At 72.1% G+C, this 55344-nt stretch carries 55 protein-coding genes (1 of these 55 only partly in view); 33 read left to right on the top strand and 22 right to left on the bottom strand.

Translation table 11 applies throughout. From position 1 onward, the window contains the following. On the bottom strand, window positions 1-32 hold the start of the coding sequence (locus ACWDN5_RS20995; protein WP_449677468.1) for a DUF1707 SHOCT-like domain-containing protein. 394 nt of this gene lie to the left of the window's left edge; 32 of the gene's 426 nt are visible here — the first part of the coding sequence; its start codon is at window positions 30-32; the stop codon falls past the left edge of the window. Window positions 33-181: 149 nt separating this feature from the next. Here ACWDN5_RS20995 and pcrA point away from each other — a divergent pair, with 149 nt between their 5' ends. Then, the gene (pcrA, locus tag ACWDN5_RS20990; protein ID WP_449677467.1) at window positions 182-2596 is read left to right on the top strand and encodes a DNA helicase PcrA; all 2415 of its coding nucleotides are present in this window, start codon (window positions 182-184) and stop codon (window positions 2594-2596) included. 1017 nt (window positions 2597-3613) lie between these two features. Here the strand turns inward: pcrA and ACWDN5_RS20985 are convergent. Continuing rightward, window positions 3614-4294 (bottom strand): M23 family metallopeptidase, encoded by a 681-nt coding sequence (locus ACWDN5_RS20985; RefSeq protein ID WP_310967538.1) that lies wholly within the window; start codon window positions 4292-4294, stop codon window positions 3614-3616. A 912-nt stretch (window positions 4295-5206) separates the two neighbouring features. On the opposite strand from ACWDN5_RS20985, the gene ACWDN5_RS20980 reads away from it, so the two are divergent. The 8 genes from ACWDN5_RS20980 (at window position 5207) to ACWDN5_RS20945 (ending at window position 15761) form a co-directional block, all read left to right on the top strand. Further along, window positions 5207-7462, top strand: coding sequence for a hypothetical protein (locus tag ACWDN5_RS20980; protein WP_449677466.1), 2256 nt, complete (start codon window positions 5207-5209; stop codon window positions 7460-7462). Between the two features lie 601 nt (window positions 7463-8063). Next, complete coding sequence (gene sucC, locus ACWDN5_RS20975; protein WP_310967535.1) at window positions 8064-9233, top strand: ADP-forming succinate--CoA ligase subunit beta; 1170 nt, start codon at window positions 8064-8066, stop codon at window positions 9231-9233. Between the two features lies 1 nt (window position 9234). Continuing rightward, window positions 9235-10125 (top strand): succinate--CoA ligase subunit alpha, encoded by an 891-nt coding sequence (sucD, locus tag ACWDN5_RS20970; RefSeq protein ID WP_310967533.1) that lies wholly within the window; start codon window positions 9235-9237, stop codon window positions 10123-10125. A gap of 209 nt (window positions 10126-10334) precedes the next feature. Continuing rightward, on the top strand, window positions 10335-11114 hold the full coding sequence (locus ACWDN5_RS20965; RefSeq protein WP_310967532.1) for a DUF5336 domain-containing protein: 780 nt from the start codon (window positions 10335-10337) through the stop codon (window positions 11112-11114). A 135-nt stretch (window positions 11115-11249) separates the two neighbouring features. Next, the gene (locus tag ACWDN5_RS20960) at window positions 11250-12704 is read left to right on the top strand and encodes a cell division protein PerM (protein ID WP_449677465.1); all 1455 of its coding nucleotides are present in this window, start codon (window positions 11250-11252) and stop codon (window positions 12702-12704) included. A gap of 77 nt (window positions 12705-12781) precedes the next feature. Next, a complete protein-coding gene (gene purN, locus ACWDN5_RS20955; protein WP_310967530.1) occupies window positions 12782-13399 on the top strand; it encodes a phosphoribosylglycinamide formyltransferase in 618 nt (205 codons plus the stop codon). After that, on the top strand, window positions 13389-14948 hold the full coding sequence (purH, locus tag ACWDN5_RS20950; protein ID WP_310967529.1) for a bifunctional phosphoribosylaminoimidazolecarboxamide formyltransferase/IMP cyclohydrolase: 1560 nt from the start codon (window positions 13389-13391) through the stop codon (window positions 14946-14948). The genes purN and purH overlap by 11 nt, the downstream gene beginning before the upstream one ends. Before the next feature lie 27 nt (window positions 14949-14975). Continuing rightward, window positions 14976-15761 carry a hypothetical protein gene (locus ACWDN5_RS20945; RefSeq protein WP_449677464.1) on the top strand — a complete coding sequence of 262 codons (786 nt, stop codon included), beginning with the start codon at window positions 14976-14978 and terminating at the stop codon, window positions 15759-15761. Here the strand turns inward: ACWDN5_RS20945 and ACWDN5_RS20940 are convergent. Continuing rightward, the gene (locus ACWDN5_RS20940; RefSeq protein ID WP_449677463.1) at window positions 15758-16477 is read right to left on the bottom strand and encodes a hypothetical protein; all 720 of its coding nucleotides are present in this window, start codon (window positions 16475-16477) and stop codon (window positions 15758-15760) included. The two genes, ACWDN5_RS20945 and ACWDN5_RS20940, sit on opposite strands and share 4 nt — an antisense overlap. 46 nt (window positions 16478-16523) lie before the next feature. Beyond that, window positions 16524-17012, bottom strand: coding sequence for a GNAT family N-acetyltransferase (locus ACWDN5_RS20935; protein WP_449677462.1), 489 nt, complete (start codon window positions 17010-17012; stop codon window positions 16524-16526). A 218-nt stretch (window positions 17013-17230) separates the two neighbouring features. Here ACWDN5_RS20935 and ACWDN5_RS20930 point away from each other — a divergent pair, with 218 nt between their 5' ends. From ACWDN5_RS20930 to ACWDN5_RS20915, 4 genes are all read left to right on the top strand, one after another. Beyond that, window positions 17231-17923: a hypothetical protein gene (locus ACWDN5_RS20930; RefSeq protein ID WP_449677461.1), complete on the top strand. Its 693-nt coding sequence runs from the start codon at window positions 17231-17233 to the stop codon at window positions 17921-17923. Window positions 17924-18317: 394 nt separating this feature from the next. Further along, window positions 18318-19925, top strand: coding sequence for a DNA polymerase Y family protein (locus tag ACWDN5_RS20925; protein ID WP_449677460.1), 1608 nt, complete (start codon window positions 18318-18320; stop codon window positions 19923-19925). A gap of 2 nt (window positions 19926-19927) precedes the next feature. Then, complete coding sequence (locus tag ACWDN5_RS20920; RefSeq protein ID WP_449677459.1) at window positions 19928-20566, top strand: hypothetical protein; 639 nt, start codon at window positions 19928-19930, stop codon at window positions 20564-20566. Beyond that, window positions 20567-23872, top strand: a complete 3306-nt coding sequence (locus ACWDN5_RS20915; protein ID WP_449677458.1) for an error-prone DNA polymerase — start codon at window positions 20567-20569, stop codon at window positions 23870-23872. On the opposite strand, the gene ACWDN5_RS20910 is transcribed toward ACWDN5_RS20915, so the two are convergent. Genes ACWDN5_RS20910 through ACWDN5_RS20900 form a run of 3 tightly spaced genes read right to left on the bottom strand, consistent with a single transcriptional unit; the run spans window position 23855 to window position 25846 of the window. Beyond that, window positions 23855-24592: a class I SAM-dependent methyltransferase gene (locus ACWDN5_RS20910; protein WP_449677457.1), complete on the bottom strand. Its 738-nt coding sequence runs from the start codon at window positions 24590-24592 to the stop codon at window positions 23855-23857. The genes ACWDN5_RS20915 and ACWDN5_RS20910 overlap by 18 nt on opposite strands. A 32-nt stretch (window positions 24593-24624) precedes the next feature. Further along, on the bottom strand, window positions 24625-25056 hold the full coding sequence (locus tag ACWDN5_RS20905; protein WP_449677455.1) for an acyl-CoA thioesterase: 432 nt from the start codon (window positions 25054-25056) through the stop codon (window positions 24625-24627). Continuing rightward, a complete protein-coding gene (locus ACWDN5_RS20900; protein WP_449677454.1) occupies window positions 25022-25846 on the bottom strand; it encodes a helix-turn-helix domain-containing protein in 825 nt (274 codons plus the stop codon). The genes ACWDN5_RS20905 and ACWDN5_RS20900 overlap by 35 nt, the downstream gene beginning before the upstream one ends. Before the next feature lie 75 nt (window positions 25847-25921). On the opposite strand from ACWDN5_RS20900, the gene ACWDN5_RS20895 reads away from it, so the two are divergent. After that, window positions 25922-26389 (top strand): VOC family protein, encoded by a 468-nt coding sequence (locus ACWDN5_RS20895; RefSeq protein ID WP_310967513.1) that lies wholly within the window; start codon window positions 25922-25924, stop codon window positions 26387-26389. Window positions 26390-26413: 24 nt separating this feature from the next. Then, window positions 26414-27001 carry a pentapeptide repeat-containing protein gene (locus ACWDN5_RS20890; RefSeq protein WP_310967512.1) on the top strand — a complete coding sequence of 196 codons (588 nt, stop codon included), beginning with the start codon at window positions 26414-26416 and terminating at the stop codon, window positions 26999-27001. 41 nt (window positions 27002-27042) lie between these two features. Here the strand turns inward: ACWDN5_RS20890 and ACWDN5_RS20885 are convergent, their stop codons facing one another. Further along, window positions 27043-29928, bottom strand: coding sequence for a glycohydrolase toxin TNT-related protein (locus ACWDN5_RS20885; RefSeq protein WP_449677453.1), 2886 nt, complete (start codon window positions 29926-29928; stop codon window positions 27043-27045). Window positions 29929-30151: 223 nt separating this feature from the next. Here ACWDN5_RS20885 and ACWDN5_RS20880 point away from each other — a divergent pair, with 223 nt between their 5' ends. Next, entirely contained in the window at window positions 30152-31009 is an 858-nt protein-coding gene (locus ACWDN5_RS20880; protein WP_449677452.1) for a bifunctional methylenetetrahydrofolate dehydrogenase/methenyltetrahydrofolate cyclohydrolase, read from the top strand. Next, window positions 31006-31323: a DUF3017 domain-containing protein gene (locus ACWDN5_RS20875; protein WP_310967508.1), complete on the top strand. Its 318-nt coding sequence runs from the start codon at window positions 31006-31008 to the stop codon at window positions 31321-31323. Before ACWDN5_RS20880 ends, ACWDN5_RS20875 begins: the two co-directional genes overlap by 4 nt. On the opposite strand, the gene ACWDN5_RS20870 is transcribed toward ACWDN5_RS20875, so the two are convergent. Together ACWDN5_RS20870 and ACWDN5_RS20865 are read right to left on the bottom strand one after the other, a co-directional pair. Beyond that, window positions 31320-32504 (bottom strand): MFS transporter, encoded by a 1185-nt coding sequence (locus ACWDN5_RS20870; protein ID WP_310967506.1) that lies wholly within the window; start codon window positions 32502-32504, stop codon window positions 31320-31322. The genes ACWDN5_RS20875 and ACWDN5_RS20870 overlap by 4 nt on opposite strands. A gap of 182 nt (window positions 32505-32686) precedes the next feature. Continuing rightward, window positions 32687-33010: an ArsR/SmtB family transcription factor gene (locus tag ACWDN5_RS20865; protein WP_310967505.1), complete on the bottom strand. Its 324-nt coding sequence runs from the start codon at window positions 33008-33010 to the stop codon at window positions 32687-32689. 109 nt (window positions 33011-33119) lie between these two features. Here ACWDN5_RS20865 and ACWDN5_RS20860 point away from each other — a divergent pair, with 109 nt between their 5' ends. Continuing rightward, window positions 33120-34295, top strand: a complete 1176-nt coding sequence (locus tag ACWDN5_RS20860) for an MFS transporter (protein ID WP_310967503.1) — start codon at window positions 33120-33122, stop codon at window positions 34293-34295. Here the strand turns inward: ACWDN5_RS20860 and ACWDN5_RS20855 are convergent. Continuing rightward, complete coding sequence (locus ACWDN5_RS20855) at window positions 34292-34480, bottom strand: DUF1918 domain-containing protein (protein WP_191312265.1); 189 nt, start codon at window positions 34478-34480, stop codon at window positions 34292-34294. The genes ACWDN5_RS20860 and ACWDN5_RS20855 overlap by 4 nt on opposite strands. Window positions 34481-34677: 197 nt before the next feature. On the opposite strand from ACWDN5_RS20855, the gene ACWDN5_RS20850 reads away from it, so the two are divergent. Next, window positions 34678-35172, top strand: a complete 495-nt coding sequence (locus ACWDN5_RS20850) for a TrmH family RNA methyltransferase (protein ID WP_449677451.1) — start codon at window positions 34678-34680, stop codon at window positions 35170-35172. Continuing rightward, window positions 35169-35729 (top strand): hypothetical protein, encoded by a 561-nt coding sequence (locus ACWDN5_RS20845; protein WP_449677450.1) that lies wholly within the window; start codon window positions 35169-35171, stop codon window positions 35727-35729. The genes ACWDN5_RS20850 and ACWDN5_RS20845 overlap by 4 nt, the downstream gene beginning before the upstream one ends. On the opposite strand, the gene ACWDN5_RS20840 is transcribed toward ACWDN5_RS20845, so the two are convergent. From ACWDN5_RS20840 to ACWDN5_RS20830, 3 genes are read right to left on the bottom strand one after another with little or no spacing between them, the layout of a single operon-like run. Beyond that, on the bottom strand, window positions 35726-36307 hold the full coding sequence (locus ACWDN5_RS20840) for an HhH-GPD-type base excision DNA repair protein (protein WP_449677449.1): 582 nt from the start codon (window positions 36305-36307) through the stop codon (window positions 35726-35728). The genes ACWDN5_RS20845 and ACWDN5_RS20840 overlap by 4 nt on opposite strands. 30 nt (window positions 36308-36337) lie before the next feature. Next, complete coding sequence (locus tag ACWDN5_RS20835; RefSeq protein ID WP_449677448.1) at window positions 36338-36832, bottom strand: DUF2165 domain-containing protein; 495 nt, start codon at window positions 36830-36832, stop codon at window positions 36338-36340. A gap of 21 nt (window positions 36833-36853) precedes the next feature. Next, on the bottom strand, window positions 36854-37630 hold the full coding sequence (locus tag ACWDN5_RS20830) for an AraC family transcriptional regulator (RefSeq protein WP_449677447.1): 777 nt from the start codon (window positions 37628-37630) through the stop codon (window positions 36854-36856). A gap of 50 nt (window positions 37631-37680) precedes the next feature. Here ACWDN5_RS20830 and ACWDN5_RS20825 point away from each other — a divergent pair, with 50 nt between their 5' ends. Both ACWDN5_RS20825 and ACWDN5_RS20820 read left to right on the top strand, forming a co-directional pair. Continuing rightward, window positions 37681-38094, top strand: coding sequence for a DUF2000 domain-containing protein (locus tag ACWDN5_RS20825; RefSeq protein WP_310967492.1), 414 nt, complete (start codon window positions 37681-37683; stop codon window positions 38092-38094). A gap of 25 nt (window positions 38095-38119) precedes the next feature. After that, on the top strand, window positions 38120-38599 hold the full coding sequence (locus ACWDN5_RS20820; protein ID WP_449677446.1) for a hypothetical protein: 480 nt from the start codon (window positions 38120-38122) through the stop codon (window positions 38597-38599). A 1-nt stretch (window position 38600) separates the two neighbouring features. Here the strand turns inward: ACWDN5_RS20820 and ACWDN5_RS20815 are convergent, their stop codons facing one another. The 3 genes from ACWDN5_RS20815 to ACWDN5_RS20805 are packed head-to-tail and all read right to left on the bottom strand — an operon-like array spanning window position 38601 to window position 40149. After that, window positions 38601-39212, bottom strand: coding sequence for a class I SAM-dependent methyltransferase (locus ACWDN5_RS20815; RefSeq protein WP_449677444.1), 612 nt, complete (start codon window positions 39210-39212; stop codon window positions 38601-38603). A 9-nt stretch (window positions 39213-39221) separates the two neighbouring features. Continuing rightward, window positions 39222-39602 (bottom strand): DUF2203 domain-containing protein, encoded by a 381-nt coding sequence (locus tag ACWDN5_RS20810; RefSeq protein ID WP_449677443.1) that lies wholly within the window; start codon window positions 39600-39602, stop codon window positions 39222-39224. 25 nt (window positions 39603-39627) lie between these two features. Further along, window positions 39628-40149: a hypothetical protein gene (locus tag ACWDN5_RS20805; protein ID WP_310967487.1), complete on the bottom strand. Its 522-nt coding sequence runs from the start codon at window positions 40147-40149 to the stop codon at window positions 39628-39630. A gap of 246 nt (window positions 40150-40395) precedes the next feature. Between ACWDN5_RS20805 and ACWDN5_RS20800 the strand changes: the two genes are divergently transcribed. Together ACWDN5_RS20800 and ACWDN5_RS20795 are read left to right on the top strand one after the other, a co-directional pair. Continuing rightward, window positions 40396-41619, top strand: a complete 1224-nt coding sequence (locus ACWDN5_RS20800) for an NADP-dependent isocitrate dehydrogenase (protein ID WP_310967486.1) — start codon at window positions 40396-40398, stop codon at window positions 41617-41619. Between the two features lie 169 nt (window positions 41620-41788). Then, complete coding sequence (locus ACWDN5_RS20795) at window positions 41789-42085, top strand: SH3 domain-containing protein (protein WP_310967484.1); 297 nt, start codon at window positions 41789-41791, stop codon at window positions 42083-42085. Window positions 42086-42089: 4 nt separating this feature from the next. On the opposite strand, the gene ACWDN5_RS20790 is transcribed toward ACWDN5_RS20795, so the two are convergent. From ACWDN5_RS20790 to ACWDN5_RS20780, 3 genes are all read right to left on the bottom strand, one after another. Beyond that, window positions 42090-42638, bottom strand: coding sequence for a permease (locus ACWDN5_RS20790; protein ID WP_449677442.1), 549 nt, complete (start codon window positions 42636-42638; stop codon window positions 42090-42092). A 79-nt stretch (window positions 42639-42717) separates the two neighbouring features. Continuing rightward, window positions 42718-43272: a WHG domain-containing protein gene (locus ACWDN5_RS20785; protein ID WP_449677441.1), complete on the bottom strand. Its 555-nt coding sequence runs from the start codon at window positions 43270-43272 to the stop codon at window positions 42718-42720. A gap of 914 nt (window positions 43273-44186) precedes the next feature. Beyond that, on the bottom strand, window positions 44187-44933 hold the full coding sequence (locus ACWDN5_RS20780; RefSeq protein WP_449677440.1) for an MBL fold metallo-hydrolase: 747 nt from the start codon (window positions 44931-44933) through the stop codon (window positions 44187-44189). An 83-nt stretch (window positions 44934-45016) separates the two neighbouring features. On the opposite strand from ACWDN5_RS20780, the gene ACWDN5_RS20775 reads away from it, so the two are divergent. After that, on the top strand, window positions 45017-45835 hold the full coding sequence (locus ACWDN5_RS20775; RefSeq protein WP_449677439.1) for an exodeoxyribonuclease III: 819 nt from the start codon (window positions 45017-45019) through the stop codon (window positions 45833-45835). Between the two features lie 5 nt (window positions 45836-45840). Here the strand turns inward: ACWDN5_RS20775 and ACWDN5_RS20770 are convergent, their stop codons facing one another. Beyond that, a complete protein-coding gene (locus tag ACWDN5_RS20770) occupies window positions 45841-46509 on the bottom strand; it encodes a chitinase (protein ID WP_396136871.1) in 669 nt (222 codons plus the stop codon). A 471-nt stretch (window positions 46510-46980) separates the two neighbouring features. On the opposite strand from ACWDN5_RS20770, the gene ACWDN5_RS20765 reads away from it, so the two are divergent. The 6 genes from ACWDN5_RS20765 (at window position 46981) to ACWDN5_RS20740 (ending at window position 51976) form a co-directional block, all read left to right on the top strand. After that, the gene (locus ACWDN5_RS20765; RefSeq protein ID WP_449677438.1) at window positions 46981-47331 is read left to right on the top strand and encodes a hypothetical protein; all 351 of its coding nucleotides are present in this window, start codon (window positions 46981-46983) and stop codon (window positions 47329-47331) included. A 46-nt stretch (window positions 47332-47377) separates the two neighbouring features. Next, window positions 47378-48409, top strand: coding sequence for a tryptophan--tRNA ligase (trpS, locus tag ACWDN5_RS20760; protein ID WP_449677437.1), 1032 nt, complete (start codon window positions 47378-47380; stop codon window positions 48407-48409). Further along, window positions 48406-48906, top strand: coding sequence for an AAA family ATPase (locus ACWDN5_RS20755; protein WP_449677436.1), 501 nt, complete (start codon window positions 48406-48408; stop codon window positions 48904-48906). The genes trpS and ACWDN5_RS20755 overlap by 4 nt, the downstream gene beginning before the upstream one ends. Before the next feature lie 458 nt (window positions 48907-49364). Then, on the top strand, window positions 49365-50375 hold the full coding sequence (yhjD, locus tag ACWDN5_RS20750) for an inner membrane protein YhjD (RefSeq protein WP_449677435.1): 1011 nt from the start codon (window positions 49365-49367) through the stop codon (window positions 50373-50375). 57 nt (window positions 50376-50432) lie between these two features. Then, complete coding sequence (locus ACWDN5_RS20745) at window positions 50433-51542, top strand: acyl-CoA dehydrogenase family protein (RefSeq protein WP_449677434.1); 1110 nt, start codon at window positions 50433-50435, stop codon at window positions 51540-51542. After that, window positions 51539-51976: a winged helix-turn-helix transcriptional regulator gene (locus tag ACWDN5_RS20740; protein WP_310967465.1), complete on the top strand. Its 438-nt coding sequence runs from the start codon at window positions 51539-51541 to the stop codon at window positions 51974-51976. Before ACWDN5_RS20745 ends, ACWDN5_RS20740 begins: the two co-directional genes overlap by 4 nt. Here the strand turns inward: ACWDN5_RS20740 and ACWDN5_RS20735 are convergent. Beyond that, window positions 51973-53217, bottom strand: coding sequence for a D-alanyl-D-alanine carboxypeptidase family protein (locus ACWDN5_RS20735; RefSeq protein ID WP_310967464.1), 1245 nt, complete (start codon window positions 53215-53217; stop codon window positions 51973-51975). The two genes, ACWDN5_RS20740 and ACWDN5_RS20735, sit on opposite strands and share 4 nt — an antisense overlap. A gap of 43 nt (window positions 53218-53260) precedes the next feature. Here ACWDN5_RS20735 and ACWDN5_RS20730 point away from each other — a divergent pair, with 43 nt between their 5' ends. Together ACWDN5_RS20730 and ACWDN5_RS20725 are read left to right on the top strand one after the other, a co-directional pair. Then, a complete protein-coding gene (locus tag ACWDN5_RS20730) occupies window positions 53261-53500 on the top strand; it encodes an SCO4848 family membrane protein (protein WP_310967462.1) in 240 nt (79 codons plus the stop codon). A 63-nt stretch (window positions 53501-53563) separates the two neighbouring features. Continuing rightward, a complete protein-coding gene (locus ACWDN5_RS20725; RefSeq protein ID WP_449677433.1) occupies window positions 53564-54955 on the top strand; it encodes a S8 family peptidase in 1392 nt (463 codons plus the stop codon). The last annotated feature ends 389 nt before the right edge of the window (window positions 54956-55344 follow it).

Below are 55344 nucleotides of genomic sequence, written 5' to 3'. Positions count from 1 at the left end.
GCCCGGATCCGGGCGGAGCTGGTGTCTTCCATGTCCACCGATGCTCCGCGCGCGGGGGCCGCCGCGCGTCGGACGCCGGGCGACATCCGGCGGTACGCCCGCCGCCGTACGGGAACCGCGCCCGGACACACCCGACGACTTTGCCGGGCCGGCACCCACCCGGGGTAGCGTGGACGCCACGATGGACACCCTCTTCGATCTCCCCGCCGCGACCCCTGTGCGCAAGCCCGCCGCCGGCGGGCAGGCCGAGCTGCTCGACGACCTCAACCCCGCCCAGCGCGAAGCCGTCACCCACGCCGGTGGCCCGCTGCTGGTGGTGGCGGGTGCCGGATCGGGCAAGACCCGGGTGCTGACCCGCCGGATCGCGTACCTGCTCGGGCAGCGCCGCGTGCACCCCGGCGAAATCATGGCGATCACGTTCACCAACAAGGCCGCCGCCGAGATGCGCGAGCGCGTTGCCGCCCTCGTCGGGCGCCGCGCGAACGCCATGTGGGTGTCGACGTTCCACTCGATGTGCGTCCGGATCCTGCGCCGTGAAGCCAAAACGCTGGACATGTCGTCGAGCTTCTCCATCTACGACTCCGACGACACCAAGCGGCTGATCACCCTGGTGGCCCGGGACCTCGACATCGACCCGAAGCGCTACGCCGCCCGCACGCTCGCGGTGCACATCTCGAACCTGAAGAACGAGCTCACCGACCCGGAGACCGCGGCGGCGAACGCGGGCAACGACCTCGAGCGCCGCGTCGCCGAGGTCTACGGCGAGTACCAGCGGCGGCTCAACCAGGCCAACGCCTTCGACTTCGACGACCTGATCATGCGCACGGTCTCGCTGCTGCAGGCGTTCCCGGACGTCGCCGAGTACTACCGGCGGCGCTTCCGCCACGTGCTGGTCGACGAGTACCAGGACACGAACCACGCGCAGTACACGCTGGTCCGCGAGCTGGCCGGGACGGCGCCGAACGAAGCCGGTGTCGAGCCGGCCGAGCTGGTCGTCGTCGGTGACGCGGACCAGTCGATCTACGCTTTCCGCGGCGCGACGATCCGGAACATCGAGGAGTTCGAGCGGGACTTCCCGAACGCGCACACCATCCTGCTGGAGCAGAACTACCGCTCCACGCAGACGATCCTGTCCGCGGCCAACGCCGTCATCGAGCGGAACCCGAACCGCCGCGCCAAGCGGCTGTGGACGGATTCGGGCGATGGCGAGAAGATCGTCGGCTACGTCGCGGACAACGACCACGACGAAGCCGCGTTCGTCGCGGGCGAAATCGACGCGCTGGCGGAGAAGGGCGAAGCCGACTACTCCGACGTCGCCGTCTTCTACCGCACCAACAACCAGTCCCGCGTCTTCGAAGAGATCTTCATCCGGCTCGGCCTGCCGTACAAGGTCGTCGGCGGCGTGCGGTTCTACGAGCGGCGCGAAGTCCGCGACATGATCGCCTACCTGCGCGTGCTGGCGAACCCGGAGGACACGGTCAGCCTGCGGCGCGTGCTGAACGTGCCCAAGCGCGGCATCGGCGACCGCGCCGAAGCCGTCGTGGCGACGCACGCCGAGCGCGAGCGGATCTCCTTCGCGCAGGCGCTGCGGGACGCGACCGAAGGCAGGGTGCCGCTGCTGAACCCGCGCTCGGTCAAGGCGATCGGCGGCTTCGTCGCGATGCTCGACGAGCTGGGGACGCTGGTTTCCGAAGGCGCCGAGGTGCACGACGTCCTGGAAGCCGTGCTGGACAAGACCGGCTACCGCGTCGAGCTCGAGGAGTCGGAAGACCCGCAGGACCACACGCGGGTGGAGAACCTGGACGAGCTCGTCACCGTGGCCCGGGAGTTCACCGAGATCACCGCCGAGGTGGTCGCGGACGAGAACGCCGAGCTGGTCGTCGAGGAAGGCGTTCCGGCGCCGGGCTCGCTGCCGGCGTTCCTCGAGCGCGTGTCGCTGGTCGCGGACGCGGATTCGGTGCCCTCGCCCGACGGCGGCGAGGAGGGCGACGGCGGCGCGGGCGTGGTCACGCTGATGACCGTGCACACCGCGAAGGGCCTGGAGTACCCGGTGGTGTTCTGCACCGGCTGGGAGGACGGCGTCTTCCCGCACATGCGCGCGCTGGGCGACCCGACGGAGCTGGCCGAGGAACGGCGGCTCGCGTACGTCGCGATCACGCGGGCCAGGAAGCGGCTGTACGTCTCGCGCGCGATCACGCGCTCGGCGTGGGGCCAGCCGTCGATGAACCCGGCGTCGCGGTTCCTCGACGAGCTGCCGCCGGACCTGGTCGACTGGCGGCGGCTGGAGCCGTCGAGCAGCGGCTTCGGCTCGTTCGGTTCCGGTTCCCGCGGCACCCCGCGGGCGGCGACCACCTGGGGCGGCCGGCGGTCTTCGTCGCCGTCTTCGTCGGGAACGCCGTCGTTCGGCAAGGGCTGGAAGGACACGGTGGCGCTGAAGCTGGACGTCGGCGACCGGGTGAGCCACGACAAGTACGGCCTCGGCACGGTGATCTCCTGCGACGGCGTGGGCCCGCGCGCGACGGCCACGATCGACTTCGGCCAGGCGGGCAAGGTCCGCCTGATGCTCATCGGCAGTGTCCCGATGGTGAAGCTCTAGCCCGGCCGCCACTCGTCCGAGTGAATCCGGCGGCGATCTCCCCGATCGCCGCCGGAATCGTCGTACCCGCCCGGTACAACTGACCCCGTCATCGAACAAAGGTTCGACGGAGGGGGTAGTGTGGTGTGGACGCGGTGCTGTTTGGGCTTCTGGCCGAAGGGGTACAGAAATACCTGCGAGGAGTCCTGGGGTCGACGGTTCCGGATCGGGGTCGGGAGCCTTCGGGGGCTTCAGGAAATCCTTCGCCTGCGGGAGCGGAGGCGTGCCGGCTGGCCGCCGCCTGGCGAGCGTTGCTCAGGCAACACGAGCTCGGCGCGGACGGGCGTTGTGTCACCTGCGGCCGGGGACGCCGCTGGACGACCAGGGCCCGGAGTGCCGCGCGTGTCCGCTCCGCGGGGGGCGCACGGGGAGCTGTGCCCTGGGGTTGGTTGCCGGTCCGCCGCCCGGCGGAGCTGTGCACGGTGTGGCAGATCGCGGTGGCGTACTTCATCCGCCGTTCACCGGGCGGACAGCGGTAGGTCGTTTCGGGCGCTGAGGCGCCTGTGGGCGGCGGTTGACGGCCCCGGAGTGGTTCGGGTCGCCCGACTGCTCTCGGCTCGATCTGGGGCGTTTCCGGTGATCCGTGTGATCGGCAGCGGCTTCCGCGCGGCTCGTGCCCGCGGGGATGCGATCTCGCCGGAACCGCTTGCCGCGGCCCGCACTCGCGGAAATGTGCACTCGCCGGAACCGCTTGGTGCGGCCCGTGTTTGCGGCGAAGCGCCCTCGCCGAACCAGCGCGATGCCATCCGGCGTTCATCCGCTGACCAAGACTTACCCGATCCGGGTGTTTGTGTTTGGCCCTCAGCGGTGAACCTTGATCTCGTGACCGGTTCCAGCACCCGAGCGGCTCGGCGGAGCGCGTGCCTGCAGCGCCCTGCGCCGGGTGTGCCCGCCTGCGCTGTCCCGGCCGGAGCGGACGCTCGCTCTACGGCCGGGGTCCCGCTGCTGGTGCCTGCTCCCGCGGAGGGAGCGAACGGATCAGAGAACGATGCCGCGCGCGGCCAGCCAGGGCCGGGGGTCGATCTTCTTGGTGCCGTTCTGCCACACCTCGAAGTGCAGGTGCGGGCCGGTGCTCTGGCCGCGGTTGCCGATCTCGGCGATCTGCTGGCCGCACTTGACCTTCTGCCCCTCCTTGACGGAGAAGCTGTTCATGTGGCCGTAGACCTGGATCGTGCCGTCGTCGAGCTGGATCCGCACCCAGAGGCCGAAACCACTGGCCGGACCGGCCTCGATCACGGTGCCGTCCGAGGCGGCGTAGATCGGGGTGCCGATCGAGTTGGCGATGTCGATGCCGAGGTGGCTCGTGCCCCACCGGGCACCGAAGCCCGAGGTGAAGGTGCCGTGCGCGGGCAGGCAGGTCTTCGGGCGAGCGGCTTCTTCGGCGGCCTTCTTGGCGGCGTCGGCTTCGCGCTGCTCGCGGGCCTGCGTGACAGAAGCGCTGTCAGCGAGCTTCGCGGCTTCGGCGGAGGCGTCGACGGCGTGGCCGGTCGGCAGGAGTTCCGGGGCGCCCCCGGAGCCCGCACCTCCCGCGGTCAGCGAAGCGCTGGCGTCCTGGCTGTTGGCCAGGGGGGTGACGGCGGTGTTCGAGTCGGTGACTGTCTTGAGGGTCGAGCCCGCAGCAGCGGCGGCGAACGCACCAGCCGCAACAGCGGCAACCACGACACGGCCGCGAAGGGCCGAAGAGGGCGGGGCGATGCGGTGCGCACCCCGGACACGGACGACCGCGCCTTCGAGCGCGTCCTTCAGTGCCGGGGAAGGAGCTTGGCCGCCGGGGGAGCGGTGTGAAGCCAAGACAGGGCCTTCCATCGTCGGGGAGCCGGGTCGAGGACTGCGGGCGGGGGAACCCGGTGAGCCAACCTCGGGGGTGGTTTGCTCGGCGTCCTACTTCGTGACCTGACTGTAATGGGGACCCCGGGACAGTAACGAAGGGGTACCGCTGTCGGCAAGACGTGCCCCCGCTGTCGGCCGATCGGGTGGAACCGCCACGCCGCTCACCTGTGGAAATCACCCAAAGTTAGAGGGGGTTTACGGCGTTCGGTGTGACTTGCCTTACAGGCGGAAAGGGTGGTGAAGACCCGCCAGAGGGCGCAACGGGGTCTCGGAAGCCCCCGAAGCCCGGAATAACGAATTGCGACGCGGGGTTGAAGCACCTTCGACGACTCGCGCCCGCCAACGGGTCCGCCGCGGTCCGAACTTGCTAGCGTCGCGGGCAATATGCCCCCACGCGCAGAGCCCCCCACCGGAAGCACCCCAGGCCCCCGCCAGAACCCCGCGGCGCGAGGCACGGGCGAAGCGGCCCAGAGCCCGCCCGACACCGGTCCAGCCGAGCCGAACCCGGACGCCGAAGCCCGGAGCACCCCGGAGCCGGACGCGCCCACACGGCCCGTCCCCGCCGCGGCCGGCGTACCGGGCGAACCCGAAAAACCCGCTGCTCAAGCGGCTGGCCAGGCCGACTCCGACCCACCCACGCGGCCGGTGCCGGCAGCCGGAGGGGTGTCCAGTGCACCAGAAAAGTCCGCCGAATCCGACGCGCCGACGAGCCCCGTCCCCGCCGCGGCACGTATACCCGGCGTGCCCCAAAAATCCCCCACGTCTCCGCACGACTCCGCCAAGCCCGCCTCGCCCCCTGCCGAGGCCGGAAACCCCGCGCGCTCCGCCTCCGGCAAAGCCACCGCCGGCGAGTCCCCCGCCGGGGCCGGAATCCCTGCGCACCCAACCCCCGGCAAAGCCGCCGCCGGCGAGCCCGCCGCCGGCGCCGGAAAGCCCGCGCGCTCCGCCTCCGGCAAAGCCGCAGCCGCCGGGGCCGGATTCCCTGCGCACCCAACCCCCGGCAAAGCCGCAGCCGGCGAGCCCGCCGCCGGGGCCGGAATTCCCGCGCGCTCCGCCTCCGGCGAAGCCGTAGCTGGCGAGCCCGCCGCGAGGGCCGGCCGAGCCGGAAGTCCCACGCGCCCAGCCACCGGCGAAGCCGCAGCCGACGAGCCCGCCGCCCGGGCCGGCCGAGCCGGAAGCCCCACGCGCCCAACCACCAGCGAAGCCGCAGCCGGTGAGCCCGCCGCCCGGGCCACCGAGGCCGGAAACCCCGCCCACCCAACCCCCGGCGAGCCCGCCGATCCCTGGGCCGACGAAACCCACCCCTCCACCGCCCTGAAAACCGCCCTCACCCTGGCCGCACTCGGGGCCGCCGCCCTCACCGCCGCCGCGTTCGTCCCCGTCTCGCCCGCCGCCGCTCCCGGGTTCACCAGTTGGCCGTGGCTCGCCCTCCTCGCCATCGCCCCCGCGGCCGCCGCCGTCTGGTTCGCCACCAGGAACAAGCCCGGCATAGGCGGCGGCCTCGTCCTCGGCCTGGCCGCCCTCGCCCCCGGCCGGCTCGTCCTCGACCTCCAGTTCGCCGTCAACGGCCCCCTCACCATCCGGCCCGAGCTCTACCTGCCCGACCGGTTCCTCGGCAGCTCCGCCGTCGGCGCCGGGTTCTGGCTGCTCGTCGCCGGGCACCTCCTGACCGCGGCCGCCGGTGTGGTTGCCTGGCGGGCCCTCCGGAACCACGACGAACCCGAACGACGGCGCTGGCGGCTGTTCGTCCCGCTGCTCGCCGTTGTCGCCGGAGCCGGGCTGCTCACTGCGCCCGTCCACTCCGACAACGGTTTCCTGCTCGCCCGCGCCGCCTTCGAAGGCCCCTGGCCCGCCCTCGGCGGCTACCTCCTCCTCGCCGCCGCCCTGCCGCTGGCCGCCGCGCTCGCTCTCGCCGCTCCGGCCGAGCAGGTCGCCCGGGGTGCGCTCGGCGGGCTCGCCGCCGGTGCCTTCGCCGTCGCCGCGCCGCCGGTTCTCGCCGGGCTCTTCCGCGCCGACCTGCACGTCACCTGGGGCCCCGCCCTCGCCCTCGTCGCGACGGCGGTCATCGCCGGCCTCGCGGGCACGCGGCTCACCGAAAGCACCAAGAAGGCCGAGACCGGCGACGCCAAGCTCCCCGGCCTCTTCTGGTGGCGGCTCACCACCGGCGTCCTCGGCCTCGCCACCGCGATCGCCGCGCTGATCGGCGGCTTCGCCCCGCAGGTCGCCGTCACGGCGCTGAACCCGGGCGCCATCACGCCGGTCAGCGCCGCCGCCGACAGTCCCGCGCGCTGGTTCCTGCTGGTCGCGGCGCTCGTGCTCGCCGTTCCCGCGGCCGGCGTGCTCGTCCCGAAGACCGCCGCCATCGCGCGGCCGGTGCTCGGGGTCGCCTGGGCCGGAATCGTCCTGGCCGGCACGGCCGTCCTCAACACGGCTCTGACCGCCACCCAGGCCGGCAACCTCGCCGGCTTCGGGGGCACGGCCGCGCCCGTCTTCACCTACGACCTCGGCGCCGGCGCCGCCTGGACGTTCGCCGCGCTCGTCCTCGCCGCCCTGGCCGCACTCGCCGCCGCGGGAACCGGAGTCGTCGAACGCGAAGACGCGGGGCAAGGAACAAGCCATAGCAACGTCCTAACGCCGGTGGCAGCCGGCGCGATCCTGGCGGTCGCGGCGTTCGGACTGCCGGTCTTCGCCGTCCCCGGCTACGTCGCCGCGGGCTTGTGGTCCAACCTCGACACGCCATCGTGGGGACTACTGACGGCGGCCGTGGTGGTCGTCGGCGCCGCCGCGCTGGCAACGCGATCCCGGCCGAAACCCGCGGCCGCCCTGCTGGCGGGAGCGGCCTTGCTCACCGCGCTGCACGCCGCAGAGTTGCCGCTAGTCGGCGGCGCACTGGGTGGCGCCAGCCCGGCCACCGGCTTCTGGGTCGCGCTGGCCGCAACGGCCGCGCTCCTGCTCGCCGCCGTCATGGCCGCAGCCGGGGACCGCCGTGCACGCTGACGGGCTGGAGGCCACCAGCGCCCGGCCCCCAGCCGACGCCGCCCACCCGGACCCGCGGCCGCGCGACTCCATCCACCCGCACCCGCCGCCGGGCGACGCCGCTCACCCCCACCGACCGCCGAGCGACGCCACACCCCCCAACCAGCCACCCACCCACACCGCACCCCGCGCACGTCTCCGCGTCCTCCTCGTGGAGTTCGCCCGCCCCGACCCGGCAGCCATCACGCTCGCGCGCACCCTCCGCGACGAAGGCATGGAAGTCATCCACGCCGGCCCCCTGGACACCCTCGAGCAACTCCGCGCCACCGCCGACCAAGAGGACCCGGACGCCGTCGGCGTGCTCGGCGCGGGACCTCCGCCCGGGCTCGCCGAGGCCTTGAACGGCGTTCGGGTCCTCCCCACCCGAGACCCCGGAAAAGCCGTGGAATGGTTGCGCGGTGGGCGGTCTCACACCTCGGGAACACCGTCTGACCGCGTACGGTGACCGACTTCACCAGGTGCGGAGTCCCCTGCGTCTGCGCAGGTCGCTAACCTCGACTGGTCCGACAGCGCGGTCCGGCAACGGACCACCACAGTGGCGTGTCGTCAGGAGACTGGAGTAGTGGACCTCTACGAGTACCAGGCGAGGGATCTCTTCGCCGCCCACGGAGTACCGGTTCTGCCGGGCTCGGTGGCTAGCACCCCCGAAGAAGCCAAGACCGCCGCGGAGCAGATCGGCAACCAGGTCGTCGTCAAGGCGCAGGTGAAGGTCGGCGGCCGCGGGAAGGCGGGCGGCGTCAAGCTGGCCCAGACGCCGGACGAGGCGAAGGAGAAGGCGGAAGCCATCCTCGGCCTCGACATCAAGGGCCACATCACGCGTCGCGTGCTGGTGGCCGAAGCCTCGGACATCGCGTCCGAGTACTACTTCTCCTTCCTGCTGGACCGCGCGAACCGCACGTTCCTGGCGATGGCGTCCTCCGAGGGCGGCATGGAGATCGAGCAGCTCGCGGTCGAGCGCCCCGAAGCGCTCGCGAAGATCCCGGTCGACGCGATCGCCGGTGTCGACAAGGCGAAGGCGCTCGAGATCCTGAAGGCCGGCAACTTCCCGGCCGACATCATCGACGAGGCCGCCGACGTCGTGGTGAAGCTCTGGGAGACCTTCGTCTCCGAGGACGCCACCCTGGTCGAGGTCAACCCGCTGGTCCGCGACCCGCAGGACAAGATCATCGCCCTCGACGGCAAGGTCACCCTCGACGAGAACGCCGACTTCCGCCAGCCGGGCCACGAGGCCCTGGTGGACAAGGACGCGGAGAACCCGCTCGAGGCGAAGGCCAAGGCCAAGAACCTCAACTACGTCAAGCTCGACGGCCAGGTCGGCATCATCGGCAACGGCGCGGGCCTGGTCATGTCCACTTTGGACGTCGTGGCCTACGCGGGCGAGAAGCACGGCGGCGTGAAGCCGGCGAACTTCCTCGACATCGGCGGCGGCGCGTCGGCCGAGGTCATGGCGGCCGGGCTGGACGTCATCCTCAACGACACCGACGTCAAGAGCGTCTTCGTCAACGTCTTCGGCGGCATCACCGCCTGCGACGCGGTGGCGAACGGCATCGTCGAGGCCCTGAAGATCCTGGGCGACGAGGCCACCAAGCCGCTGGTCGTCCGCCTGGACGGCAACAACGTCGTCGAGGGTCGCCAGATCCTGGCCGACGCGAACCACCCGCTGGTCACCGTGGTGGACACAATGGACAACGCGGCCGACAAGGCTGCCGAGCTCGCCGCGGCAGGTGCGTGAGATGTCGATCTTCCTGAACGAGAACAGCAAGGTCATCGTCCAGGGGCTCACCGGCTCCGAGGGCATGAAGCACGCCACCAAGATGCTGAAGTCCGGCACGAACATCGTGGGCGGCGTCAACGCCCGCAAGGCCGGCCAGACCGTCACCATCGAGGGCAAGGACCTCAAGGTCTTCGGCACCGTCGAAGAGGCCATCAAGGAGACCGGCGCCGACGTGTCGGTCATCTTCGTGCCGCCGAAGTTCGCCAAGGACGCGGTCATCGAGGCGATCGACGCCGAGATCCCGCTCGCCGTGGTGATCACCGAGGGCATCCCGGTGCACGACTCGGCCTACTTCTGGGCCCACGCCGTCGCCAAGGGCGGCACGACCCGGATCATCGGCCCGAACTGCCCCGGCGTGATCAGCCCGGGCAAGTCGAACGCCGGCATCATCCCGGCCGACATCACCGGCCCCGGCTCGATCGGCCTCGTGTCGAAGTCCGGCACGCTGACCTACCAGATGATGTACGAGCTGCGGGACATCGGCTTCTCGACCGCGGTCGGCATCGGCGGTGACCCGATCATCGGCACCACGCACATCGACGCCCTCGAGGCGTTCGAGGCCGACCCCGAGACCAAGGTCATCGTGATGATCGGCGAGATCGGCGGCGACGCCGAAGAGCGCGCCGCGGCCTACATCAAGGAGAACGTGACGAAGCCGGTCGTCGGGTACGTCGCGGGCTTCACCGCGCCCGAGGGCAAGACCATGGGCCACGCGGGCGCCATCGTCTCCGGCTCCTCCGGCACGGCCGCCGCGAAGAAGGAGGCCCTCGAGGCCGCCGGCGTCAAGGTCGGCAAGACCCCGAGCGAGACCGCCGTCCTCGCACGTGAGCTGTACAACAACCTGGGCTGAGCCCGGGACGTAACTCCTGGTAGGGCCGGGCACCCACACGGGTGGCCGGCCCTCCCTCGTTTCGGTAGGAAACCGCGCGAGGTATTCACACGTCTGGTGGGCTGGCGGCCGCGGAGTGCGCTAGCGTTCTGCGCACACCAGCCGCCTCGTCTTTCCCCGGGCGCCCGTGCGCGCCCGGGGTGCCGGTCGAACCGACAGGAGTGCATCCGATGACCTTCCCCAGCGGTGGGCCCGGCTACCCCCAGCAGGGTGGCGGCCAGCAGCCCCCCGGACCGCCGTCCAGTGGCTTCCCGGCGCAGCAGCAGCCGCCGCACTCGCACCAGGCGTCCGCCGGTGGCGCGGGCCTGCCGCAGAACCTGCCGCTGCTGCTCGCCCTGGTCGTCGCCGGCCTCGGCCTCGTGCAGTACTTCCTCGGCTTCTCCGACAACGGTGAAGTCGGCCTCGGCGGGACGTTCCTGCTCGGCGGCGGCCTGCTCGCTGGCATGACCGCCCTGCCCAAGGGCCCGAAGACGCTGCCGTTCGCGGCGCTGTTCAGCGTCCTCGGCGCGCTCGAGGTCCTGGACACCCTGGTCGGGATGCAGACCTCGCCCGGCATCGTCACCGTCATCCTGATCCTGGGCATCCTGCAGATGCTCGCCGCGGTCGCCGCGCTGCTGATCGCGCACGACGTCATCAAGCCGCCGGCGCCGAAGCCCGCCGCGCCCTCCTACGGCGGTCAGTACGGCCAGCAGCAGTTCGGCCAGCAGGGGCAGGGGCAGGGCCAGCAGTTCGGCCAGCCGGGCCACGGGCCGGGGCCGGTCGCCCCGACCGGCGAACCGTCGGCGCCGTTCTCGCAGCCGGGTCAGTACGGCTCGCCCAACCCGCCGTCGACCACCCCGCCGCCGGGCCAGCAGGCCACCACGTACGCCCCGCAGCAGGGCTCGTTCTTCCAGCAGCCGCCGCCGGAGAACCCGGGCACGCCGCCCGGCGGCTTCGGCAAGTCGAACTGACGCAGCCCCACCCCGGACACCCGCTGTGACGCTCCGTGTCACAGCGGGTGTTTCGCGTCCGGGAGACCCGACCGGGTGAGCTCCCGCGCCCGGCGGCGGCGTGGCTCACCCGGACGGAGCAGCCCGGATGTCAGGGTGCGGATCATGGATCTGCTCACCGAAGAACCCCACCCGCCGGGTGACGAGGTGGGCGCACCCGAACCCGTCCGGGCGTCCCGGCTGCGGGTGCTGCTGGCCGCCGCCCTCGGCCCGCTGGTCACCGGCTACGCCGCCGTCGCGACCGTGCTGACCCTGGTCGCCCTCACCGCCGGCCGCGCCGCCTTCTCCGACACCGGCGTGCTGCTGGCCGCCGGTCCCGGCTGGCTCGCCGCGCACCAGGTGCGCCTCGGCATCGCCGGCCACCCGCTCGGGATGCTCCCGCTGCTGCCGACGCTGGGCGTGGTCGCGCTGGCCGCGCGGACGGCGTCCGGCGCCGCCCGCCGCCTCGGCTGCCGGTCGTTCCGCGAAGCCCAGCCGGTGCTGCTCACGATCACCGGCGCGCACGCGGTGTTCGGGCTCGTCATCGCCCTCTGCGCGCAGGGCTCGCCGGTGACGGCGAACCCCTTCGCCGCCTTCGTGGTCCCCGGCCTGCTCGCCGGAGCGGCCTCGGCCGCCGGCATCACCCGGTCGTGCGGGCTGCCGGACGCCGTCGCGGACCGCCTCGACCCGCTCGCGCTGCGCGGGCTGCGCGTCGGCGCGATGAGCCTGGCCGTCCTGGTGGCCTGCGGTGCCGCCGTCTTCACCGTCGCGACCGCGCTGTCGTGGGCGACGGTGTCCGACACGTACGAACCCGGGCTCGGCACCAGTTCCGGGCTCTTCCTGCTCTCGCTGCTGTACCTGCCCAACGCCGTGACGGCCGCACTGTCCTTCGTCACCGGGCCCGGGTTCTCGATCGGGCCGCTCACCGTCGGCATGTTCGGCTACCACGGCGGCGCCGTGCCCGCCGTCCCGCTGCTCGGCGGCCTGCCCGAGCACCACGCGGCCTGGTGGCCGGCGCTGCTGGTGCTGCCCGCCGCGGCCGGTGCGCTGGCCGGCTGGTCGCTGCGCAAGGTGGACGCCGATCCGGCACAGCGCATCCGCGCGGTCGCGGTCGCCGGTGCCGTCGTCGCGCTCGGCTGCGTCGTGCTGGGCACGCTCGCCGGCGGACGGCTCGGCGACGGCCCGTTCGACCCGGTCAGCGTCCCCGTCGGCGTCGCCTCGGTCGTCGCGTTCTGCTGGATCGTCATCCCGGGCTCGTTCGTCGCGTTCTTCGCCGGCGAGCACGAGCCGCCCGCGCCGCCGCCCGAAGCGCTCGAAGACAACGAAGCCTTCCAGGACGCCGACGACATCGACCCCGAAGAAGCATCCGAAGCCGTCGAGGAACTCGAAGCGGCCGGAGAGCCGTCCGAAGAGGACGACGAGTTTTCCGCCGAGGACGCGGAATTCGAAGCCGAGGCCGACGCCGAACTCGGCCTCGAAGAACCCGCCGAAACCGCTCCCGGCCCGGACGGGGCTGTGACCGGAGGCACCGAGACCTGCGGCGACGTCGAGCCGGACGAGGGCGACCGTTAGGGTTTACGTGACCTGGTGAAGCGTCGTGCGCCCGGCTGCGCACCGCCCGCGGCAAGGAGCCCGCTCTGTCTCAACGGTTGGAGCTGCCCACCCCGGTGAAGCTCGTCGTGCTCGCGTCGGGCTCCGGCACCCTCCTGCAGGCGGTGCTGGACGCCACCGGCCGGTCCGGCTTCCCGGCCAAGGTCGTCGCCGTCGGCGCCGACCGCACCGGCATCGAAGCCCTCACCCGCGCCGAGCGCCTGAGCATCCCGTCCTTCACCGTCCGCGTCGCCGACCACCCCGACCGCGCCGCGTGGGACAAGGCGCTGACCGAGGCCGTCGCGGCGTACCGGCCCGACCTCGTCGTCTCGGCCGGGTTCATGAAGATCCTCGGCGAGCAGTTTCTCGGCCGCTTCACGGTGATCAACACGCACCCGGCGCTGCTCCCGTCCTTCCCCGGGATGCACGCGGTCCGCGACGCCCTCGAAGCCGGCGTCAAGGTCACCGGCTCGACCGTGCACTTCGCGGACGCCGGGGTCGACACCGGGCCGATCATCGCCCAGGAAGCGGTCGTCGTGGAGCACGACGACGACGAAGACGTCCTGCACGAACGGATCAAGGCCGTCGAACGCAGGCTGCTGGTGGAAACGATCGAGCGACTCGGCCGCGGTGGCTGCACCGTGGACGGACGAAAGGTGACATTTCGTGAGCACTGACCTGGGACGGCGCCCGGTCCGCCGGGCGCTGATCGGCGTCTCGGACAAGGCGGGCCTCCTGGACCTCGCGACCGGCCTGCACGCGGCCGGCGTCGAGATCGTCTCCACCGGCGGGACGGCGAAGGCCATCGCCGACGCCGGTGTCCCGGTCACGCCGGTCGAGCAGGTCACCGGCTTCCCGGAGTCGTTGGACGGCCGCGTCAAGACGCTGCACCCGAACGTGCACGCCGGGCTCCTGGCCGACCAGGGCAACCCCGACCACGTCGAGCAGCTGCGGAAGCTGGACATCGCGGCGTTCGACCTGCTGGTGGTGAACCTGTACCCGTTCGCGCAGACGGTCGCGTCCGGCGCGAGCCCCGAGGACTGCGTCGAGAACATCGACATCGGCGGCCCGGCGATGGTCCGCGCGGCGGCGAAGAACCACGGCAGCGTCGCGGTCGTCGTCGACCCGGCGAGCTACGGCTGGGTGCTCGAGCGCGTCGCCGACGGCGGCTTCGAGTTCGAAGACCGCAAGCGCCTCGCGGCCCGGGCGTACGCGCACACGGCGGCGTACGACACGGCTGTCGCTTCGTGGTTCGCCAGCGCGTATGCGCCTGCGGACGACGCCGGCTTCCCGGACTTCCTCGGCGCCACCTGGGAACGCGCCGACGTCCTGCGCTACGGCGAGAACCCGCACCAGAAGGCCGCGCTCTACAAGAGCCAGAACCCGGGCCTGGCGCACGCCGAGCAGCTGCACGGCAAGGCCATGTCCTACAACAACTACGTCGACACCGACGCCGCCCGCCGCGCCGCGTACGACTTCGCCGAGCCCGCCGTCGCGATCATCAAGCACGCCAACCCGTGCGGCATCGCGATCGGCGCGGACATCGCCGAGGCGCACCGCAAGGCCCACGCCTGCGACCCGGTCTCGGCCTACGGCGGCGTCATCGCGACGAACCGGCCGGTCAGCCGCGAGGCCGCCGAGCAGATCGCCGAGGTCTTCACCGAGGTCGTGCTGGCCCCCGACTTCGACGCCGAAGCCCTGGAAATCCTGCAGCGCAAGAAGAACATCCGCCTGCTGAAGCTGCCGGCGGCCCCGGCGTTCCCGGTCGAGTTCCGCCCGATCTCCGGCGGCGTCCTGCTGCAGACGGCCGACGCGATCGACGCCGACGGCGACGACCCGGCGAACTGGACGCTCGCCACCGGCACCGCGGCCGACGAACCGACCCTGCGCGACCTCGAGTTCGCGTGGCGCTCGCTGCGCGCGGTCAAGTCCAACGCGATCCTGCTGGCCGCCGACGGCGCGACCGTCGGCGTCGGCATGGGCCAGGTCAACCGGGTCGACTCGTCGCGGCTGGCGGTCTCGCGGGCCGGCGATCGGGCCAAGGGCTCGGTCGGCGCGTCGGACGCGTTCTTCCCGTTCCCGGACGGTCTGGAGGTGCTGGTCGAGGCGGGTGTCCGCGCGATCGTGCAGCCCGGCGGCTCGGTCCGCGACGCCGAAGTCATCGCGGCCGCGGAGAAGGCGGGCGTCACGATGTACCTGACGGGGACGCGCCACTTCGCGCACTGACCCCCGCGCTTCGAGAGGGAGGGCTCGATGCAGCAACCGCCGTACGGCCACGGTCAGCAGGGGTACCCGGGCTATCCGCAGCAGCAGCCCGGGTACCCGCAGCAGCCCGGGTACCCGCCCCAGCAGGGCTATCCGCCGCAGGGTTACCCGCCTGGCTACCCGCCGCCCGGGTACCCGCCCGCGGGGTACGGCGCGCCGGTGCCACCGCCGAAGAAGAAGCGGATGGGGCTGATCTTCGGCATCATCGGCGGTGTCGTCGTGCTGCTCGGCGCGGGCATCCCGCTGAGCATCGTCGCGAGCGACTACTACGCGAGCACCGGCGCGGCGCCGTCGTCGTCGCCGGTGCCCGCCGAGTGCCAGGTCCCGGCGCCGGTGCTGGAGAAGGCGGGCTTCCCGAGCTTCGTCCTGGCCGGCCAGGGCACCGAGGACCTGCCGGGCATCAAGCAGCAGGGCTGCAGCTGGAAGCCGGGGCCGGACGAAAACGTCCGCGACGCCACCATGCACGTCCAGATCACCCGGTACTCGGGGGAGAGCGCGCGCGAGCAGGCGAACGACCTGTTCACGCCGAAGGCGCCGCCGATCCCGCCGACGGAAGTGCGTGGCCTCGGCGACAAGGCCCTGCTGGTCCGGCTGGCCACCGACAGCGCGTTCAGCGGCTCCGAGCTGCACGTCCTGAAGGGCACGACCGTCGTCGTCCTCGAGGTGTCCGGCTGGGACAAGGGGTTCTTCTCGAACTCGCCGATGCCGCAGCAGGAAACCGACGCCGCCGTGCAGGCGGTCGGCGCGGAGATCGTCAAGAAGCTGTCGCGCTAGGCGGGCGCGGGCAGCGCCTTGCAGAGCGCGACCGGGAACTTCGGTGCGGCCGCCAGGATCTCCGCGCAGCCGGCGGAGTGCGCCTGCGCGAACGACGTCCACCCCGCATCGCTCCAGCGGAAGGCGCTGCGGGCGCCCTCGAGGTCGACGACCAGCCACGACGGGTCGCAGGCGCGGGTGGTGCCCGGGCCCGCGGCGCCGGCGGCGGACACCGCGGCGCCGATCCACGCGGGGTCGCAGTGGTCGGCGGGCGGGGCGCAGGCGCCCTGGCGGTCGCAGTGGCCCCAGCCCGCGCCGAGCTTGTGCCAGGCGTTCCCGGTGTCGGCGTTGAGGATGACCGTCCGGTCCGCGATCGGGTCCGCCGTCGTCAGCGGCACCTCCGCGGGCACCTTGTCCTGGCAGCCGCCCGCCGCGGGGCGCGTCGAGTAGACGACGTCGGCGCGGATGTCGGTCTTCGCCTCCACGACCTGTTCGATCCGCGGCTCGCGGACGCAGCCGGGGTCCTTGCCGGGCAGCGCGACCTGCACGAACAGGCTGTGGTCGTCCGAGCCGGGGCGGATCCCGGTGACGTCGGCGCGGAACGAGCGCCACTCCGCGCCGATGGTCGTCGGCGCCGGGGCCGCGGCCGTGGCGCCGGGCACCCCGCAGGCCGCCGTTCCCACCGCCACCAGCACGCCGACGACCGCCAGGATCGGCCGTCTCAGCGGTCCTGTCATCGCCACCCCCCGAAGTCCACCGGGGAATCTAGCCGACGCCGCAGCGTCAGGCGGCCGGACCGGGTTTTTCGCTGAGGGTGACGTCCTTCTCCAGGTAGACCGCGTCGCGGATGTGACCATCGGCGGCGGGCGCGTCGGTGAGCCGGTAGCCGGCCCGCTGGTACATGGCGATGTTGCGAGCGCTGCGCGCCCCGGTGAAGAGGGCGAACCGGCGGGCTTCGGCGGGCGCGTGCGCCTCGGCGTGGGCGAGCAGCCGGCGGCCCAGCCCGCGCCCGGCGAGGTCCGGCGCGACCATCAGCCTGCCGAGTTCCCAGCGGTCGCCGTCGAGCCGGGCGCGCACGGCGCCGATCAAGCGGTGGTCCTGCCGGAGCACCCACACCGACCAGGTCTTCGTCCAGTCGCGCACGTCTTCGAGGGTTTCGTGCAGCGCGGGGATGTCGAGGGTGTCGTTGAGGACGGCCTCCTGGACCCAGCAGCAGCGTTGCAGGACCAGCAGTTCCGGGACGTCTTCGGGGCGGGCGTCGGTGAGCTCCACGCCGCCTGTCTAGCGATCGGTGGGCGGGCGGGGCAACTGCTTTAGCTCCCCACTAGTGGGTGACTTGACACCTCGGGTGGTTCGCGGTTGACTGGACTACGTCGAACAGATGTTCGACACGAAACCGCCGCCTTCCCCGCGGCGAACCAGTGCCGTCGGTCGCGTTTTTGGGAGAGGCTCGGCCGCCGGCACCAGTCCGTGGTGGGGAGGTGCGTGCGGTGACCGCTGTGGTGGAGCCGCCGGTGGCCCGGCTGGCGGCCCTGCCCGGGGTCAGCACGGCGAGCCGGGTGGCGGCCCAGGCCGAGCGGGCCAGGGCGACGGGAAGGGTGCTCCCGGTCGTCCCGGCGCTGGCCGGGCTGCTGCCCGACACCGGGCTCCGGCGCGGGAGCACGGTGGCGGTCCACGGGGGGACATCGCTGCTGCTCGCCCTCCTCGCCGCGGCCACGGAAGCGGGTTCGTGGGCCGCGGTGGTCGGCATGCCATCCCTGGGGGTCGCGGCGGCCGCCGAGTACGGCGTGGACGTGACCCGGCTGGCGCTGGTCCCGCGTCCGGGCGCGGAGCTCCCGGCGGTGGTCGCGGCCTTGCTGGACGGCGTGGACCTGGTGGCGGTCCAGCCGGAGACGGTCCTGCCGGCGGTGGCCCGGCGCCTGTCGGCCCGAGCCCGCCACCGCGGCGCGGTCCTGCTGGCCGCGGGAGCGTGGCCCGCGGCGGACGTGGAGCTCTCGTGCCGCCGCTCGGCCTGGTCCGGCCCCTCGGCCGGGTACGGACACCTTGAATCGCGCCAGGTGCAGGTCCGGTCCCACGGCCGCGGCGCGGCCGCCCGCCCCCTGACGGCCACCTTCGACCTCCCACCCGCCACCCCGCACCCCACCCCCTCGTCCATCCCCACCCTCGACGAGGCCACGGCATGAACCCCACCCGCCCACCCCAACCCCCCACCCACCCGTGTCGACCCTCCAATCACGCGTGCCGACCCTGCAATCACGCGTGTCGACCCTGCAATCACGTGTGTCGACTGTCCAGTCACGTGTGTCGACTGCCCAATCACGTGTGTTGCCTCCTTAATCACGCGAGATGCCTCGCCGATCCCGCGTGTGGCCCCTCCGGTCACACGAGATCCGCGCCCAACCACGCGAGTCCCGTCCCCAATCGCGCGAGATCGGCTCACGCGAGCCGGCCACTCGCCCACGAGAGCCGACCCACCGGGCGCCCGCGCACACGAGCGATCCGGCCCCTTGCCCACGCGCGCTCGCCACACCACCACCACCACCCGCGTCGGGGTGGCGGCCGGATCCGGGAGGCCGCATGACCGTCCCGGCCCAACGCACCACCCCCGACGTCCCCACCCGGATGCTCGTCCTGTGGTGCCCGGACTGGCCCGCCGTCGCAGCCGCCGCCGTCGGCGGGGTTGCCGCCGACCTGCCCGTCGGCGTCTTCACCGCCAACCGGGTCGTCGCCTGCAACGCCGTCGCGCGGCGCAGCGGCGTCCGGCGGGGGATGCGGCGGCGGGATGCCCAGTCGAACTGTCCGGAGCTCGCCGTCTTCGCCGCCGACGACGGGCGGGACGCCCGCCTGTTCGAAGCCGTCGCGCGGGCGGTCGAGGGGCTCGTCGTCGGGGTCGAGGTCGTGCGGCCCGGCCTGGTTGCCGTCCCCGTCGACGGTGCCGCCGGCTACTTCGGCGGGGAGCACGCGCTCGTCGAACGGCTTCTCGACGAGGTCGCCGCCGCGGCTGGGGTCGAGTGCCAGGTCGGCGTCGCCGATGGACTCTTCGCCGCGACGCTCGCCGCGCGGTGCGGTGAGTTCGTCGAACGCGGGCACGCTGCCGACTTCCTCGCGACGCTGCCGGTCACCGAACTCGACCAGCCCGGCGCCGACCGCGCGGAGCTGGTCGACCTGCTGCGCCGCCTCGGGCTGAAGACGCTCGGCGCGTTCGCCGCTCTGCCGGAACGTGACGTCGCCAACCGCTTCGGCGCGGGCGGGCTGCTCGCGTACCGGCTGGCGCGCGGCCGGTCCGAACGGCCGCCGCTGCGTCGGCGGCCCCCGCCTGAACTGAGCCTCGCCGAGGAGTTCGACCCCGTCGTCGAGCGAGTCGACGTCGCGGCGTTCCTCGCCAAGGGGCTCGCGGCGCGGTTCTGCGCGGGCCTCGCCGCACACGGCCTCGCCTGCACCCGGCTCGGCATCTACGCGGTCACCGAAGAAGGCGAACACCTCGGCCGGGCGTGGCGGTGCGCCGAACCGCTGACCCCTGCCGGCGTCGCCGATCGCGTGCGCTGGCAGTTCGAAGGCTGGCTGCGCGCCGCGCCCGGGCAGCGTCCGACGTCCGGCGTCGTGCGGCTGCGGCTCGAACCCGAGGAGGTCGTCGAAGGCCGGTCGCTGCAGCTCGACCTGTGGCGCAACGGCGGCACCGACGAGGCCGACGAGCGAGCGGCCCGCGCGTTCGTGCGGGTCCAGGGCCTGCTCGGCCCCGAAGGCGTGCTCACCCCGGTGCTCGACGGCGGCCGCGACCCGGCGGGCCGAGTGCGGCTGGTGCCGTGGGGCGACCCGCGCGAGCGGACGACGCCGCCGGACGCGACCTGGCCGGGACGCCTGCCGTCCCCATCCCCGGCGACGGTCCTCGCCCGGCCGGTCCCGGCGCAGGTCTTCGACGACGGCGGCCGCGCCGTCGGGATCACCGCGCGCGACCAGGTGACGTCGCCGCCGCGGAGGCTCAGCATCGCGGGCGGCGCGGGCCGGGAGGTCGTGGGCTGGGCGGGCCCCTGGCCCCTGGCGGGCGACCGACGGCGGCCGAGTCCGCCCAGAGCGCGGCTGCAGCTGGTGCTGGCCGGCGAAGGGGAGGAGCCACCCGAAGCGGTGCTGGTGCACTGCGCAGGCACGGAAAATCCACTGTGGACGGTCGAGGGAGTGTACGACTGAGCATGGACGAGGACTACGCACGAAAGCTGCGCGACTGGTTGCGAGCCGAGCCCGGCCCCACACCCCGAGGGGCTTCGGAGGAGCGCGAGTGGCTGCGCGAGATTCCCGAGCCCGCAACGGAAGAGCAGGCGGAGAGGTGGACGGTCCGCGGACACCTCCCGCAGACCCCCGCCGACGACGACTGGGTCTGCCCGGTGATCGCCCTCCCGGTCCCGCGCCCGTCGCGCGAGAACGGCTGCCGCCTCAGCGGGATCGAGCTCCACTGGACCCCGCCACGCCGCATCAGCGACGCCGAGGCTAGCTCGAGGTGGAACCACCCGACGAACGCCGACCGCCGCGCCGACGCGAGCCGCATCAGCGACGCCGAGGCCCGGTCCCGCTGGAGCCACCCGACCAACGCCGACCGCCGCGCAGAAGTGAGCCGCACCAGCGACGCCGAGGCCCGCTCGAGGTGGAGCCACCCGACCAACGCCGACCGCCGCACCGAAGCACTCGAAGCGACCCCGAACAGCGAAGCCGACACGAACCAGCGCGCCCCCATGACCGACGCCGAAGCCCGGTCCCGCTGGAACCACCCGAGCAGCTGGCACCGTCGCCGCCGGGCCGCCGAAGACCGGCGTGACCAGCCCGGGGGTCACTGAATGGGCTGGAACAACCCGCCCGTCCGCTGGAAGGACCTCGCCCGCACCCTCGCCGGCGGGCTCCCTCCCGGCGATCACGGTGACAGCCCCGCCTGGGGCCGGCGCCGGGAGGGCTACCGGCGTCCCGGCGACCTGCCCACCCGCCGGAACGACGATGGCGCCGAGGCCGTCCGCGTCCCCTACGCGGAGCTGCACTGCCACTCCAACTTCAGCTTCCTCGACGGTGCCAGCCACCCCGAGGAGCTCGTCGAGGAGGCCGCGCGGCTGCAGCTCGACGCCATCGCCCTCACCGATCACGACGGCATGTACGGCGTCGTGCGGTTTGCCGAGGCCGCGCGGGAACTCGGCGTCGACACCGTCTTCGGCACCGAACTCAGCTTCGGCCTCCCCGGCCCGCAGAACGGCGTGCCCGACCCCGAAGGCGAGCACCTCCTCCTGCTCGCCCGCGGCGACCAGGGCTACCGCGCCCTCTGCCGCGCCATCACCGCCGGCCAGATCCACCACCAGGCCGAGAAGGGGCGGCCCGTCTACGACCTCGGCGCGGTCGCCGAGGAGGTCGCCGGGCAGTGCGTGGTGCTGACGGGCTGCCGCAAAGGCGCGGTGCGCTCGGCCCTCGTCACGCACGGCCCGGCGGCCGCCGCCGAAAAACTCGAGGAACTCGTCGACCGCTTCGGGCGCGACAACGTCTACGTCGAGCTCACCGACCACCGCCAGCCCCTGAACAGCACCCACAACGACCTCCTGACCCAGCTCGCGGACGAGCTGCACCTGCCGACCGTCGCCACCACCGCCGCCCACTACGCGCGGCCCGAACGCGCTCCGCTCGCCGATGCCCTCGCCGCCATCCGGGCCCGGCGGGGCATCGACGAACTCGAAGGCTGGCTGCCCGCCGCCGGCACGGCCTTCCTGCGCAGCGGCGCCGAAATGGACGTCCTCTTCCGGCGGTACCCCGGCGCGGTCCGGCGCAGCGCCCTGCTCGGCATGGAATGCGCGTTCCCGCTGAAACTGATCGCCCCCGAACTGCCGCCCTTCGACGTCCCCGAGGGGCACACCGAAACGACCTACCTGCGCCACCTCACGACAGAAGGCGCGAAGGAACGCTTCGCAGGCAAGCCCCACGAGGAAAAGGCCAACCAGCAGATCGAGCACGAGCTGGCCATCATCGAAGAACTCGGCTTCCCCGGCTACTTCCTGATCGTCTGGGACATCGTCCGGTTCTGCAACGACCACGACATCCTCTGCCAGGGCCGCGGCTCGGCCGCGAACTCGGCCGTCTGCTACGCGCTCGGCATCACCAAGGTCGACTCCGTCGCCTACGAACTCCTCTTCGAGCGCTTCCTCGCCCCGGACCGGGACGGCTACCCCGACATCGACCTCGACATCGAGTCCGACCGCCGCGAGGAGGCCATCCAGTACGTCTTCCGGAAACACGGCCGGCTCCGGACCGCCCAGGTGGCGAACGTGATCACCTACCGCGCCCGGTCCGCCGTCCGCGACGCCGCCCGGGCGCTGGGCTACTCACCCGGCCAGCAGGACGCCTGGAGCAAGCAGATCGACCGCTGGGGTTCGCTGCAGAGCACCGAAAAGGACCACGACCACGACATCCCGGACGAGGTCGTGCAGCTCGCCTTCGCCCTGGAGGACTTCCCGCGGCACCTGGGCATCCACTCCGGCGGCATGGTCATGTGCGCCGAGCCGGTGAGCCAGGTCGTCCCGGTCGAGTGGGCGCGGATGGAGAACCGCAGCGTCATCCAATGGGAGAAGGAAGACTGCGCGGCCGCGGGGCTGGTGAAGTTCGACCTGCTCGGCCTCGGCATGCTGTCCGCGCTGCACTACATGATCGACCTCGTCGAGGAGCACAAGGGCGAGAAGGTCGACCTCGCCGAGCTGGACCTCGCCGACGAGAAGGTCTACGACATGCTCTGCCGCGCCGACGCGATCGGCGTCTTCCAGGTGGAGAGCCGCGCCCAGCTGGCGACGCTGCCGCGGCTGCAGCCCCGCGAGTTCTACGACCTCGCCGTCGAAGTCGCGCTGATCCGGCCCGGGCCGATCCAGGGCGGCTCGGTGCACCCGTACATCCGCCGCAAGCAGGGCCGCGAAAAGTGGACCTACGACCACCCGCTGCTGGAAAAGGCCCTGCACAAGACCAAAGGCGTGCCGCTGTTCCAGGAACAGATGATGCAGATCGCGCTGGACGTCGCGAACTTCACCGCGGCGGAGGCCGACCAGCTGCGGCACGCGATGGGGTCGAAGCGCTCGGACCGGAAGATGGACCGGCTGCGGCAGCGGTTCCTCGCGGGCGCGGCCGCGAACGGCGTCGAGGACGAGCTCGCCGAGAAGATCTTCCTGAAGCTCAAGGCGTTCGCGAACTTCGGCTTCCCGGAGAGCCACGCGCTGAGCTTCGCGCACCTCGTCTTTTCGAGCGCCTACTTCAAGCTCTACCACCCGGACGCGTTCCTGGCCGGCCTGCTGCGCGCCCAGCCGATGGGCTTCTACTCACCGCAGTCGCTGGTCGCCGACGCGCGGCGCCACGACGTCACCGTGCACGGCCCGGACATCAACCGCAGCCTCCCGCACGCCACCCTGGAGGCAGGTACCGGGAAGTTCCACGACGTGCGCACCGGGCTGAGCACCGTCCGCAAGATCGGCGAGGACCTGGCGAAGCGGATCGTCGCCGAGCGCGCGGAAAACGGCGAGTACCGCGACATGGCCGACGTCGCCCGCCGGGTGCGGCTGACCACGCCGCAGATCGAGGCGCTGGCCACGGCGGGCGCGTTCGCCGGCTTCGGCGGGGATCGCCGCCAGGCGCTGTGGACCGCGGGCGCCGTCGCCGGCGAACGCCCCGACCGGCTGCCCGGCCTGCTCGGCGCCGCGGCCCCGGTACTGCCGGGGATGGACGGGCTCGACGTCGCGGCGGCGGACGTCTGGGCCACCGGGGTGTCGCCGGACAGCTACCCGACCGAGTTCATCCGCGACCGCCTCGACGAGCTCGGCGTCGTCCCGGCGAGCGGCCTGGCGGACCTCGAAGACGGCGCACGCGTGCTCATCGGCGGCGCGGTCACGCACCGGCAGCGCCCCGCGACCGCGGGCGGCGTCACCTTCCTCAACATCGAGGACGAAACGGGGATGGTCAACGTGATCTGCACGCTCGGCCTCTGGCAGCGCTACCACCGCGTCGCGCGCAGCAGCCCGGCGCTGCTGATCCGCGGGGTGGTGGAGAAGGCCGACGGCGTGGTCAGCGTCCTCGCCCACCGCGTCGAGCCGCTGCCGATGCGCATCAAGGCGAAGTCACGGGACTTCCGGTGAGGGGCGCCGGACGACCGTGATGATCTCCGGGCTCGTGCCGGTCACCGGTGTGCGGTCCCAGTCGCCGTACTGCTCGTCGACGACCAGCCCGGCTTCCTCGATGAACGCGTTCAGCGAAGGGACGTCGAGGAAGCGCAACGTGCTCTCGCTGTACTTCGGCGCGTCCCAATTCGGGCTCTCGTAGGTGGTCTTGAAGCTGACGTACCCGTTCTCGAACGGCCCGGCGTCGTTCCACGAGCGGACGTCCCCGGCCTCCCAGACGTGCGAAGGCGTCCAGCGCTCCCAGCCGCGGGCGGCCGGGTTGCGCGTCTCGAAGGCGAACCGGCCGCCCGGCTTCAGCGCGCGGTGGATCGCCGAGAACGCCATCCGCAGCTCGTCGTCGGCCAGCAGCACCTGGAACGCGTGTCCGCTCATCACGGCGAAGTCGAACTCCCCGTCCCACGACACGATCGACAAATCGCCGTGCACCCACTCGATGTCGGCCCGGCGGCGGGCCTGGATGAGCATGCCCTCGGCGGGGTCGAGGCCGACGAGCCGTCCGGTGTGGCCGGACTCGCGCGCCCAGTGCAGCAGCGAACCGGTGCCGCAGCCGACGTCCAGCACGGACTCCGCGGCCATGATCATCGGCAGGTAGAACGCGAAGTCACCGCTGCTCTCGCGCGGGTTCAGCGCGTCGTAGAGCGAGGCGAGGAAGGGATCGACGTAGTCGTGGTCCGGCATCCCCGCCACGGTAGTGGCCGGGCCCGGCAAGATCATCCGGTTTTCGGTGCCAGCCCCAGCAGTTCCGGGTGCACGGCCAGCTCCCGCCAGTACGAGCCGGGGTCGGCCAGCAGGCGCCGGCGGTCGAGGTCGAGCAGGCCGGACACGCTCGCGACTTCGGCGACGAGCGTGCCGTCCGGCGCGTGGAACTCCTGGGCCACCCGGGAGGTTTTCCCGTTGCCCCACCGGAATTCGCAGCTGACGTCGACTTCGCCGTACGGCGGCAGCTCGCGGTGGAACCGCACGGTCGTCTCCAGGTTGACCGGCCCGATCCGGCGCGCGGTCAGCCCGGCCGGGTCGATGCCGGCGGCCTGGAGGCACGCCCAGCGCGCGTGGTCGGCGTAGGCGAGGTAGGCCGGGCCGCGGACGTGGCCGTTGACGTCGATGTCGTCACAGCGCACCGGGATCGTGACGTGGAAGGTCATGCCCGCGATCGTGGCCCGGCGCCGCGGCCGCTGTCTGGAACTTTTCGGCCACCCGCACCAGGGCGGCGGGCGAAGAGCCGGAGAGCCGCCGGCACTCGCGGCCGAGGTGGGACTGGTCGGCGTACCCGAGGTCGGCGGCGACCCGGGCCAGCGACGTCCGGTGCGCGGCGAGCGCGTCGAGCCGGCGCAGGAACCCCTGGAACCGCCGGACGCGCTGCAGGTGCTTCGGCCCGGCCCCGACGGAATGGACGAAGTGCCGCCGCAGCGCGCGTTCGCTGACGCCGAGCGCGTCGGCGACCTCCGCGGTCCGGGACGTCACGCCGAGCGCGCGGACCGCGGCGAGCACCCGCCGGTCCGGTGCCGCCCTCCGCCGGGCGACGAGCCGTTCGAGAACGCCCCGCTGGATCCGTGGATCTCCTGACGCGGCAAGGATTTCCTCGGCTCGACGGGCATCCGGGCCCCAGAGGTCGCGCAAGGGGGTCGCGCCCGCGGGCAGCTCCGGCATGGCCGTGCCGAGCACGGCGGCCGCGGCCCCGCACCGCAGCCGCACGCCGACCCGCGACGACGACGCCGGAACCCACAGCCGCAGCGGAGCGCCGACGGTGACGACGACCGTGAGCGCGGCGCCGTCCCAGACAAGGTCGGCGCACCCGTCGGGCAGCACGCGCAACGGCCGCGCCCAGCCGGTGCGCCCGTGCCAGCCGCAGGCGAGGACGTCCGCGAGCGCGGGCGGCGGCGCCACTTCGCGGTACACCGACCGCGCCGCCACCGGCCGCAGCGGAACTCCCATGCGACCAGTATGCAGCGGTCAACCACTGACCTATTTCGATTCTAGGTTCGGAAACCCGAACCGAGGAGGAAACAGATGGTCAACCCCGTTCCCGAGGGCTACACGACGGTCACCCCGTGGATCATCGGCCGCGACACCGCCGGCCTGCTCGATTTCCTGAAGGCCGCCTTCGACGCCGAAGAACTCGGGCGGGTCGTGGGCGAGGACGGGAAGATCGGGCACGCCGAGGTGCGCATCGGCGACGCCGTGGTGATGGCGTTCGACTCGCCCGACGGCTGGGACCCCACCCCGGCCTTCCTGCGGCTCTACGTGCCGGACAGCGAAGAAACCCAGCGGCGCGCGATCGCGGCCGGCGCCACCGAGATCACCCGGCAGACCGTGCTGTTCTTCGGCGACCGCGTCGGCCGCGTGCGCGATCCCTTCGGCCACCTCTGGTGGATCCAGACGCGGTTGGAGGACCTCGACGAAGCCGAGCTGGCACGGCGCGCGCAGCTGCCCGAGTACGTCGAGGCGATGAACTACGTCCAGGGTGCGAAGCCCTAGCCGCGGGTGTGGCACCCTGGGGCCGTGCTGGAGACGGGGGAGGACTACCGCGAAGCGGTGCTGTCCGGGCAGTGGTGGGAAAAGCGGCGGTTCACCGGCTGCGACTTCACCGGCGCGGACCTGAGCGGGCTGCGGACGCGCGGCTGCACGTTCGACGACTGCGTCTTCACCCGGGCCGACCTGTCGCGGTCCCGGCACGACGCGTCCGCGTTCCGCTCCTGCACCTTCGACCGGACAGTGCTCGCCGAGAGCCGCTGGACGGCGTGCTCGCTGCTGGGTTCGTCGTTCACCGAGAGCGGGCTCGCCGGGATCGCGCTCACCGAGTGCGATCTCTCCCTCGCCTCGCTGGCGAAGGCGCGGTTGCGCAAGCTCGGGCTGTCGGGCCTGCGGTTGCGGGAGGCCAACCTGATGGAGGCCGACCTCTCCGGCGCGGACCTGCGCGGCAGTGACCTGACCGGCGCCCGCCTCCACGGCGCGAAGCTCGAAGGTGCCGACCTGCGTGGCGCACGGCTCGACGCGAACGCCCTGGTCCAGGCCGACCTGAGGGGCGCGGAGGTCGACGTCGAAACGGCGATCGCCTTCGCCGCCGCGCACGGGCTCGTCGTCCGCTGAACCGGCGAAGGCCCCGGCAGTGCCGGGGCCTTCGCGGAAATTCAGTCGATCGGGGGTTCGCCCGGGTCGAGCTCGATCAGGTCGCCCTCGGCCAGCAGCTCCTCGATCGACGCCGGCAGCAGGTACGCCGACCCGCCGCCCGGCTGGTTGAACCACGGGATCGCGACGCCGGCCAGCGTCTCCAGGGGCCGCTGCACCCGGTAGACGTGGTAGGGGCGGTTGACCCACTCCGGCACCAGCGACCGCTCGGCGAACGGCGTGCCCGCCGCGTACGTCAGGTTGCCGTTCGGGCCGCCGAAGCGGTCCAGCTCGCTGCCCGCGGGCAGCTCGCGCAGCTCCTTGCCGCGGAACAGCGTCAGCGGCGGCTCGCCGGCCAGCGGGCCGATCGGCCACTGCTGCTGGCCACCGCCCCCACCGCCGTTGACGGCCGGGCGGGCCGGTTCCTCCCGGCGCGGCGGCGTGGGCGGAACGGCCGGGGCGGGCGGCGGCACCGGCAGCACACCCTGCGGCACCGGGGCCAGGACGGTCGGCGCCGACGGCGGTTCACGCCGGGGCGGCGCGGGCGGCGGGCCGGCCTGCTGCGCCACCGGCGGCGGCCCGGCCGGGACCGGCGCGGGCTGGCGCGGGGGCGCCGGCGGCTCGTCGTCCTCGAGGTCGCCGAAGAGCTCCTCGGCGCTGGTGAACGCCGTCTGCTCCTGCGGCGGCACCGGCTCGGGCTTGCGGACCGGGTACGAGCCGGTCGCGACCTCCGGCGACAGCGTCGCGACGACCCGCTGCGGCGCCGGCTCCGGTTCGGGCTCGGGTTCCGGCTCCGGCGTGGGCGGCTCCTCGGCGGGCACGTGGCCCTCCGGGTTGAGCAGGACCTTGCCGAGCATGAACGCGGCTGCGTCCTCGGCGTCGCCGAACACCGCCGGGTTGCTGAGCTTGCCGTCGTACCAGCCGACGCGCCAGCCGTCCTCGACCTCCTCGACGCTCCATCCGTGCTCGGCGGGTGCGCCCAGCTTGTAGCCGCTTTCGGGGACGTCGAGCTCGTCGAGCTTGGTCTGCAGGCCGGCGAGCACCGGGTGGTCCGGCGTCTCGCGCCGCAGCGCCCGGCGGCCCGGACGCGGCGGAGCGGGCGGCTCGGCCTGGGCCTCGGGGGCCGGCGGCTCGGGCACCGGCAGCACGCCGGGCACCTCGGGCTGGGTGATCATGGTCGGCGGACCCGGGTCGAACGCGGGCTGCTCCCGCCGCGGCGGCGGGAAGGCGGCCTCGTCCTCCGGCCGGGCCGGCGGCTGGAAAGCGTGTTCGTCTTCGTGCCGCTGCGGCTGACCGGGCGGGAACGAGTCCTCCGGCCGCGGCGGCTGGAAGGCCGCGTGCGCCGGGTCCTCGTCGTGCCGTGGCGGCTGCCCGGGCTGGAACGCGTCCTCTTCGCCGGGCTGGAACGCGTCGTCGTGACCGGGGGCCTGGAACGCGTGCTCGTCGTCGTGGTGCGGCGGCTGGCCCGGCTGGAACGCCTCGTCCTGGCCGGCGGCTTGGAAGGCGTGCTCGTCCTCGTGCCGCGGCGGCTGGAAGGCCGCGTGCGACGGCTCTTCGTCCTGGTGGGCCGGCTGGAAAGTGTGTGCCGGCTCGTCCGCCTGTCCGGTGTCGAAGGCGTGCCCGGCTTCGTCGGCCGGACCGGCGTCGAACGCCGTCTGCTCCGCCGGCGCCTCCTCGCCGTCGCGGGGTTCCTGCCCAATCGGCTGGTCGGGGACGTACTCCGCGGTCTCTTCGAGGTCGGGCACCCGGCCCGGCTCCGGCGACGAGCCGTTCGACGCCGCCGCGTGCTCGGGGTGGGCGTACTCCTCGTCCTCGGCGAAGCGGTCTTCGAACTCCTGCTCGTCGTAGCCCTCTTCGGCGTACTCGTGCTCTTCGGCCGGCGCCTCCGGCTCGGCGGGCGCGTGCGCCTCCACCGGCGCGGGCGGCTCCTGGTGCTGCTGCGGCGGCGGCGCCACGGGCGGGGGCGCGACGGGCGGCGGCCCCGCGGGGGCCTGCTGCACGGGCGGCTGGGGCGGCGGGCCCTGCGGCGGGGGACCCTGCGGCGGCGGCCCGGCCGGGCGCTGCTGCTGGGGCGGCGGCTGGTGACCCCGGGTCAGGTACGCGGCCGCGCCCTGCAGCGTCGGCTCGTCGACCGGCGGCAGCGTGAACCCGACCGAGCGGACGTGCTCGACGAGGTCCGGTTCGGGCGAAACGCCGTACTTGTGCAGGTAGAAGTTGACGGCGGCGGGCCAGATCCACTGGCCGTCGCTGTGGAAGGCGACCGGGACGGTCGCTTCCGGCGTCGCGGCCAGGCGGTCGATGTCGTAGCCGCGCTCGGGCACCACCAGCGGGGCGCGCTCCAGGTACTCCAGCAGGCGGTCCTGCTCGTCGACCTCGAGGTCGGGCCGGTTGATCACCGGCCGGCCGGCCGGGCCGACGGTGTCGAAGATCCGGGCGATCCGGAAGTGCGGCCCCGGCTGCTCCGGGCCGAGCCCGGACATCCGCCGGATCAGCCATTCGGGGACGTTCTCCTCGGTGCGCGGGAACATCCGCAGCTCGTCGGAGTAGGCCTGGGGCGGCGGCGCGAGGTTCCACACGGGTTCGTCGCGGTTGTACTCGAGGTTGTAGCTGGACGGGTGGTCCAGCTGGTAGCGCGCGTTGAACCACGTTCCACGGCCGTCGCGGTACATGCCGCCGCGGAGCCTGCCGAACAGGGTCGCGATGTCGTGGGTGGCGAGCCATTCGTGCACCGTGCCGTCCTCGGTCACGATCTCGCCGGTCAGCTCGTGGTACCTGCCGACGGCTCGGTACTCCGCGGTGACCTTGCGCCAGTCGCGCGGGGCGGCACGGAGCAGGGCAAGTCCGATCTGCTTGACCAGGGTGTCCTGCTCGGTCGCGTTCAGCTGCGTCGTCGGTTGTGCCACCCGCACATTTTGACTGCTCGCGCGCGCGAGTGCACCCCGCATGTGGGTTTTGCCGCCCGGTCACCCGGTGGCACCGGGCCTGACCTCGGGTGATGCGACGTGCGGTAGGTCACAGCTTGATCGCGGGCACCGTCGCGATTGGACCGTGTGGGGTAGCGATCAGTCTACGGGCTGCGACCAGCCGCGCCTGGAAGCGACGCGCGGGGGTCGCTTTGCCAGAATGGGGCGCGTGACGGCGAAGATTCTCGACGGCAAGGCCACCAAGAACGCCATTTTCGCGGAGCTCGAGCCCCGCGTCGCGGCCCTCGCCGCGAAGGGGGTGACGCCCGGTCTCGGCACTGTCCTGGTCGGCGACGACCCGGGGTCGCACTCGTACGTGCGGATGAAGCACGCCGACAGCGGCAAGATCGGGGTCAACTCGATCCGCCGGGACCTGCCGGCCGACATCACCCAGGAGAAGCTCGAAGCCGTCATCGACGAGCTCAACGCCGACTCGGCCTGCCACGGCTACATCGTGCAGCTGCCGTTGCCGAAGCACCTGGACGCCAACCGCGTGCTGGAGCGCATCGACCCGGAGAAGGACGCCGACGGCCTCGCGCCGGTCAGCCTCGGCCGGCTCGTGCTGGGCCAGCAGGGCGCGCTGCCGTGCACGCCGTACGGGATCATCGAGCTGCTCAAGCGCCACGGCGTCGAGCTGAACGGCGCGCGCGTCACCGTGGTCGGCCGCGGCATCACCGTCGGCCGCACGCTCGGCCTGCTGCTGACCCGCCGCAGCGAGAACGCCACCGTGACGCTGTGCCACACCGGCACCCGCGACCTCGCCGCCGAGGTCCGCCGCGCCGACGTCGTGGTGGCCGCGGCGGGCGTGCCGGGGATCATCACGCCGGACATGGTGGCGCCGGGCGCCGCCGTGCTCGACGTCGGCGTGTCCCATGTGGACGGCAAGCTCACCGGCGACGTCCACCCGGGAGTCGCCGAGGTCGCCGGCTGGATCTCGCCGAACCCGGGCGGGGTCGGCCCGATGACCCGGGCGATGCTGGTCAGCAACGTCGTCGAAGCGGCGGAACGCTCGGTCCAGGGCCGATGACGATGACCGAGGAGCGGCGGGAGGTGTCCGGTCACCGGCCCTCCCGCTTCAGCCAGCTGCCGTTCGCGGCGGTGCTGCTGGTGGTGGCCGTCGCGGCGCTGCGGATCTTCCAGTACCACTGGCGGGAGGGCGCGGCGCTGATCGGCGCCGCGCTCCTCCTCGCCGCGGTGTTGCGGGCGGTCCTGCCGGCGGCCCGGGCGGGCCTGCTGGCCATCCGCGGCAAGCTCGTGGACGTGGTGACGTTCACGGCCCTGGCGGCGGCGGTGCTGTACGTCGCCCTGACGATCACCGGCGGCCCGCTCGGATCTTCTTAGGACGCCAGGGCGAGTTCCCGCCGTTCGGCGCGGGCTTCGCGGCGGTCCAAAGTGCCCGAGACGACGGCCAGCGTCAGTCCGAACACCGCGAGCAGCGCGCCGACCCAGTTCGGGGCGACCAGGCCGAGCCCGCCCGCGATCACCAGCCCGCCGAGGTAGGCCCCGATCGAGTTGGCGATGTTGAACGCGGACTGGACGGCGGCCGACACCAGGGACGGTGTGCCGCCCGCCTTCTCCATGATCCGCGCCTGCATCATCGGGCCGATCATGAACCCGGCCACGCCGACGAAGAAGATCGTGATCGCCGCGCCGATCTTGCCCTGCGCGGTGATCGTGAAGATGCCCAGCACCGACGCCAGCGCCAGCAGCGCGATGTACAGGCTCGGCATCAGCGCGCGGTCGGCCAGCCGGCCGCCGAGCAGGTTGCCGATCGTCATGCCGACGCCGGCCAGGGACAGCAGCAGGGTGACGTTCGACGGCGAGTAGCCGGCGACGTCGGTCAGCATCGGCGTGATGTAGGACAGGCACGCGAACACGCCGCCGAGGCCGAACGTGACGATCGCCAGCGCGAGGTGCACCTGCGGCCGCTTGAACGCGCCGAGCTCGTTGCGCAGCGACGCCTCGGCGGCGGGCTTGCCCTGGTGCGGGACGAGCTTCGCGATGGCCGCGATGGCGACCAGGCCGATCACGGCGACGACGCCGAAGGTGGCGCGCCAGCCGACCTGCTGGCCGAGCAGCGTGCCCAGCGGCACGCCGATGACGTTCGCCAGGGTCAGGCCCAGGAACATCAGCGACACGGCCTTGGCGCGCTCGCCCGGGCCGACGAGGCTGGAGGCGACGACCGCACCGGCGCCGAAGAACGCGCCGTGGGGTAGGCCGGCGAGGAACCGGAACGCGACGCCGAACTCCTGGTTCGGCGAGAGCGCGAAGAGGGCGTTGCCCAGCGTGAACAGGCCCATCATGGCCAGCAGCATGGTCTTGCGCGGCAGCCGGACGGCGACCGCGGTGAGCAAGGGGGCGCCGACAACGACGCCGAGGGCGTAAGCGGAGATGAGGTGGCCGGCAGCCGGGATGTCGACGCCGAAGTCGGCGGCCGCCTGGGGCAGCACGCCCATCATGACGAACTCGGTGGTCCCGATGCCGAAAGCTCCGATGGCGAGCGCGAGCAGCGCGACGGGCACGGCACTCCTTCCAAGGTGGGTAAACGATTACTCAGCCGATCTCTGGATCGGTTCAGTACGGGGGCATAAAGAAAGACAGCCGATCGGCCCCAGCGCCGTGAGCTGCCTTCGCCCAGTCCAACAAGCGAGGGGGCCGGTTGTCATCCCGATATCGGGTGACGATCCACACCGTAACGCCGTGATCAGCGCTGAGCGGCCAGGACGCCGTTCAACAGGCCGGGGAACAGGGCGTCGAGATCGTTGCGGCGCAACGAGTTGAACCGCGTGGTGCCTTCCTGGCGGCCGGCCACGACCCCGGCCTGGCGCAGGATGCTCAGGTGGTGGGTGATTGTGGACTTCGTCACCGGCACGGTCAGCGCCCCGCACGCCACTTCGTGCTCGGTGGCCGCCAGTTGTCGGACGATGGCCAGCCGCACCGGGTCGGCCAGGGCGCGCAACACCCCTTCGACGGTGATCTCTTCCCGGGCCGGGTGGGCGATCGGGGGCAGGGTGTCGGTCTTGGCCATGGGGCCATTGTACGACGCCGGTCGAAATTCGGGGGTGAGTCGTAGTACGGTGACTGTCGAACTACGACGTTCATCGAACTTATCCCTGCTTCGCTTGGGGGCCCAGCCCATGTCCGCACCTGCCCAGCCGAGGATCTCGGTCCTCGCCTTCGGCGCCTTCGGCGTCGGGACCAGCGGTTACATCGTCGCCGGGCTGCTGCCCGCGCTGACCGGCGAGCTGCACGTCTCGGCCACGGCCGCGGCGCAGCTCGTGACCGCTTTCGCCATCGCGTACGCAGTCGGCTCGCCGCTGTTCGCCGCGGCCACCGGCACCTGGGAACGCCGGACGCTGCTGGTCGCCGCGCTCGTCGTCACCGGCGCCGGCAACCTGTTCGCCGCGCTCGCGCCCGGCTACGGCTCGCTGCTGGTCGCCCGGGTGGTGACCGCGGTCGGCGCCGCGGTGTTCACCCCGGCGGCGAGCGCGGTGGCGGCCGAGCTGACCGCGCCGGAACGCCGGGGCCGCGCCGTCGCGCTCGTGTTCGGCGGCCTGACCGTCGCGCTCATCTTCGGCGTCCCGCTCGGCAGCCTCATTTCCCAGCACCTCGGCTACCGGACGGCGTTCGCGCTGGTCGCCGCGTTTTCGCTGGTCAGCGCGCTGGCCGTGCGCCTCGCGCTGCCCACGGTCGCCGCGCCGCCGCGGGTGGGCCTGGCCGAGCGGTTCGCCGCCGGCCGCGACCCGCGCGTGCTCGTCATGCTGGCCACGACGGTGCTCGCCTGCCTCGCCGCGTTCATGGTCTACACGTTCGTGTCACCGCTGCTGGCCGCCACGGCGGGCGTGCACGGCACGACGGTGACGGTGCTGCTGTTCTGCTACGGCGTCGGCGGCGCGATCGGCAACTTCGCGGGCGGCCGGGCGGTCGACCGCTGGGGCTCGCGGGCGCCGCTGCTCGTGGTCACCGTGGCCATCACCGCGGTGATGGCGCTGCTGCCGCTGACGACGGTGACGCCGGTCGCGGCCGGCATCTCGCTGTTCGTCTGGGGGCTGGCGACGTGGTCGTTCAACCCGCCGGTGCAGCACCGCCTGATCGAGCTGTCGCCGGGCCACGCGGGGCTGGTGCTCTCGCTCAACGCGTCCGCGATCTACCTCGGCGTCGGCCTGTCCGGCGTGGTCGGCGGCGCGGTGCTGTCGAGCGGCGGCCCGCGGTTGCTGCCGGAGGTCGCGGCCGCGCTGACCCTCGTCGCCCTGCTGCTGGTGGGCTCGGCGTGGGGGCGGGTCCGCGAGCCTCGGGAACCGGTCGCCGTCTAATCGGCGTGCGCCTGGACCTCGCAGTCGGGGCCGGGGTACACGAGCCCTTCGTGCCCGTCGGCGAACCGCACCAGATAGGGCGGTGCGCCGTCGGGGCCCCGGACTTCGAGGATCTCGCCGCGCTGCTCGGCCGCTCCGACGGTCCGGCCGTGCACCTGGATTTCGTCGCCTACTCCTGCGTGCATGGGCTTCACCTCCGGGTCCAGGGTAGGAGCGGAAATCCGTCCCGTGGACCCCGCGAACGGGTTAGAATCCCCGGCATGATCAGCGAATCCGGAGGCGCCGCGCCTCGGCGCCGGTGAGCCCTTCGGTCCGGGTCCGCACGCCCCGAGAGCTGCGGAAGTCCCGGCGGAGCAAGGCACATTCCTGTTGGGGGCACCTGGTGGCCGCCCCGCTGTGGCCGTTGCACGGCGCGAACCTCGGCACGCTCCTGCGCACCTGCGACGCCGTCGGCGCGTGCCTCGCCGTGCCGCGGTTCCCGTGGGTGCCCGAAGCGTTGCGGAGGGGGAACACGTTGCGGCGTCCGGCCTGCGTGCACTGGGTGCACGACCCATCGGCCTGGCTGGCCCGCGAACGCGCGGCGGGCACGAAGGTGGTCGGCGTCGAGCTGGCCGAGGAAGCCGTCCGGCTGGCCGACCTGCCTGCCGCCCGCGGCCGCACGATCGCCGTGCTCGGTCATGAGCAGACCGGGATCCCGCCGGAGGCTCTCGACCTGCTCGACAGCGCTTTCGGGGGTCCGGGTGGCGAAGCCCCCGGCCCGGGGCGGAGCCCCGGTTGTCACAGCGTCGTGGAGATCCCGATGGTCGGCACCGGTGCCAGCCTGAACGTCGCGGTGGCCGGGAGCCTCGTGCTGTACAAGCTGGCGGGCCTGCTGTGACGAGTCTCGAGTGGACGGTCGCGGAGAACGCGGCGTGGTGCGATCTGGTGTGCGGCGGGGAGTTCGGCGCGCGGGCGTGGACTTCGCCGTCCCGCACACCGGAGTACTACCCGGACGCGGTGACGCTGACCCCGGACGCCACCGCCGCCGACATCCTCCCGTTCGTCGACGCCTCGGCGGGGTGTTCGGTCAAGGACAGCTTCGCGACCTTGGCGTTGCCGGGGTTCTCGGTGCTGTTCGAAGCCACGTGGATCGCGTGCGGGCCGGGCGTCCCCGAGCCGGGCTGGCGGCGGGCGACCGAGCACGGCTTCCCGGTCGACACCTCGGTGGCGGTGCTGTCCCGCGGCCCGGCGCTGGTCGTCGCCCACCGCGGTGAGGAGGTGGTGGGGCTGTCCAACTTCGCGGGCCCGGCCTCGGCGTGGCCCGGCGCGGTGGCAGCGGTGGCGGCGGCGTTCCCGGGCCTCCCGGTGGTCGGCTACGAACACGGCGACGCGCTGCGCATCGCGCTGGACCACGGAGCTTCGGCGCTCGGACCCCTGCGCGTCTGGGTGCGTTAGCCGGTCGTCGCGGCGGCCTTGGCGGCCTTCTTGAACGCGCGCACCTCGGCGAGGGTTTCGGCGCTCGTGACGTCGGCGATCGACCGGCGCGAACCCCGGTCGCCGTACGCGCCGGCCGCCTCGCGCCAGCCCTTCGGCTGGATGCCGCGCTGCTTTCCCAGCAGGGCCAGGAAGATCTTGGCCTTCTGCTCCCCGAACCCGGGCAGGGCCTTGAGCCGCTTGAGGACCTCGGGGCCGTCCGGCTTCGGGCGGCCGTCGAGCCAGAGCCCCTCGGTGCGGCCGTCGTACTTCTCGATGATGTGCTGGGCGAGCGCGTGGACGCGGCGGGCCATCGAACCGCCGTACCGGTGGATGGCCGGCGGCACCACACAGAGCTCGACGAACTCCTCGAGGTCGGTCGCGGCGATCTTCGCCAGGGAGAACCCGTCCATCCGGATGGCGATCTTCCGCGGGCCCATGAAGGCGTGCTCCATGGGGAACTGCTGGTCCAGCAGCATGCCGACGAGCAGGGCGAACGGGTCGTCGTTCAGCAGCTCGTCGGCCGCCGGGTCGCCGGTCAGGTGCAGTTCGCGCAGCATGCCGTCATCTTGACACAACGACCCGTCTTCCTACGTGCTCTCCCGCTCCGGCAGGTGCGCAACGACCAGCGCGACCGTCGCGATGAGGAAATTCTGCAGCGCCGGCTGCAGCCCGTTCCACTTGTCCGACTGCCACATCTGGAACCACTCGCCGCCGATGGCGAGGAAGCCGACGCCGAACAGCAGCACCCACATCACCCAGCCGAGTGTGGACAGGCGCCGGGCCGAGGCACTCCCGCGCAGCCACGCCACGAACGCCGCGATCAGGACCAGGGCCGTCAGCGTCTCCCACGCGATGATCACCACGTACGCCGCGTTATGCAGGCCGGTGCCGGTGATCGCGCGCCACATCGTGTCCGGTGAGCGGAACGTCGTGTCCATGGCGAGGACGTGCTGGACGAAGGCCTGGTTCGTGCCGAAGTCGGTGATGTTGCCGAACGCGATGAGCGCCATCTGGAGCGCGGTCATGCCGGTGAGGACGACGACCGCGGACCGCAGGCCGCCGAACCTGGCGAGGAACCCCATGTCCGGATCGTAACGACGTCGTCACCGGGTTTTCGCGTAGCGCGACGGCGTCGTCCCCAGGTACCGCTTGAAGTGCCGGGTCAGGTGGGCCTGGTCGGTGAACCCGGCCGCCGTCGCGACTTCCGCGGCCGGGGTGCCGTCGAGCAGCAGGCGGCGGGCCCGGTCCACCCGGCGGCCGGTCAGGTACCGGTGCGGCGGCAGGCCGAACCGCGCCCCGAAGCAGCGGACGAGGTACGCCGGGTGCGCGCCGAGCGTCTCGCCCGCTTCGGCCAGCGTCAGCGCTTCCGGCAGGCGCGCGTCCAGGAGGTCCCGGAGGTCGTCGGCCAGGCCGCGCTTCGGCTCGTGCGACGCCGGCTTGCCCAGGTGGGTGCGCAGGCGGTCGGCGACCAGCACCAGCCGGCTCTCGGCCTCCAGCGCGTCGCCGGGCTCGGCGAGGGACGCGTGGAGCTGGTGGATGCGGGTGCGCAGGAGGCCGTCGGCGAGGCTCGGCCGGTCGACCGCCGCGCCGATCAGGTCTTCGCCGAGCACCGGCGTGTCCAGGTAGAGCACGCGCTTGCGGAAGCCGTGGCTGGTCGCGGCGCGGCCGTCGTGGGCGACGCTCGGCGGCAGCAGCGTCACGGCCGGGCCGAGCGCGCCGTGGTGGTGGCGGTCGAGGTCGTAGCGGATGACGCCGTCGTCGACGATCAGCAGCGTCCACGTGTCGTGCGTGTGCAGCGGGTAGGCGTGCGTGGTGAAGCGCGCGTGGAAGACCTCGGCGATTCCCGGGACCGCCGGCCGCCAAGCCGCGACGTCCGCCATGTCAAGAACGTACAAGACGCGGTCGTCGCGCCCGGGCGATCGTGACCGGCATGAGTTCCTTCGACACGAAGATCGCCGTCCTGCTCCGCGACGACCTGGCGTCCTGGCAGCGGCTGAACGTCACGGCGTTCCTGGTGAGCGGCATCGCCCACGTGACGCCCGAGCTGATGGGCGAGCCGTACGCCGACGCCGACGGCACCGAGTACCTGCCGATGTTCGGCCAGCCGGTGCTGGTCTTCTCCGGGACGGCGGCCGTCCTCACGGCGGCCCACGCCCGCGCGCTCGGCCGCGGCCTCCGGTTCTCGATCTTCACCGACGAGCTGTTCCACACGGGCAACGACGCCGACAACCGCGCGGCGGTCCGCGAGGTGCCGGGGGAGAAGCTGGCGCTGGCCGGGCTCGCGGTGCACGGGCCGAAGAACGCCGTCGACAAGATCCTCAAGGGCGCGTCGCTGCACCGTTGAGTAAAACCCCCTGTCTCCCGGGAGGGTGAGCTGCCAGGCGGCCGGACTGGGCTCGGCCCTCGTGCCGGTCGCCTCGGCGGACCCCCTGCAGACGGTCGACTACACCTCGGAGCAGGGCGCCTGGCCGCTGGAGGGCAGCGCCCACTACGTGGCTCCGGGCGACGAGATCGCCGTGTGGGAGTACGACGGCGTCCTGAAGGTCGATGTCCAGTCGGGTCTGAAGGACCTGCGCGTCGAGCTGAGCGCACCGACGGGGGAGACCCTGCACACCGGCACGTACACCGGCGCGCGGTTCCGCTGGCAGAGCGACCAGGAGCTGACCACACCGGGCATCTTCGTCTACACCCACGGCAACGTCTGCAGCGAGGCGTACGCCGACTTCACGATCGACCGGCTCGACCTGGACGCGAACGGCTGGGCGACCGACGTCGACCTGACGTTCGTCCAGCACTGCGGCAGCCCGGACGCCCCGGCCACCCGCGGTGAGGTCCACTTCCAGGCCTGAGTCAGGGGGCCGTCGCGTGCACCACGAAGACGCTGCGGACGCGCTCGCCGTCGTCGGCGGTGAAGGTCTTCGCCGACACATCGACGAAGCCGTGGGCCAGCGCCGCGGCGCCGGCCTCGTCGAGCGGGAACGACAGGTCGTCCGGCACGAACGCGGCGAACGGCCCCGACGGCTTGAACCGCGCCCCGGACACCACCGAGAACGCCAGCCGCCCGCCCGGCTTCAGCACGCGCAGCCAGTCCGCGAACGCCACCGCGCCCAGGAAGTGCAGCGAGGACGCGCACAGCACGACGTCGGCCGAGTGGTTGGGCGCCGGCATCGGCACCGCCGGTCCGACTTGCCACGTGATGAGGCCGGCCGGATCCTGCGCGGCGGCCTTCGCCTCGGCCCGCGCGACCATGGCCGGCGACAGGTCGACAGCCAGCACGCGCGTGGGCTTCAGCTGCAACGCCGCGTACGCCGCGAAGCCGGTCCCCGTGGCGACGTCCAGCACGAGTTCCGGGCCGGACGGCAGCGGCTCGACCAGCGCGGCGGCCACCGAGGCGTGGAACGTGTCGTCGTCGTAGTGCTCGGCTGTACCGTCGAAGAACGCGGCCCGGGATTCGTCGCTCACGAACCCAACCTAGCCAGGCCCACCAGCGGTTTTCAGGCGGCGACGGCCGGCGAACCCGAGGTCCGCGCGGTGGTACCAGGCCAGCTCGCCGTCCCCTTCCAGCCAGCACAGGAGCACGTCGGTGCCGTCCAGCTCCGCCGGGAAGTCGACCAGCAGCGGCGCGAACCCCTTGAGCTCGGCGCCGGTGCGCTGGACCGTCGTCATCAGGTCGTCGAGGCGGGCCTGCGCGGCCTTCCACTCGGGCAGGCCGCCCAGCTCGGTGGCCCGGCCGCCCGGTCGCAGCGACGCCGCGAGCTCGGCGGCGTCGGCGCGGACGCGCACGAGTTCGTCGAGGACCGGCCGCAGGCGCGCCAGTTCGGCGCGGGCCTCGGTGACGGTGAACAGTCCCATCCGCCGATGATGCCACCGGCGTGGGTCAGCCTTCGCGCCGCCGCCGGACCAGGGCGTTGGCCAGTCCGCTGCCGACCAGCAGGAAGCCGACGCCGAGCAGGCCGCCGATGAAGAGGAAGTCCATGACGCCGTAGGCGATGTCGCTCTTCGGCATCAGGTTGACCAGCCGGAACCCCCATTCGGGCATGGCCATCGCGGCGACGCCGGGCAGCACGCCGTAGATCAGGCCGCCGAGGATCGGGCCGACCGCCGACAGGGCGCCGAGCGCGGCGACGACCAGCAGCAGGATCGCCCCGCCGGCCAGCAGCGCGATGCCGAGGGCGTCGCGGTTGGTGCTCAGCGTGGCCTGGATCAGCTGCTGCTGGCGCAGGCCGCCCCAGCTCAGCAGGCCGAGCGCGACCGGCGTCAGCACGAGCCCGCCGAGCGCGCTGACGACGTGCGCGGCTCCGCGGCGCGGCCGCTCGTCGAGCACGTCACCGGGCTCACCGGAATCCTGGTAGTCGTTCTCGTAGTCGTCTTCGTAGCCGGCGTACCGATGGGTCGACATGGCCGTCACCTCCCGCATCAAGAATTCACGGGTGGCATCGTGCCCTGGTTCACGCCCGAAAAGCGATGGTCGCTCGGCGAGCGGTCGGATCGGGCCGTGCCCGGTGATCCGCGCCACAAAGCGCGGGTGGAGACTTGATGCCGACCACTACTTGAACCATCCAGGTGCGTCAAGCAGTACGCTTGTACCGCTACCGGCGAGACGTATCGAAGAACGCGAAGATCCGCGGAAGGAGCACCGCTGCTCATGGCCAAGATCAAGGTCCAGGGCACCGTCGTCGAACTCGACGGCGATGAGATGACCCGCATCATCTGGCAGTTCATCAAGGACAAGCTGATCCACCCGTACCTGGACGTGAACCTGGACTACTACGACCTGGGCATCGAGGAGCGGGACCGCACCGACGACCAGGTCACCATCGACTCCGCGAACGCCATCAAGAAGCACGGCGTCGGCGTCAAGTGCGCGACCATCACCCCGGACGAGGCGCGCGTCGAGGAGTTCGGCCTCAAGAAGATGTGGCTGTCCCCGAACGGGACGATCCGCAACATCCTCGGCGGCGTGATCTTCCGCGAGCCGATCGTCATCCAGAACATCCCGCGGCTGGTGCCGACCTGGACGAAGCCGATCATCATCGGCCGCCACGCCCACGGCGACCAGTACAAGGCGACCAACTTCAAGGTCCCCGGCCCCGGCACGCTGACCATCAGCTTCACCCCGGAGGACGGGTCGGAGCCGATGGAGTTCCAGGTCGCGAAGTTCCCCGAGGGCGGCGGCGTCGCCATGGGGATGTACAACTACCGCAAGTCGATCGAGGACTTCGCGCGCGCGTCGCTGCAGTACGGCCTCGACCGCGGCCTGCCGGTCTACATGTCGACCAAGAACACGATCCTCAAGGCCTACGACGGCATGTTCAAGGACGTGTTCCAGGAGATCTTCGACGCCGAGTTCAAGGCCGACTTCGACAGCAAGGGCATCTCCTACGAGCACCGCCTGATCGACGACATGGTCGCCGCGGCGATGAAGTGGGAGGGCGGCTACGTCTGGGCGTGCAAGAACTACGACGGTGACGTCCAGTCCGACACGGTCGCGCAGGGCTTCGGCTCGCTCGGCCTGATGACATCGGTGCTGCGCACGCCGGACGGCCGGACCGTCGAGGCCGAGGCCGCGCACGGCACGGTCACCCGGCACTACCGCCAGCACCAGCAGGGCAAGCCGACGTCGACCAACCCGATCGCGTCGATCTACGCCTGGACCCGCGGCCTCGAGCACCGCGGCAAGCTGGACGGCAACCAGGAGCTGATCGGCTTCGCGAACAAGCTGGAGCAGGTCGTCGTCGAGACCGTCGAGAGCGGCCAGATGACGAAGGACCTCGCGCTGCTCATCAGCAAGGACCAGCCGTGGCAGACGACCGAGGAGTTCCTCGCGACGCTGGACGACAACCTGGCGAAGAAGATCGCCCAGGGCTGAGTTCGTGCTCTGAGGGCCCCTCCCCGGTTCGCCGGGGAGGGGCTTTCTCTTTGATCACACGGGGTGACGTCGCTGGCGCCTCCGGGTGGTTGCGTCGTCCGGCGCTGCCGTCGGGGTAAAGGATTGCCTACCCTTGGCGTGGGGACGGGCTCGCGGGTTGGAGGAAGGCATGTCGAAGAAGACTCTGCTCATCTTGGGCGCGCTCGTCCTGATCGTCATCGTGTACGTGAACTCGTCGGGCAAGCAGGCGTCGGGAGCGTCGGCCACCGGCTGCAAGGTGACGGTGACCGCGGACGTCCTCAACGCCCGCGAAGCGGCCGACGGCAACGCCAAGGTCGTCGGCAAGTACCTGCGTGACGCCCAGTTCGACGTCCTGCCGGGTGTGCAGGCCGGCTTCCGGAAGGTGGCCGACAACAAGTGGGTGGCCGCCGAGTTCACCCAGCCCGTCGCCGGCTCCGCCTGCTGAGGTTTCAGAGGCCGATCAGGTCGGCCGCGAGCGTGACGACGCCGAAGGCCGCGGCTGACAGGCCGAGCGTCCGCGCGCGTTTCGGGTCCCGTTTCGTGGCGGCGCGCCAGTAGAGGCCGATCCCGACCGCCAGCATCAGCAGTTCGACGACGGCCGAGACGGCGGGCAGCCGCCAGAGCCCGAAGCCGAAGACGGGCAGATCACCGGCGTTGCCGGGCAGGATCGGCAGGTCGGCGCGGTGCACGACGAGGTCGAGCAGCCAGTGCGAGAAGACGACCCCGCCGAGCACGAGCCCGGCTTCGCGGCCGAGCCACTTGGCGGCGACGGCGCCGAAGAGCGCGGCGAGCACGAGCGCGCCGACGAGCGAGTGCGTGTAGTCGGCGTGGATGACGCCGCCGCCGTAGCCTTCGCCGTCGATCGTCTCGACGCCGCTCAGGTAGAGCGGCACGAAGACGACGTCGAGCCAGGCGGTGGCGAGCATGAGCGTCCACACGGGAATGGCCGGACGGCCCGCCTTGACGGCGGCGGCCAGCCCGAAGTGCCCGGCGATCATCGGCGGGCCTCCGTCCAGGGGAAGCGCGTGTCGAGCACGCCGAGCCCGACGGTGAAGAGGAGGACGGCGAGGATGAAGGTCATCGTTTCTCCGGGTGGTTCGTCGCGTAGTCGGTGAGGCCCTGGACGAGCATCTTCTTGAGCACTTCGAAGCTTTCGCCGACGTCTTCGGGGCGCCCGAAGCCACCGGAGGCTTCGAGGCTCGCGAAGCCGTGAACGGCGGCGCGGATGCACCGCGTGGCGTGGACGGATCGGGCGTGATCGAAGCCGAAGGGCCGCAGGACGGCGAAGACGACTTCGGCAACGGCATGGGTGGCGCTGCTGAGCTCGACATCCCCCTGATCGGGGGCGGCGGTCAGGGCGTGGGTGCGGTGCGGGTGGGCTTGCAGGTAGCGCCGGTAGGCGTCGGCCAGGGCGGCAACGGCGTCCCCGCCCTCCCGCCCGGTGGCGGCGTTCTTGAGGGTTTCGGCCATTTCTTTGACGACCCGGAGGTCGATGAGCCGCCGAAGGTCGGCGAGGTTCTTGACGTGCTTGTAGAGCGAGGGCGCGGCAACCCCGGCACGGTCGGCGACCTTGGCGAGGGTGAGCTCGCCGGGCCCGCCTTCATCGACGAGGGCGATCGCCAGCTCGACCACGGCATCGGTGGTCAGGCCGGCTCTAGGCGACATGGTGGCTACTTGGCATAGCTTAAAAGCTAATGAAAGTAGCTTCGGTGGTCAAGGCCCGGTTTTTGTCGGTGGTGGGTGATAGAACTGATCACGTCGAAAACCGCAGGTGGCGGCCGTTGGGGGCCGTGGGAAGGAGGGGACGTCCGGGGGCGGGCGACAACTGAATCGCGGCATGGGCCGGGGTGTCCGCGGGGTCTCCAGGGGGAGTCTCGCGGGCCGTGCGGCGCGGGGGATCGAGCCTTGGGGACGTGCTCAGACGGGGGTCGGAGCACGAGGGACGATCGTCGGTGCCGGGGTGCCGGGGTGCCGGGGTGCCGGGGTGCCGGGGTGCCGGGGTGCCGGGGTGCCGGGGTGCCGGGGTGCCGGGGTGCCGGGGTGCCGGGTGCCGGGTGCCGGGTGCCGGGTGCCGGGTGCCGGGTGCCGGGGTGCGGCAGCGGTCGGCCGGGTGAGGCGGCGGTCAGCCAGGCACGGCAGCGGCTGGGGGCCGGCCAGGCGGGTGAGCGGCGGCGGTCGGCCGGTCAGGCGAGGGGGCGGCCGGCCAGGCGCGGCCGCGGCCGGCAGGCGCGGCGGCGGCTGGGTGAGGCGCTTAACCGGGCGCTGCGGCCGGTCGGTCGGGCGAGGCGGTGAGCCGATCGCGGCAGCGGCTGGCCGGCCGCGGCCGCGGCGGCGGTCGGCCTGGCGGGTGAGGCGGCGGTTGGCCGGCCGACCGGGCGAGGCGGTCGGGCGTGGCGGTCGGCCGGGCGCGGCGGCTGGCTGGGCGGGCGCGGCGGCTGGGTGAGGCGGCGGCTGGTCGGTCGGCGAGGCGGCGGTCAGCCGGTCGGGCGAGCCCGGCGGTCAGCGAGGCGACGATCAATCAGCCGGGCCCTGCACTCCATCAGGCGTCAGAGCGCGATGACAAGGTCCTCCTCCGCCACCACCACCTCGCCACGGAACTCGCCCTGCGCCTCCTCGGCTGCCGCGGCGCGGTCGGTGCCGGGCCAGAAATGCGTGAGCAGGAGCCTTCGCGCTCCAGCCTTCTCCGCCCAGTGGCCCGCCTCCGCGGCCGTCATCAGGTAGCGGGGCTCGCCCTCCGGTGGTGGGGTGCTGAGGGTGGCGTCGCAGATGAACAGGTCCGCATCGCGCCCGAGCTCGGCCAGCGCCGGCGACGGGCCCGTGTCACCCGTGTAGGCGACGGTCAGCCCGTCCGCAACCAGGCGCACCCCGAAATTCGGCTGGTGGTGCGGCAACGCGTACGACGTCAGCCGGAACGGCCCGACGTCGGCCGCCTCGCTGAGGTCGTGCACGTCGAAAAGGGTCGTCGGATGCGGCCTGGGCTCCATCGCCTCGAGCCTCCGGATGGTCCCGGGCGTGCAGTGCAGCGGCAGCCGTGCCGAAGGCGCGTCGACCTGGACGGTGTAGTGCCACGCGCGCCCGAGTGCGCTCACGTCGGCGCAGTGGTCGGGGTGCTCGTGCGTCACGATCACCGCATCCGGCAACCCGCCGCGGCAGTGCGCGAACAGCCGCGGCGCGGTGCCGTACCCGAGGTCGAGGACGACGCGAAACCCGTTGTGCGACAACAGAAAACCGGCGCAAGCGCGTCCGGGCTCCGGCCACGCGCCACAACTGCCGAGCACAGTCAGATCACCCATGCGCGGCAGTCTGGCAGAACCGGCACCGCGCCTGCCGCCGGTCACCTCACCGGCCCCGCGGCCCGGACACTCCGCCGGGTAGCGTGCAGTCCGTGCTGACCGTCTCCACCGTGAACGTCAACGGCCTCCGCGCCGCCGCCAAGAAGGGCTTCGTCGAGTGGCTCGCCGCCACCCAAGCCGACGTGGTCGCCTGCCAGGAGGTGCGGGCCGAAGCCAGTCAGCTGCCCGCCGCCGTCGTCGAACCCGAGGGGTGGTTCTCCGTGCACGCCCCCTCGGCCGCCAAGGGGCGCAACGGCGTTGCCGTCTACAGCCGCGTCGAGCCCGAAGAGGTGCGCGTCGGCTTCGGGGAGCCCGAATTCGAAGACAGCGGGCGGTACCTCGAGGTGCACCTGCCGAACGTCGTCGTCGCGAGCCTCTATCTGCCCAGCGGGGACGTCGGCACCGAACGTCAGGACGAAAAGGAACGCTTCATGGCCGCGTTCCTGCCCTACCTCGTCGAGCTCCGGGCGAAGGCCGCCGCCGACGGGCGGGAAGCCGTCGTGGTCGGGGACTGGAACATCGCCTACGACACCGTCGACCTCAAGAACTGGCGCGGCAACCGCAAGAACTCCGGCTTCCTGCCCGAAGAACGCGCCTGGCTCGGCCGCGTCTACACCGAGGCCGGCTTCACCGACGTCCAGCGCCGGCTCGATCCCGAAGGCCCCGGCCCGTACACCTGGTGGTCCTACCGCGGCCAGGCCTTCGACAACGACTCCGGCTGGCGCATCGACTGCCAGCTCGCGACGCCCGGCCTCGCCGAGAAGGTCGTCGACGTCGTGGTCGAGCGAGCGGCCGCCTACGACCAGCGCTGGTCCGACCACGCGCCCGTCACCGCGACCTACGACATCGACTTCCCCCGGTAGGACGGTCAGCAGGAGAGGTTGCCGCCCGTCGGGACGCCGAGGATCCCGGCGAACCGCGTGTACAGGTCGATCCGGCTCTGCACCTGGGCCGGGTTGCCGCCGTTGCACTCGATCGAACCGTTGATGCTGCGGATGGTCTCGCCGAAGCCGCGCCCGTTGACCATCGCGTCGTGCGGCGTCATCGTGCCGGGGCCGCTCTGGGTGTTCCAGTACCAGAGCCCGGTCTGCCACGCGACCGCCGCGTCCCGCTCGACCAGGTACGGGTTGCCGAGGAGGTCGATGCCGAGCGCGTCGCCGGCCGCCTTGTAATTGAAGTTCCAGCTCAGCTGGATCGGGCCGCGGCCGTAGTACGCCGCGGTGCCCGCCGGGCAGCCGTACGGCTGGCTCGTGTCGCAATAGTGCGGGTAGTTCGCGGTGTTCTGCTCCACGACGTACACCAGCCCGCCGGTTTCGTGGCTGACGTTCGCGAGGAACGCGGCGGCTTCCTGCTTCTTCACCGTGTCGTCGCCGGTGTTCGCGAAACCGGGGTAGGCCGACAGCGCCGCGGTGAGGCCGCTGTAGGTGTAAAAGGTGTTGCGGCCCGGGAACATCTGCCCGAACTGCGCTTCGCTGACCACAAAGGACGCAGCGGAGGCGACCGGGGCCAGTGCGACGGCCGTGACGAGCGCGCTCATCGCCACTCCGGCGCGCTTCAGGAAGCGGGTGATCGCCATGCGGAACTCCTCTTGTCACGCCGTCCGGGCGCGGTCCGGACGGACTCGGCAACTACTCCAAGAGGTATAGACCAATCACTATCCGGTGAAAAGTTTTCCGAACAGGTGGACGCGATCGGAGCAGTGGGCACTGCGGCGAACGTCGCAGCGTGAGCGGATGCTGCGAAGAACGGGTGACCCTCGATCGGACACTGTCCGGTCACGCTCTACTTCAAGTAGTAACGACTTCACCCACCCGGGTGGCGAAAGTGAACCCCGGGGGCGCCGGAAGCGTATTACGGAATGAGCGCTACCCTCGCTTCCGAGTTGATCAGAACCGGCAGGTCTTGACACGCTCGGTAGTTTTCTGACCAGTAGCACGCAACGTCTCACTCGGATGGGTGAGCGTTACTCGCGGGAGGCACTCCGGTGCGCAACCCAGGTCGAACCCTGTTGCGGTCCACCCTGCGCGGTTCCCGCGCGGCCGTGGTGGCCGCGCTCGTCCCGGCAGGCTTGCTCCTGGCCGGCGGCAGCGCGTTCGCCGCCGACACGACGACAGCGCAGGCCGACACCAACGTGGAGGCCTTCGGCGTGCTCGGCCCCGTCGGGCTGGTCGCGGTTGCGCTCGGCATCGTCGGCATGACGCTCGGTGTGCTGCGCCAGCGCCGCAAGACCCGGCTGGCCGAGGCCGCCCCCGCGGTGCCGGAGGTGCCCGACCCGGTCACGGCGATGGCCGAAGCCGTCCTCGGCGAGCCCGACGCGACGCCGACCCGCCCGTTCCTCACCCAGCGCCCGAACGCCTGAGGGCCCTCGGCGCCCGCCGCTCGTCCCGGCCTGGAAGAATCCTGACGTGTCCGAAGAGCAGACCGTCGCAGAGCGCCGCCCGCGGGTCCTGTCCGGGATCCAGCCGACCGCCGACTCGTTCCACCTCGGCAACTACCTCGGCGCGCTGCGCCAGTGGGTGAAGCTGCAGGACACGCACGAGACGTTCTACAGCGTCGTCGACCTGCACGCGATCACGGTGGAGCAGGACCCGAAGGTGCTGCGCCAGCGCACCCGCGTCTCGGCCGCGCAGCTGCTCGCCATCGGCATCGACCCGCAGCGCAGTGCCCTCTTCGTGCAGAGCCACGTCCCGGAGCACGCGCAGCTGAGCTGGGTGCTGGAGTGCCAGACCGGCTTCGGCGAGGCCGGCCGGATGACGCAGTTCAAGGACAAGTCGGCGAAGCAGGGCTCCGACCGCTCCAGCGTCGGCCTGTTCACCTACCCGGTCCTGCAGGCCGCGGACATCCTGCTCTACCAGGCCGACGCCGTCCCGGTCGGCGAGGACCAGCGCCAGCACCTGGAGCTGACGCGCGACCTCGCGCAGCGCTTCAACAACCGGCTGGGCAAGACGTTCGTGGTGCCGGAGCCGTACATCATCAAGGACACGGCCAAGATCTACGACCTGCAGGAACCGACGGCCAAGATGAGCAAGTCGGCGTCCAACGTCAACGGCATCATCGAGCTGCTCGAGGACCCGAAGCGCTCGGCGAAGAAGCTCCGCTCGGCGGTGACGGACACGGGCCGCGAGGTCAAGTTCGACGCGGAGAACAAGGCGGGCGTCTCGAACCTCCTGACGATCTACTCGGCCCTGACCGGCCGGACGATCCCGGACCTCGAAGCAGCGTACGAGGGCAAGGGCTACGGCGACCTGAAGAAGGACCTCGGCGAGGTGTTCGTCGAGTGGGTGACCCCGATCCAGGAGCGCGCCAAGTCCTATTTGGACGATGTCGCGGAGCTGGACAAGGTCCTCGCCGCGGGCGCCGAACGAGCGCGCGAGGTGGCGTCGAAGACGCTGGCCAAGACGTACCAGCGAATCGGGTTCCTGCCGCCGGTGCGGTGAAGCTGATCCTGCTCAACGGCCCGCCGGCCAGCGGCAAGTCGACGCTGGCCCGGCGCTACGCCGACCACCACCCGCCGGCGCTGGCCCTGGACGTGGACCGCATCCGGGCGATGCTCGGCGCCTGGCGATCAGCGCCGGGCGAGGCCGGCCGGCTCGCGCGGGAGATCGCCCTGGCGGCAGCGCGGACGCACCTCGGCGCGGGGCACGACGTGGTGGTGCCGCAACTGGTGGCGCGGGCCGGGTTCCCGGAACGGCTCGAGGCGCTGGCGGCCGAGTGCGGGGCGACTTTCCACGAGGTCGTGTTGCTGCCGGGGCGGGAGGAGGTCCGCCGCCGCTTCGCCGCGCGTGGTTCGTCGGAGATCGAGTCGGCCGTGCCGCTGACCGAGCGGGAGCTGGATGAGGCTTATGAGGCGGTCGCCGCGTTCGCGGCAGGTCGAGGGGCGCCGGTGCTCACCGCGGTGGACGCCTATCCCGCGCTGCTGACCTTGGTCACGTGAAGTGTGGCGCGCCTTTCCCGTGGCGTGCCCACCACCCCGAAGCCGGGATTGTCACTACGGCCGGTAGCACCGCGTCAAGGCGGGAAAGCGTGCCTTGACCCGGCACCACCGACCGTGTTCTGGCTTCGGATCGGGGCGGCGGGGGAGGTCTGGGTGGAGTGCAGGTCTGGGCGTCCGCGTGCCGTTCAGACCGGTGAGCAGCTGAAAGGTCACTCCGACTCTGCCGCAGTCCCCACCCTCCCTGGGGGCGTGCCCAAGTCCAGTCTATCGGCACCCACCGACAAATCCTGCCTCCCGACCAGAAGCGGGACAATTGATCCACAGCCGGCTGACGTTGTGGACAACTTGCGGGCAGCGGCGCCGCTCATCACGGCGGCCACGGACCACACGCCGAACTGACCTCCCCCACGCCGGCCGCTCGCGTTGCGGGGTTCACCTTGCGTGGTTAGCGTTTCACGGTGGCGACTGAAGAAGAGGAAAAGCTCCTGCCGCGGTTGCGGCGGAAGTACCCGTGGCTCGATCACCTCATCCGGGCCAACGATGCCTTCACCGAGCGGTACGGCAACCACTACGCCGCCGCCATCACCTACTTCAGCGTGCTCTCCGTCATCCCGATCCTGATGGTCGCCTTCGCCGTTGTGGGGCTGGCCGTCAACAACGATCCGGACATCATCCGGCAGATCTCCGACGGCATCAAGAAGTCCGTGCCCGGGGGGCTGCAGACCCTCGTCACCGGGATCGTCGACGCCGCGCTCAAGTCCGGGAGCGGGATCGGGATCTTCGGTCTGCTCATCGCCCTCTACTCCGGCGTCGGGTGGATGTCGAACCTGCGGGACGCCCTCACCGCGCAGTGGGGCCAGGAAAAACAGCCGCAGCCGGTCGTCAAGCAGACGCTCAAGGACCTCGTTGCGCTGATCGGGCTCGGGGTCGCCCTCATCGTCTCCTTCGCGCTGACCGCGATCGGCGGTGGCGTGGGGCAGTTCCTGCTCGAACTCGTCGGGCTCGAACACGCCACCTGGGCGATCGTCCTGCTCCGGGGCGCCACCATCGTCCTCGGGCTGGCCGCGAACACCCTCGTCTTCCTCTGGGTGATCGCCCGCCTGCCCCGGGAACGCGTCGCGCTGCGCAGTGCCGTGAAGGGCGCCGTGTTCGCCGCGGTCGGGTTCGTCGTGCTGCAGCAGGCCGCCACGATCTACCTGGCCAGCGTGACGAAGTCGCCCGCGTTCGCGCTGTTCGGGCCGGTCATCGGCCTGCTCGTGTTCGCCAACCTCGTCTCGCGCTTCCTCCTGCTCGTCACGGCCTGGACTGCGACGGCCGAGGAGAACGAACGCAAGGTCATCGCGCCTCCGCCGCCGGTTCGGCTCGAACAGAACGTCACCCTCCAGCGTGGGCCCGGCCTCGGCGCCGTCGCCGGGGCCTTCAGCGCCGGTGCGCTGCTCGCCTGGCTGGGTGGGCGCCGCAAGTCTTGACAGCCACGCGCCCAGTAAAGAAACTGAACCGGTAAGAAATCTGAACCGGAGGGTTTCGTGCTGCTGGACGCCGCCCGCGAGTGTGCCGACCTCGCCAAGACCCTCGCCCCGGTCACCGAGCGGCAGCGCGCCCTGCCGCCCGAACTGGTCGCGAAGCTGACCGACGCCCAGCTGTTCCGCACCGGCGTCCCCGGCTACCTCGGCGGCCCCGAAGTGCCGCCCGCCGTCAGCCTCGAAACCGCCGAGACGGTCGCCCGCGGGGACGCCTCGGCCGGCTGGTGCGTCTCGATCGCCGTGACCAGCAGCCTGCTCTCGGCCTACGCCCCGCGGAAGTGCGCCGAGGAGGTCTTCGGAGACCCGCGCACGGTCGCCGCCGGGGTCTGGGCGCCACGCGGGAGCGGCCGGAAGATCGACGGCGGTTACCTCGTCACCGGCCGATGGGCCTTCTGCAGCGGCATCCCGCACGCCGACTGGCTCTTCGCCGGGTTCGTCCACGAGAAGGCGCTCTACGTCGCCGCGTTGCCGAAGGCCGACATCGCGGTGCTCGACACCTGGCACACCAACGGCCTGCGCGGCACCGGCAGCCACGACTGCGTCGCCGACGACCTGTTCGTCCCGGATCACCGGGTCTTCTCGGTGCTGGCCGGTCCGCCGCCGGAAGCCGTTGCGCTGCACCGGTTCCCGCTCTTCGGGTTCTTCGCGCTGTCCGTCGCGGCCGCCGCGCTGGGCAACGCGCGCGGCGCCATCGACGACCTCGTCGAACTCGCCTCGACGCGCACCCCGCTCGGTTCCAGCCGGTCGCTGGCCGAGAGGTCGGCGACCCAAGCCGCCGTCGCGGAGGCCGAAGCGGCCCTGCGTGCCGCGCGGCTGCTCTTCTACACGAGCATCGACGACGCCTGGCAGGCCGCGCAGGGCCGCGAACCGGTCCCGGACGCGCTCAAACTGGGCCTCCGGCTCGCTGCGACACACGTGACGCGTACCGCCGCGAAGGTCGCCGAGAGCATGTACGACCTCGGCGGCGGCGCGGCGATCTACGAGACTTCGCCGTTGCAACGCCGGTTCCGCGACGCGCACACCGCGACCGCCCACTTCCAGGTCAACCCGGCCAGCTACGAGCTCTCCGGCAAGCTCCTGCTGGGCGTCCCGGCCCGGACGGAACAGCTGTGACCGGCTTGGAGCACCGGTTCACGGCGGACTCGGTCGGCCGCGCGCTCGACCTGGTCGGCGAGCGGTGGAGCCTGCTCATCCTGCGGGAGGCGTTCTTCGGCGTGCGCCGCTACGGCGAGTTCGCGCGCAACCTGTCCATCCCGCGCCCGACGTTGTCCGCGCGGCTGAAGACGCTCGTCGACGCCGGTGTGCTCGAGCGGGTCGACCCGGTGCCCGAATACGTGCTGACCGCCGCCGGGCGGGATCTCTTCGGTGCCGTCGTCACGCTCATGCAGTGGGGGGACCGGCACCTCGCCGGCCCCGAGGGACCACCGGTCCTGTTGCGGCACCACGACTGCGGGGAGATCGGCGGGACGTACGTCGCCTGCGGCCACTGCGGCGGCGCGATCGCCACCGATCGGGTGACGCCCGAGCCGGGGCCCGGTTTCCGCTAGCCCGCGGCCTTCTTGCGCTGGTGCCCGACCACGAACCCGCCGACGATGATCAGGAACACCACCAGCGTGATGATCCAGCCGGTGACGCCGAACGGGTCCTCCTTCGCCGCCGACGCGGCCGAGGACGTGCCGCTGTTGCCGGTGCCGCCGTCGGCGAGCACGGACGGATCTTCGCTCGACGGTGTCGCGGCCGGTGCCTGGTAGGTGATCTGGCCGACCGGCACGGCCCGGTCCTCCTCGAGCGCGAAGCCGTAGTCGAGCAGCTTCGCCGCCTGGTCGACCACCTTCGTCGGCTTCTGCTCGGCGCGCAGCATGACGACCGCGAGGCGCTTGCCCTTGCGCTGCGCCGCGCCCACGTAGGTGTGCCGGGCGTCGTCGGTGAAGCCGGTCTTGCCGCCGAGGAAGCCGGGGTAGACGCCCAGGAGCTTGTTGTCGTTGAAGATCGGGATGGCCGGTTTGCCGCCGGTCGCCGGGATCTCGAAGCTCTTCGTCGCGACGACCTTCGCGAACTCCGGCTGCTTCATCGCGTAGTGGAAGATCAGGCTGAGGTCGTAGGCCGAGGTCGACATGCCCGGCCCGTCCAGGCCCGAGGGCGTCGCGGCGCGCGTGTCGAGCGCGCCGACCTTCGCGGCCAGCGCGTTCATCTTCGCCACCGTGGCGTCGACCCCGCCGAGCACCGTGGCGAACGCGTGCGCGACGTCGTTGCCCGAGTGCATCAGCAGGCCGTGCAGCAGCTGGTCGACGGTGTACCGGCCGCCGGCGACGAGGCCGACGCAGGTGCACTCCTGCTCGGCGTCCTCTTTCGTCGCGACGATCGGCTGCTGCGGGTCCAGCTGGGTGACGACGACCAGGGCGAGCAGCGTCTTGATCAGCGACGCGGGCCGCTGCCGGGCGTGCGGGTCCTTCGCCGCGACCACCGCGCCGGTGTCGAGGTCCTGCACCACCCAGGACGCCGCGGTGTTGCCGTCCGGCGGGTTGAGCGCGCCGTCCGGGGTGATCAGGCCGCATTCGGCCATCCGGGGGCCGCCGACCGGGACCGCGGGCACCGCCAGCGGCGCCGGGGCCTGCTTGCCCGGCGCGGGCTTCTCCGACGTGTCGACCGGCGGCGGGGGTGCCTGGCGGTTCGCGCACTGACCCTGTTGCGGCGCCGCGGCCGCCAGCGCCGGCGAGCTCAGGGCCAGGAGGGCGGCGGCGAGCGTCGTCGTGAAGACCTTGAGCGACCGGGAAACAACGGAGTGCACCCACGCAATCTAGCGTCGCGACCGCCGCCGCATACTACGGGGCATGCGCATTTCACGCGGCACCTCGCTGTTCCTGCTGGCCTTCGGTGTGTGGTCGTGGATCATCTGGATCACCTTCGCCAAGAACCTGTGGGACAGCGACCGGGCCTGGACCCCCGACGGCTCGCCCACCGCCTACTTCGTGGTGCACGCCGTGCTGACCGTCGTTTCGTTCGTGCTCGGCACGATCATCGGCGTGCTCGGCTGGCGCGGCGTCCGGGCGACCGCGCGGGTCTCCTCCTGACTTTGGTCGGTGGCGCGGCTTCCGGGGCCGGTTTAGGTTGACGCCACAGACCCTGGAGGTGGAATGTCCCGTTTACGTCGAATGGCGGCCCCGCTTGCACTGGCCGTCGGAGGCGGCCTGTTCGCGGTGGCCCCGGCCGCGGAGGCCGCGCCGGTTGCCTGCGACACGACGAGCACGCCGTACACCTACGTCGTGACGTACCAGCCGGGCACCCGCGCGTCGGCCGTCGACAAGGAGCTGGCGGCCAAGTGCGGCACGAAGGTCGCGTACTACGCGCCGATCGGCGTCGCGATCGCCAGCTCGCGCAATGCGGACTTCCAGCAGAAGATCGGCGTCTACCGGGCCTATTCGGGCGCCAAGGACGTGGCCTCCCAGGGTGCCTCGGCCCGTTCGCTGGGCGCGGTGCGCACGCTGGAGGACACCCGCTCGGTCGCCGCGGCCGGTGACCTGTCCGCGCAGCAGTGGGACATGAAGGCGATCCACGCGCCGGAAGCCAACAAGATCTACCAGGGCAGCCGCGCGGTGACGGTCGGCGTGCTCGACTCGGGCATCGAGGCAACGCACCCGGCGCTCAAGGCGGCCCTCGACGTTCGTTCGTCGGCGGGCTGCGTGACGGGCGCGCCGGACCTGACGCCGGCCTCGTGGCAGCCGACGACTTCGGACCACGGAACGCACGTGGCGGGCACGATCGCGGGCAAGGACCCGGCGGCGGGCTTCACGGGCATCGCCCCGGGCGTCCGGCTGGCCTCGGTGAAGGTGGTCAACGACGCGGGCTACATCTTCCCGGAGTCGGCGGTCTGCGGCTTCGTCTGGGCGGCGGAGCACGGCTTCGCGGTGACGAACAACAGCTACTACATCGACCCGGGGATGTTCTACTGCCCGAAGCAGCCGGGAGACGCGGCGGCGTTCGAGGCGATCCGCAGGGCGGTGGCGTACTCGACGCACCGAGGAGTGCTCAACGTGGCGGCGGCGGGCAACGACAGCTTGGACCTGACGAACCAGACCACGGACAAGAACCGCCCGCACCCGGTGGACGCGTCGTGCGCCATCCTCCCGGGCATGGCTGACGAAGTGGTGACGGTGTCCTCGGTCGGTTACGCGGGCACGAAGTCGGACTTCAGCAACTACGGCGAGATCGAGGTAACGGCCCCGGGCGGCGCGTTCGAGCAGTCACCGCCGGAAGGAGCGGGCCCGGCCTGCCCCCTGTCATCGGTGGTCGGCGGCCAGTACGGCTCGAAGTGCGGAACATCAATGGCATCCCCCCACGCGGCAGGGGTAGCGGCGCTCCTGGCATCGAAGTTCCGCGGAGCATCCCCGAGGTTCCTGACGCAGATCCTGGAGAGCGAAGCGGACGTGGTGAAGTGCGCATCGACGGAAGAGGCGTGCACGGGCCCGGCGAAGAACAATTCGTACTACGGCCACGGCCTGGTGAACGCCCTGGACGCAGTCCGCTGACGCAAAAATAGAGGAGCTGGGTGGTCATCCCGTCGCCTGAGGCCGTCAAATCACTTTGAGCCGGGCCCGCAACCCACCGCGCGGGGCTGGCTGACGACGCGGGCTTGCGGGCCCGGCTCAAAGTGATAGGCCTCGATTCAGGCGACGGGATGACCACCCCGCGGCCCACCCACCCAACGTGGGCCAGCAGCGGTAGCCGGTGGTCATCCCGGAGCCTGCCTGTCCGGCGAGGACGCTTTTGTCTTTTCTGCCGCGGCAGAGCGGGTCCGACCTCCCCCGCCCCTCCGGTGGGATTCTCAGTCGTCGACCGGGTGTGTCAAGGCGGGAAAGCGTGCTGCTGACAACCAGGCGTACGAAGTTCATCAGGTCATGTTTGTAAATTATGATAT

It is taken from the genome of Amycolatopsis sp. NPDC003731, from assembly GCF_053586895.1.
The sequence above is the reverse complement of the archived record's forward strand: the minus strand, read 5'-3'. Positions and strand labels throughout refer to the sequence as shown.

Excerpts from the sequence above, each read along its gene's own strand:
- pcrA (WP_449677467.1), top strand. The coding sequence starts at position 182 with ATGGACACCCTCTTCGATCTCCCCGCCGCGACCCCTGTGCGCAAGCCC.
- sucD (WP_310967533.1), top strand. The coding sequence starts at position 9,235 with ATGTCGATCTTCCTGAACGAGAACAGCAAGGTCATCGTCCAGGGGCTC.
- ACWDN5_RS20965 (WP_310967532.1), top strand. The coding sequence starts at position 10,335 with ATGACCTTCCCCAGCGGTGGGCCCGGCTACCCCCAGCAGGGTGGCGGC.
- ACWDN5_RS20945 (WP_449677464.1), top strand. The coding sequence starts at position 14,976 with ATGCAGCAACCGCCGTACGGCCACGGTCAGCAGGGGTACCCGGGCTAT.
- ACWDN5_RS20940 (WP_449677463.1), bottom strand. The coding sequence starts at position 16,477 with ATGACAGGACCGCTGAGACGGCCGATCCTGGCGGTCGTCGGCGTGCTG.
- ACWDN5_RS20925 (WP_449677460.1), top strand. The coding sequence starts at position 18,318 with ATGACCGTCCCGGCCCAACGCACCACCCCCGACGTCCCCACCCGGATG.
- ACWDN5_RS20920 (WP_449677459.1), top strand. The coding sequence starts at position 19,928 with ATGGACGAGGACTACGCACGAAAGCTGCGCGACTGGTTGCGAGCCGAG.
- ACWDN5_RS20915 (WP_449677458.1), top strand. The coding sequence starts at position 20,567 with ATGGGCTGGAACAACCCGCCCGTCCGCTGGAAGGACCTCGCCCGCACC.
- ACWDN5_RS20910 (WP_449677457.1), bottom strand. The coding sequence starts at position 24,592 with ATGCCGGACCACGACTACGTCGATCCCTTCCTCGCCTCGCTCTACGAC.
- ACWDN5_RS20905 (WP_449677455.1), bottom strand. The coding sequence starts at position 25,056 with ATGACCTTCCACGTCACGATCCCGGTGCGCTGTGACGACATCGACGTC.
- ACWDN5_RS20900 (WP_449677454.1), bottom strand. The coding sequence starts at position 25,846 with ATGGGAGTTCCGCTGCGGCCGGTGGCGGCGCGGTCGGTGTACCGCGAA.
- ACWDN5_RS20895 (WP_310967513.1), top strand. The coding sequence starts at position 25,922 with ATGGTCAACCCCGTTCCCGAGGGCTACACGACGGTCACCCCGTGGATC.
- ACWDN5_RS20875 (WP_310967508.1), top strand. The coding sequence starts at position 31,006 with ATGACGATGACCGAGGAGCGGCGGGAGGTGTCCGGTCACCGGCCCTCC.
- ACWDN5_RS20865 (WP_310967505.1), bottom strand. The coding sequence starts at position 33,010 with ATGGCCAAGACCGACACCCTGCCCCCGATCGCCCACCCGGCCCGGGAA.
- ACWDN5_RS20860 (WP_310967503.1), top strand. The coding sequence starts at position 33,120 with ATGTCCGCACCTGCCCAGCCGAGGATCTCGGTCCTCGCCTTCGGCGCC.
- ACWDN5_RS20855 (WP_191312265.1), bottom strand. The coding sequence starts at position 34,480 with ATGCACGCAGGAGTAGGCGACGAAATCCAGGTGCACGGCCGGACCGTC.
- ACWDN5_RS20840 (WP_449677449.1), bottom strand. The coding sequence starts at position 36,307 with ATGCTGCGCGAACTGCACCTGACCGGCGACCCGGCGGCCGACGAGCTG.
- ACWDN5_RS20835 (WP_449677448.1), bottom strand. The coding sequence starts at position 36,832 with ATGGGGTTCCTCGCCAGGTTCGGCGGCCTGCGGTCCGCGGTCGTCGTC.
- ACWDN5_RS20830 (WP_449677447.1), bottom strand. The coding sequence starts at position 37,630 with ATGGCGGACGTCGCGGCTTGGCGGCCGGCGGTCCCGGGAATCGCCGAG.
- ACWDN5_RS20825 (WP_310967492.1), top strand. The coding sequence starts at position 37,681 with ATGAGTTCCTTCGACACGAAGATCGCCGTCCTGCTCCGCGACGACCTG.
- ACWDN5_RS20810 (WP_449677443.1), bottom strand. The coding sequence starts at position 39,602 with ATGGGACTGTTCACCGTCACCGAGGCCCGCGCCGAACTGGCGCGCCTG.
- ACWDN5_RS20805 (WP_310967487.1), bottom strand. The coding sequence starts at position 40,149 with ATGTCGACCCATCGGTACGCCGGCTACGAAGACGACTACGAGAACGAC.
- ACWDN5_RS20800 (WP_310967486.1), top strand. The coding sequence starts at position 40,396 with ATGGCCAAGATCAAGGTCCAGGGCACCGTCGTCGAACTCGACGGCGAT.
- ACWDN5_RS20795 (WP_310967484.1), top strand. The coding sequence starts at position 41,789 with ATGTCGAAGAAGACTCTGCTCATCTTGGGCGCGCTCGTCCTGATCGTC.
- ACWDN5_RS20790 (WP_449677442.1), bottom strand. The coding sequence starts at position 42,638 with ATGATCGCCGGGCACTTCGGGCTGGCCGCCGCCGTCAAGGCGGGCCGT.
- ACWDN5_RS20780 (WP_449677440.1), bottom strand. The coding sequence starts at position 44,933 with ATGGGTGATCTGACTGTGCTCGGCAGTTGTGGCGCGTGGCCGGAGCCC.
- ACWDN5_RS20770 (WP_396136871.1), bottom strand. The coding sequence starts at position 46,509 with ATGAGCGCGCTCGTCACGGCCGTCGCACTGGCCCCGGTCGCCTCCGCT.
- ACWDN5_RS20730 (WP_310967462.1), top strand. The coding sequence starts at position 53,261 with ATGCGCATTTCACGCGGCACCTCGCTGTTCCTGCTGGCCTTCGGTGTG.
- ACWDN5_RS20725 (WP_449677433.1), top strand. The coding sequence starts at position 53,564 with ATGTCCCGTTTACGTCGAATGGCGGCCCCGCTTGCACTGGCCGTCGGA.